This is a genomic window from Rothia nasimurium (assembly GCF_928381705.1).
Taxonomy (GTDB): Bacteria; Actinomycetota; Actinomycetes; order Actinomycetales; family Micrococcaceae; genus Rothia; species Rothia nasimurium_G.
On record NZ_CAKMSR010000015.1, the window covers coordinates 1 to 47,628 of the forward strand.

Genomic DNA, 47,628 nt, shown 5'->3' on the forward strand with positions numbered 1-47,628 from the left:
TGCCGCAGCTCAGCAGGAAGAAGCGAAAAACCCTCAATGAGCACATCGATATTCTTCTCAACGGCCAGGCGCCCGGCAAAGAAAATCGTCAGTTCACCGGCAGACCTCTCCCCCCACCCCCCCGGCGTCCGCTCTTTCTCTGGGCAGTAAAAAGCCCGCCCCGGCAAGTGGTGCCGGGGCGGGCGTGAGCGCAAGGACGCTTGTGCCGCCTCATCTGAGGCAGGGCGGGTCTTACTTGCGGCGGCTAATGAGCTTGCCGAGGAAGACGAAGAAGGCTCCCAGGGAAGCTGCCAGGGTTGCAAAGGACTTCCAGTGGGCCTGCAGGGTCTCGGGGTTCGAGGCGTTTGCGGCCAGCTTCTTACCGCCGTCAACGGCGGTAGCAGGAGCGTTCTTTGCGGAGGTCTTGGCGTTCTGCACCAGGCCCTGGGCGCCTGCCTGCACGTCGCGTGAGTAGGTCTCGATGTCGTCGCGCAGGGTCTTGAGGTGCTCTCGACGCTGTTTGGTGCGCTGCAAGAGCTGTTCCTTGCTGGGGGCAGGGGTAGCGGGGGTCTGCTGCTCGCCGCTGTCCTTCTTGTCGTCGGTCTTCTGCTCGGTCTTCTTGGCCTCTGCCTTCTCTGCCTGCTCGCGCTTGAGACGCTTTGAGGTCATGGCGGAGCCTTCCTTCAGAACACCCAGGTCGTAGAGCAGACCGAAAATGGCTGATTCAGGCTTGAAGGGCAGCTGAGCCTTAATCATCTTGAAGCCCACGAAGCCAGCAATAGCGGCCAGGAGCAGGAAGAGGACGAACAGAACCAGGGCTGCCGCCCAGTTGGGCATGATAGCTGCCAGGCCAACGTAGGCCAGGATAACCAGGGCGATTGCCATGAAGAGGGCAAAGACCAGGGCTACTGCTGCAACAGCGGCGCCCTTACCCAGGGCGATGCCCTTCTCCTTGACCTCAATCTTAGCAATCTGGATTTCGTCTTTGAGCTGCTTAGGGGCCAGGTTGGTGAGCACCTTGCCTGCGTCAGCCACGTTCGTAACGCTAGCTTTGATGTTGTTGAAGCCAGCGCGCAGACCCTGGGCTCGGCGTGAGCCGTTCAGGTCGTTGGGAGTGGTCATGTGCCACCTCTCTATATGTCGATAAGCGTGCTTGCGTATTACGTGTACCAAATAGTAAGTTTACCGGCTTTTAAGGGCTTGTGGCGACTGCGCCCCGATTTGTGATGCGATTATTGGCTCTTAGTCTTGCGCTGCTTCGAGATGGGCCAGTGCAACCGCAAGATGCATTCGGACGCCCGTGATGAGGGCTTCATCATTCGCGTAGAAACGCGGTGAGTGATTGGGAGCAAAACCGCGCCCGCCATCAACAGGTTCTGGCATAGCACCCGAGCCGAACTTCACGTCCTGCACACCGAGCAGGGCATACATACCGGTGTACCGGTTAATGAACTCAGAGACGTCGTCGTACCCCAGTGACGCTGGCGCTGCAAAGACCTGATCCGGGTCTGCTGCTGCGCTTTCCAAAGCAGGGCGCAAGACTTCGACCGTTTCGGGCGCGTTAACCACAGCCGGAATTTGCTGCAAGAACTCAACGGTAGCTGTACAGTCATAGGCTTCTGCAATGTGGGTAGCTGTACGGGAAATCTTAGTGTTGACGGCGTCCATCAGCCCGTCTTTTAGACAGCGCACGGTGCCCCAGAGGGTTACTTTTTCGCCGATGATGTTGAAACGCCCCTGATCTTCAACATGTCCAATAGAAATAGTAAACGCGTCTTTAGCATCTATCTGGCGGTAGATTTGCCCCATGGCGCTGATGATGTCCGCAGCCGCTGGCATCGGATCTCGTCCCGCCCACGGCGATGAACCGTGCACCTGCTCACCGCACACAGTTATCTTGACCATTTCAGATGAAGCGTGCTGCACACCCGAGGCCCATCCCACATAGCCACTTGGTGCAGGAATCACATGCATACCAAAGGCCAGAGTTGGCTGGGGGTCGAGTGAGTCAAAAGCCTCATCAGCTAGCATGTAGGCAGCGCCGCCCTCTTCTTCCACGGGGGCACCCTCTTCAGCTGGCTGGAAAACGAAGTAGATGGTTCCGGCGAGTTCCTCCCGATGCGCTGTGAAGGCACGCGCTGCGCCCAACAGCATGGCGACGTGGCAGTCGTGACCGCAGGCATGGGCAACGGGGAAGGGACCACCGGGGTATTTTTCATCTACTGCTTCAGAGGCATAGGGCAGATCGGTTTCTTCTTTGACGGGCAGGCCGTCCATGTCCGCGCGTAATAGAACGGCCTTTTCTGAGGAGATGCCCCCTCGCAGGGTGGCGATGATTCCGGTTCCGCCGATGTTCTGCTGTATGTCAGTATCTGCGAAGCCCATATCCTTGAGGCGTTCAACAATGTAAGCCGCTGTTTTGGTCTCGCGGTTTGAAAGCTCTGGGTGCTGGTGAAGGTGGTGACGCCAGGTGATGACGTCTTTTTCGTTTCGAGCGGCGGTGGCGTAGAGGTCGTTGAGAAGGTGCTGGTCAGACATTTTCTATTCTTTCATCTATGAACTATGGAACAGTTCACATGCTACGCCCCTTCAGGCAAAGCCACCACTCTTAGTGAATGGAGAGCCTAAGCATACAAAAAAGCCCGGCCATAAGACCGGGCTGTTTGTTTGCTCCCCCGACTGGACTCGAACCAGTAACCCTTCGATTAACAGTCGAATGCTCTGCCAATTGAGCTACGGGGGAATGTTGTTTGCTTTGTTTCCATCGCTGCAACGAGTAATAACTTTACACAGGGTTTTTGCCGCGCGCAAATCGAGAATGAGTTACCTCAATCACATATTAGTCTTGGCCTTGCATTTTGCTGCGGCGGCGGAGTTCGAGGGTGAGGAGTTGCTGTTGAATTTCTCGGTAGGCTTGGGCGTCGCTCTGGGGTGAGAGGCGTTGGAGCTGCATGAGTAGGTCTGATTTTTGTCGGGTGATTTCTTGTTCGAAGAGTCGGTTGAGGATGTCCTGTGAGTAGCGCACCAGTTGCTCGTCGGTGCGGGCTGGAATGGGGGCGACGGTGAGTTCTGCGATAAGGGGGTGGACGGGCTCGGGTGCGTGAGCTCGCACAGTATTGACCCAGGTTGCGCCGGGTTCGGGGGCGATGGTGGAGGCAGCTCCAATGATGCCCTGGGCGATGCCGCTGTGGGCTCGGTAGCGGTAGTGTACGGTGGCAAGTTCCTGCCACTGTTCGAGGGAGAGGTATTGGGGGTATTGCAGCACGATTTCGAGGGCTTCGCGCTCAGTACGGGCTGCGGGGTCACGCAGGTCGGGTAGCTCGTAGGGATCCTCAGCGGGGGCGGGGGTCTCTTCTGTGGCGGCGCGGGCGGCTCGTTCGGCTTCTGCAGCCTCTGCCCTTTGGCTGGCGGACACTTGCGGATTGGCTGCTGCAGCGCTCACGGCTCGTTGGACTTCGGCGGCGTCGAGCCCTAACTGCCCGGATACTTGCCGTACGTAGGCGGGGCGCAGGGCGGCGTCCTTGATTCCGGCGATGATGGGGGCGATGGCGCGCATGCCGCGCACGCGCCCTTCAAGGGTGCCGAGGTCGTAGTTGGCGAGGGTGGCGTTGATGGCGAATTCGAAGAGCGGACGCCGGGAGGCGATGAGGGAGCGCACGGCGGCGTCCCCGCGGGCTAGGCGCAGGTCGCAGGGGTCCATGCCGTCTTTTGCGACGGCGACGAAGGTTTGGGCGACGAACCTCTGGTCTTCTGAGAAAGCAGCCAGGGCTGCTTTCTGGCCGGCGGCATCCCCGTCGAAGGTGAAGATAACTTCGCCGCCGGTGCCGTCATCGGAGATCAGGCGACGCACGATTTTGATGTGGTCGGTACCGAAGGCGGTGCCGCAGGTGGCTACGGCGGTATCGATTCCGGCTAGCTGGGCGGCCATGACGTCGGTGTAGCCCTCGACCACCACAATCTGCTTCTTCTTGGCGATGGGGCGCTTGGCCAGATCTAGCCCGTAGAGCACCTGTGATTTTTTATAGAGGGGGGTTTCGGGGGTGTTGAGGTATTTGGGGCCCTGGTCGTCCTCGAAGAGGCGGCGAGCGCCAAAGCCGATGGTTTCGCCGGTGATGTTGCGGATGGGCCAGATGATGCGCCCGCGGAAACGGTCGTAGAGGCCCCGCTGCCCTTCTGAGAACATGCCGGTTTCGCGGAGTTCTTCGGTGGTAAAGCCTTTGTTCATGAGGTATTTGAGCAGGTTATCCCAGCCGCGGGGGGCGTAGCCGACCCCGAATTTTTGGGTGGCTGCGGGGTCGAAGCCGCGGGCGCCGAGGAATTTTTGGGCTTCAACGGCGGCGGGAGTGTAGAGGTTTTTTTGGAAGAACTCTGCGGCGATTTTGTGGGCATCGAGCAGGCGTTGGCGGCGTCCTACCTCTTCGCGGCTCATGCCGCTTCCTTGCTCGTAGTGAAGCTCGTAGCCAATGCGGGCGGCTAGTTTTTCGACGGTTTCGGTGAAGGAGGTGTGGTCCATTTCCATGAGGAAGCTGATCACATCGCCCGATTCACCGCAGCCGAAGCAGTGGTAGGTGCCCATCTGGGGTCGCACATGGAAGCTCGGGGTGCGCTCATCGTGGAAAGGGCACAGGCCCTTGAAAGAGCCGATACCGGCGGATTTGAGGGTCACGTACCCTTCGATGATTTCGCGAATGTCGGTGCGCGAGCGCACCTCGTCAATGTCTTCTCGTTTGATTAAGCCTGCCACGGGTTCAATTCTAGTCGGGGGCGTCAAGCCTGTGGATTTTGCTTACCAGAGAGGTTTGTCCCCCACTGCCCAGTGGGTTCCGGTGATGCGTTTGAAGAGGGCCAGGGCGGAGCGGTCGGTCAGGCAGGCGACCTGATCAATGACCAGGCGCAGGCGGGCGGCGGCATCGTTACGGCCAAGTTCTTGCAGGTCTGCGGCAAAAACCGGGTCGAGGTAGCCGGGGTTATCGAAGAGGGCGTGGACTAGAAATTCGAGGATTTCCTGTTGGTTCCCATCGGTTGTCTGGGCGGCTGCTGCGTCGCGAGGAGCCATGACGAAAGCGGCAGCGATGCCCTTGAGCACGGCGATTTCATGTTCGGTTTCTTCGGGTACGACCAGCTGGGCCCGGTAGCGGGTCAGCGGTTCATCCCCGTACACATCACGGGTTGCCAGCATGGCGCTGGCAGCGAAGCGCCCTATGAGTTTAGAGGTCAGGGCCTTGAAGGACGCCATCGAGGAGCGGGTGCCTCTCATGTAGGGAACCCAGCGGTTGAGGTTCTCTAACCGGGTCAGGGCCTGATCGAGGGTTGCGTCCTCGACCCCTGGCAGGTACCAGAGGCGGGTTTTGTCGAAAACCTGCTGGCGGGCGTCCGCATTTTTTAGTTCGTCGAGCTGCACGTGCCCGCCGAAGACGGCGTCCTCGACGTCGTGCACGGAGTAGGAGATATCGTCGGCAAGATCCATGACCTGGGCTTCGATGCACTTTTGAGTCGGTGCGGCCCCGGCTTCAGCGGCCCCGGCGCGGAGCCATTCGAAGACGGGTAGGTCATCGGCATAGACACCAAATTTACGGTTAGGTTTACCATCGGTGCGGACGGGGGCCTGAGCGCGAGTCCAGGGGTACTTGCAGGTTGCATCCAGGGACGCCCGGGTGAGGTTCAGCCCCGCCGACCCGCCGTCGTGTCTAATCACCTTGGGTTCTAGCCGGGTGAGCAGGCGCAGGGTCTGGGCGTTGCCTTCAAAACCACCGGCATCCGCTGCTAGTCGGTCGAGAGCTGTTTCACCGTTATGGCCAAAGGGCGGGTGGCCTAGATCGTGGGAGAGGCAGGCGGTATCGACCACGTCGGGGTCGCACCCCAGCATACGGCCTAGCTCCCGGCCAATCTGGGCTACTTCGAGAGAATGGGTCAGGCGGGTGCGCACAAAGTCGTCGGTGTCGGGGTCAACCACCTGGGTTTTAGCGCCCAGGCGGCGCAGGGCCGAGGAGTGCAGCACGCGAGCGCGGTCGCGCTCAAAGGGTGAGCGGTAGACGAACTTGTGGTGTTCGGGAACCCAGCGTTCGGCGTCCGCTGCGCTGTAGCCGGGGGTGGGGGCCTGTTCGGGGGTGAAGGTGCTGCTCATGTTTCTCGTCTTTTCTCTGCCGGGTAGGTGTACGCCTGGGGTCCTAGTTTAGAGGTCATCTCCCTGGTCAAGGCCGTATTCGGCGGGCCAGGTGACTTCGCCTGAGATAGGTGGGAAGTCAGGGGTGAGGTTGATCAGTTGCAGGGCTTCAGCTAGGGCCGCGGGCTCGATACCGTCGATGATGGCACGCACCCCGTGGCGGGCTGCCGGCACGAAATCGAAGCGGCTGTAGTAGGTAGGTTCTCCGAACACCATCAGGCTGGTGGGTGCATTGCTGATCTGGGCGGACGCACGTGCGCGCGCCAGCGCTTCAAGGGTAAGGGCGGTGCCCACTCCCCTGCCCTGGTAGTCGGGGTGGACGGCCAGCGGCGCTAGAGCATAGGCGGTCCAGGAGCCTACCCAGCAACGACTGATGAGAACATAGCCGATGAGGGCACCGGTGGTGGCGTCACGGGCGGTGAGGGAGATTCCCAGCTCCCAGGCATTAGGGTTGCCGCGCAGGGCTTCCACCAGATCAGCCTCATAGCTGGTATCAAAGGCTGCCAGGAGCAGATCGCGGATCTCTGCGGTATCGGCCGGGGCTTCGGGGCTGATAGTGTGGGTTCTCATGCCTTTAAGTCTAGAGGCTAGGCCCAAGCTGAGGCGGGGTGCCCCTCGCCTTACCTCCCTGACTTGCGGCGGGAAGGCGGTCGCGTCCGTCCGCGCGTGCGCCGCGAACCCAGTGTCTACAAGAATCGCGCAGCGTCCACACATGGCGTGGGCACTGCGCGATTCTGGTAAGCACTTGTTTACTGGGGTAGAGGCTTCATGGATGCAAGGACGCGGTCAGGCAGCATGTGCACACGCGGCGACAGGTCTTGCGGTGGGTAAGTAGAATCGATGCATTCACGCCAGTACTCGACGTGCTTTTCATCTAACCAGTGCTCAGACTCAGTAACTTTCTGTTCCAAGCCTGCCTCACCGCGCACCGAGTACCAGTAAAGGTAATCATCGCCGTCAATCGTTTCAGCAAAGATTGTCTCAACGTACATGTGTTCAGACTCTAGTGTCTCTTTGACAGTCTCCATGTTCTCGTTGAGGAAAACCATCCACTCATCAACCTTGCGCCGTTTGCCAGGTTTAACCCGAAACCGGGTCAGTTCAATCTGCATACCGTAATTCTATACCCAGGGCGTTTTGGGGTCTATGACGATCTCTTCCAAACGACTGTAGGTAAGTGAAAGCTTCATATGCGTGTGCAAAGAACACGCATATGAAGCTTTTAGTTACCTACAAGAAAATTTAATGAATCGCCGGATTAGGGCTTCTTAACCGCAAGCTCATATCTTCCGAGAACTAGGTCAGCTCAGTTACGCCTTGATGACCGTGATGCTCCACTCGGCAGGACCACGTTTCACAAAGTCTTTGGTTCCATAGCCGTTCTCGGCCGCCCACCCCGGAATTGCTTCGGTACCCTGAGTGCAATCAAAGTTAATAACCAGCTCGTCACCACCGTCTACAAGAATCGCGCAGCGTCCACACACGGCGTGGACACTGCGCGATTCTGGTAAGCACTCAAATGTAACCTATGGTTTGCGCCCCCCTACTGGAAGGTACAGTCGTCTTCTATGAGCGAGAAGTACGTACCCAATTACGGCGATCTGGAGCGTTTTCGCTATGAAAGGCTGATCCGCACCAAATCCAGGGCCTACCAGATGGCCTGCTGGCAGGGCTACCTCGGCACCCACGAGTTCTTCCTGGGCAATAACCTCAGAGGTTGGGCCACGCTCCTGCTCACCATGGCAACAGCTTCCCTGCTCGTCTACGAGTGGATACTCGGGCTTCTCCTACTGATTCTCGTCATCGGCCTCAACATCACGGCGGTGCGGGCCATTGCCGCATCAGACCCAAGCAGCGACATCTACGGTGAAGAGTGCGGACCTTTCTTTCACAGCCTCCACATGGTGAGCTCCTTCTCTATCATGTGGGATATCAACCTCTGGAAGGGTAAAACTCCCACCGACCCACCGCCGCCCGATATGGACTAGGCGGGCCCGGCCGTCCGCACCTTTAGCCGCCGCTGATATCCAGTTCAGCATCCACCAGGCCCAGACGCTCGGCGTCTCCCAGGACGCGGGAGTTCAGCCAGCCGTCGGGTAGGTGGGGCTTCTTGGGGTTGCCAGCTCGGCCACGGGGTCCCTCGACGGCGGCACCGGGGTAGCCGATGGAGTGATCCAGCTCCGCTAGGTACTCGCGGAAGGCTTCCAGGGTGGGCACGGTAGACATCTTGGCGCGCAGTTTGCCGCCCACCGGGTAGCCGTGGAAGTACCAGGCCACGTGCTTGCGGATCTCTCGCAGGCCGCGGGTCTCATCCCCAAAGGTCTCAACTAGCAGTTCCGCGTGGCGATAAATCATATCCGCTACCTCAGAAACAGAGGGGCGGTGGCGCTCTTCCGAGCCCTCAAAGGCGTTCTGAAGGTCGCCAAAGAGCCAGGGGCGGCCCTGGCAGCCACGGCCGACCACAATGCCATCCACCCCGGTCTGTTCAACCATGGCGATGGCGTCCTCGGCTGAGAAAATATCGCCGTTACCCAGAATTGGCACGTCGGGGATAGCTTCGCACAGGCGGGCAATGGAGCCCCAGTCAGCCTTACCCGAGTAGTGCTGAGCGGCGGTGCGGCCGTGCAGGGCGATAGCTGCAACCCCGGCGTCGCGGGCGATTTTGGCTGATTCCAGGTAGGTCAGGTGGTCCTCGTCGATGCCCTTACGCATCTTGATAGTCAGGGGCACATCCCCTCGAGAAGCCTCGCGCACGGCGGTCTGGACGATAGCGGTAAAGAGGTCGGTCTTCCAGGGTAGGGCTGAGCCGCCACCCAGCTTGGTCACCTTGGGCACGGGGCAGCCGAAGTTCAGGTCAATATGGTCGGCGCGGTCTTCTTCGACTACCATGCGGATTGCCTTACCCACGTTGACGGCGTCCACCCCGTAAATCTGGATGGAGCGGATTTTTTCGTCGCCGTCATGGTCAATAATGCGCAGGGACTCGGGGTTGCGCTCCACCAGGGACCGCGCGGTGACCATCTCGGTCACGTACAGCCCGCCACCGTAGTCGCGGCAGAGCCGGCGGAAGGCCTTGTTAGTAACGCCAGCCATGGGTGCCAGCACCACCGGGGTGTCAATGGTGTGCTTGCCCAGGTGCAGGGGAGGCAATTTTAGTTGCTTGGCGCGTGCCGGGGTCTGGCTGGTCTCTAAAGTCTCTTCTGTCATAACCTTCCAATTCTGGCACAAACCCCGCGGGGACGCTGTTAGCTAGAGCAACACAAGAGGGCCCCGGGTGGTTCATTCCCGGGGCCCTTCATGAGGCTGTGGTTCAGCGCTAGAGGCTTAGAGCGAGGCTTACTTGTTGTCGCCTTCTACAACGATTTCTTCCTTGCGGACGTCTGCTGAGACGCGCTCGGTGTCGGTGCGTACTTCCTTGCCAACTGAGACGCGCTCGGTGGCTACGGTTTCGGTGGAGACAACGGGGCGCTCTTCGTGGGCGGTGACGGTAACATCTGCCTGTGCCTCGGCGGAGTCGAAGTCGTAGTTTTCTACAACTTCGCCGTCCTTGAGGTTGGTGCGCTCAACAACGATTTCTTCCTTGCGGACGGGCACCTCGACGGTTTCGGTTTCGGTGCGGACGACCTTGCGCAGGCGGACCTGGCCGGTCTGGGTTGCGCTGGTGGCAGTGCCAACATTCAGACGCTCTTCGTGAGCGACAACGTCGCCGTTCTCGGCGGTTGCAGTGGCCTGGGCTGCGTGGGCGTCGGTGGCAGGACGCTCGGTGTTAGCTACACCGGCAGTTGCGGTACCTGCGGTGAGTGAGTAGTACTCGTAGAGGCGCTGCTCTTCAGCGGGTGAGAGTTCGCCGTCTTCTGCGATGCTGGGGGCGTCCTTGACAAATTCCTTGGTATAGGGAACGTGGATTTCTTCGCCTGCATAGCGGGCCTTGTCCACGGGGATGAAGGATTCGTTAGTGCCGAAGAAACCGGTGTTGACGGTGACGAAGGTGGGTTCGCCGGTCTGGGCGTCGAGGTAGAGCTCGCCTACCTTGCCAATCTTTTCGCCGTCGGTGCCGAACACGGTGCTGTTGCGCAGGGTTTCGATGGTTTCGTTGGTAGCCATGAGCTATTGCCTTTCTTTGCGACTCTCAGTACGAGGTGTTGCGCCTGCCAAGCTCTCCCGATGAGTGCTATCAGCAGGCTGAGCAACTGGTAATAACCTTACACACTTTCAGTAGGCTGAGCAACTACTAAGCGAACTTTTTAAGAAAAAAAGACAATATTTCACTCTGAGATGAACAATAAAGCATGATTATGTCAATCGATGACATGCCTAGTCATGTCATTTTTGACAGATGCAGCAAAAGAAGTAACAGGGGTTAGTTTTAAAGTAAACATTTTCCACATGCACGCCCTCAGTATAGGCAGCACCTCAGACCCAATCGGTGAATCGTCAAAATCTCTTGACAGGCACCCAAGAATAATCACATACTTGTGATACGTCAAGATTGATTGACGCACCTAAGAAAGCGCCTAAGAAAGGAGGCCCCGTGCAGTCCAACGACCCGCGCATTACCGCCGTCCGCACCGCTAATGAGCAGGTTAGCCAGGCAACCCGTGCGCTTGAGGACGCCGTGCAGGCAGCTCGCGCAGGCGGTGCCACCTGGCAGCTCATCGGCTCGGCTATCGGAGTGACCAAGCAGGCTGCTGCCCAGCGCTTTTCAGAGACTGTCTACAACGCCCGGTCTCTCTCGCAGATTCAGGTGGAACTGGAACAAGTCACCGAGGCCCTCTTCGCCGCACTTGCCCACGAAGACATTGAGCATATACACAGCCACATGACCTATACCACAACCCGGTTACTGTCTAAACGCAAGATTCTGAAAACCTGGCAGCAGGTGCTTGAGGCAAATGGCCCCTTTGTCGAAGTCAAGAAAACGGTAGTGGAGCAGGCAGGCTCCGGCTTTACTCTCACCTACCGGCTGCGCCACGAACGTGGAGAGCCGGTCGGCCAACTCTCTTTCAACTCAGCCCGCAAAGTCACAGGATTGGTGATCTTCAATGACGACTCGACGCCCCTCCCCTGGTAACAGCATCTACGCACCCCTCATCATGGTGGGACTGTGGGGTCTCCACGGTTGTATCACCTGGTACCTCAGCCGAGAACTAGCTATCACCTTGTGGGCGATTGGCCTCGTGGCTGTTGGTACGGTGCTCACTCAGTGGTTCCTGCGCCCCAGGGGAAGCCGCACGATGGTATGGCGACCGGGACTCTTTGCCTGGGCGCTTACTATTACCTGGGTTCTCTGGGCAATTCTCAATATCTTTTGGGATATGCAAGCTCAGAACGCTGCAATCTGGCCGTTGATCGGGTACATCGGTTCAAGCAGTAGCGCCCGGGAGGCTTCAGCTCAGAGGCGCAAAGCCCGCGACATCGGTGTCTAGCTCCTGCCTAGCCCTCCCCCAGCTCAGCTAACCGCTGGGCAGAGAGACGAGCCAGGGCGTCCGCGTCCATACGGGCAGCGCCCAGAGCGACTCGGCCGTCCACTCGTAGCGGGGTGCCCTCGTCCTGCCAATGGGAGTACGCCTGCTCTAGGTGCCCCGGTATCTCACCGCGGGCGTTACAGACCCGCCACCAGGGAACATTCGATCCCCAGGTCGCCAACACGCGCCCCACCAGCCGGGGAGACTCACCGACGACCGCACCGACGTCCCCGTAGGTAGCAACCTGCCCGGCAGGCACGCACTCAACCACGCGCAAGATTCTCTCTACACGTGTATCGTCCATGGTTGCTTAGCCGTCAACCAGCACCAGGGACTCGCTGGTCACGGTGGCAGCCCCCATCTTCAGCAACTGGTCAATCAGCACGGCTAGATCCTCCATAAAGTCATCGACCTCGATCTGCACAGCGTAGGAGCCGGTCAGTACCGAGAGCAGCTGCATGATAGCCTCTCGGGCGCCGGGGTGGCCCACCCGGTAGCCGATGGTAATTTCGGTGGCATCATCTTCAGAGACGGGCATCTGGCCAGCATCTACCTCGATGGGGCGGTAGCTCACAGCAAAGGCGATAATGTCCCCCTTCTTCCCGTTGGCCTGGGCACGCAGCACATCGTCGCGCAGCACGACGGCACCCAGGGCTTCAGCTTCGTCGGAGAGGAAGAGACGGTTAATGCGGCCTATGGGGAGGTCGGCGGGTTCATCCCAGGTGTGCACGGCCCGGTAGAAGTCCCAGAAGCGCTGGGTAAGTTCCACTGACCCGGTGGCTAGGTCTTCGATGGCCTGGGTGATGCGTTCGAAGTCGTCCTGGCGCAGGGGTACGGACGGCACTGCCCCGGCCTCAATACGCACCATGCGTGAGCGCTGGGCAGCCTTGAAACCACGGGCTAAGGCGAAGTTAAGGCCAGTGGATTCTGGCTCCACGGTGGCGCGGAAAGCCGAAACGCCGCGAGAAGATGAGGCGGCGGCGTCCTTCAGGGTCTCTAGGAGCAGGCTGCCCAGGCCTGCCCGGCGGTGCTCGGGGGCTACTTCGATGTAGGACCAGAGGCGGTTGGGGTGCAGGTCGGTCTCGTACACGGTACCTGCGGCTACAGGAACTCCCTGGTGCTCGGCAATGAGGGTGCGGGAGAAACGGGTGTCGGAATCGGGACCAAAGGACGAGCGGAAGGCGGCTACCTGCCGGTTTTCGGCATCGTGCCAGTATTCGAGCAGGGCTAGGGTGTCGCCCTCGCGCCAGGGGCGCAGGGTATAGGTGTTCTTGGCGGTGCTCATGGTGGTGCCTTTCGGGTAGCCGGCCGGGGTGTACCCATCTACTTTAGCGCCCCTACCCTACCTGCGGGCGTCCGTGCGGCAGAAAGCCTGCACGCTGAGCGTGAACCGGGTAGGCGGCACCTTGATTTCACCGGCCCGTTACCGGCTAGACTTTAAGGGCTTAAAGTTTGTTTGACTCTATTATTTAGCGTGGTGTTATGACTTCCCCCCTTGCCCACAAGCCCACTCTGACCGGTTCCCGCATTGAGCTACGCCCCTTTGATGCTGAAGCCATCGACGCCATGATTGAGATTTTGCAGGAGCCGGAGGTACTGGTTAAGACCGGCACCGTGCACTCCCGCTCAACGGAAACCCACCCCTTCAATGAGGCCAAGACCCGCGAGTGGTACTCCCGCCGCAACGATAAGAAGAACCGCCTTGATCTGGCTATTTTTGCGCTCGACCAGCAGAAGTATGTGGGCGAGGTAGCCTTCAACGAGTACGACCCCGACAACGGGTCGGTCAACTACCGTATCGCCATTGGTCAGGCAGGCCAGAACAAGGGCTACGGAACCGAGGCGACCAAGCTCATGGTGGATTACGGCTTTGAGAAGCTGGATCTGCACCGCATTGAGCTAGAGGTGCTGGACTTCAACGAGCGAGCCAAGCACGTCTATACCTCCTGCGGCTTTGTGCCCGAAGGACGCCGCCGCGAGGCCTTCCTGATCGACGGCGAGTACCACGACGCGGTACTGAAAGCTGTGCTGCGCAGCGACTGGGAGGCCGCCCGTTCAGTGGCAGGCCACCTGACCCTCGACTTGAAGCGGGTAGAAATCTAGCGCCGAAGGTGCTGGAGGTATAGGAAAAGGACGGACGTGCGGAGAGCCTGCTGGCTCGGGGCTGGCGTGAATTGGGGTGAGCGCCCCAGCGCGAGTCCCAAGAGGGTCAGCAGGCGAACGCACGTCCGTCCTTTTACATCCTTAGACTAGGTGCACCCTACTTGGTCAGCTTAGCTGCCAGGTAGGCGGTGACCTGGTCCAGGGAGACGCGTTCCTGGGTCATGGTGTCGCGTTCGCGGATGGTGACTGCCTGGTCTTCGAGAGTGTCAAAGTCGACGGTGATGCAGAAGGGGGTGCCGATTTCGTCCTGGCGGCGGTAGCGGCGGCCGATGGCGCCGGCGTCGTCGTAGTCGATGTTCCAGTTGCGGCGGAGTTCGTCGGCCAGGTTCTTGGCGGTGGGGACGAGGTCTTCCTTCTTCGACAGGGGCAGGACGGCTGCCTTGACGGGAGCCAGGCGGGGGTCGAGCTTGAGCACGGTGCGCTTGTCAACGCCGCCCTTGGTGTTGGGGGCTTCATCTTCGACGTAGGAGTCGACGAGGAAGGCCATCATGGAGCGGGTTAGGCCGAAGGAGGGCTCGATGACGTAGGGTACGTAGCGTTCGCCGGTGCCCTGGTCGAAGTATTCGAGCTTGGCGTTGGAGTGTTCGTTGTGCACGCCGAGGTCGTAGTTGGTGCGGTTGGCAACGCCCATGAGTTCGCCCCACTCTGAGCCGGTAAAGCCGAAGCGGTATTCGAGGTCCATGGTGCCGGCTGAGTAGTGGGCACGGTCGTCTTCGGGCACGTCGAACTTGCGCATATTGTCGGGGTTGATGCCGAGGTCTACGAACCAGTTCCAGCAGTCTTCGATCCACTGGTCGTAGTACTTGGGGGCGTCATCGGGGTGCACGAAGTATTCGATTTCCATCTGTTCGAACTCGCGGGTTCGGAAGATGAAGTTGCCGGGGGTGATTTCGTTGCGGAAGGCCTTGCCGATCTGGCCGATGCCGAAGGGCGGACGCTTGCGGGCGGCGGTGACGACGTTGTTGAAGTTGACGAAGATGCCCTGGGCGGTTTCGGGGCGCATGTAGTGCAAGCCCTCTTCGTTGTCGACGGGGCCCAGGTAGGTCTTCATGAGGCCGGAGAAGTTCTGGGGTTCGGTCCACTGGCCCTTAGTGCCGCACTTGGGGCAGACAATGTCGCCCATGCCGTTTTCGGGGGCGCGGCCCTTCTTGGCCTCGAAGGCTTCAATCAGGTGGTCCTGGCGGTGGCGGGAGTGGCAGGAGAGGCATTCGACGAGAGGGTCGGTGAAGGTGGCGACGTGACCTGATGCTTCCCAGACGGCCTTGGGCAGGATGATGGAGGAGTCGAGGCCGACCATGTCTTCGCGGCCGCGCACGAAGGTCTGCCACCACTGCTGGCGGATGTTTTCTTTGAGTTCGGCACCGAGCGGGCCGTAGTCCCATGCTGAGCGGGATCCTCCGTAGATTTCACCTGCCTGGAAGACGAATCCGCGGCGCTTGGCCAGTGAAATAACGTTGTCGAGTTTGGACTTCGGTGCCATGGTTTTTGGTTTCTCCTATGAGCCTGCGCCACCGGTTGTGGCGTGCTTGGATGTAAAAAGAAAGTGGGCCGGGTGGCGCACTCGTCTTTAAGCCTACCGTACGTAGGGGTGCGAGTGTTGGCGCGGGTAGAGTGGTGGGTATGAGTATTGAGTCTGTTTTTATTCGTGATGAGATGATTCGCTTGGGCCAGTTTTTGAAGTTGGCGAATCTGGTGGAGAACGGGGTGCATGCCCGTGAGGTGATTCAGGACGGCCTGGTGAAGGTGAACGGTGATATTTGTGAGCAGCGCGGGCGTCAGCTGCACGCTGGCGATATCGTTGAGCTGAACGGCGTGACCGTGCAGGTGGAGGTTGAATAACCTCTAGCCAAGTGAATCCCATATTGGTATTCTCGGGTTATGACAGTTCAGATTGCAGTCCGTTTACCCGATGATTTAGTGGCCTTTCTTGATCACGAGGTTGAGGAAGGCCAGGCTAGAAGCCGCGCTGAGATTGTTGCTGAGGCTCTTGAGCATGAGAGGCGACGCCGGGCGGCTTTAGTTGATGCAGCTATTCTGGCTTCTCTGGGCCCAGAGGATGACCTGGATGAGTTAGTGGACTGGGCCAGCGGCACACCTTCGTCTCAGCAGTAGGTGTTGAACCGTGCGCGAAATTTGTTTAGTGCATCTCGATAAGACAAGGCCGGCAGTTGTTTTGACCCGTGAGCCTACGCGGTTTGCGATGACTAAGGTGACCATCGCTCCTATCACCTCAACGATCAAGGGGTTATCGAGCGAGGTCTTGCTAGGGCCTGCTAACGGTCTTGACCGTGAGTGCGCTATTTCTGTGGATAACATTCTGACGGTCCGTCAGGACGCCCTAGGGCGGACGATTGGTTACCTCACGGAGCCTCAGGAAAAACAGCTAGCCCAGGCAATTATTTTCGCGTTTGATCTGCGGGCTCCCCTAGCCCGTTAAAGGCGAGCCCGCAGTCCTTACACATCATTATTCGGCAAGCACTTTCTCATTGAGGAAGGCTGTGATGTGGGTGAGTTCTGCGGCGGCGACTCCGTGCCCGATGCCGGTGTAGGTGTGGGCGGTGAGGTCGGTGTGCCCGGCTACCCATTCGCGGGTGTAGGCGATTTTGTCGGCGGTGATGATGAGGTCGGCTTCGTCGCGGCCCCAGAAGAGGGGTAGGGGCTCGTCCGCTAGCTGGGCGTCCTTGAAGTAGTGCTCTCCCCCGGCCACGGCGTAGCCGGAGAGCCCCACCACGGCCTTAATGAGGTCGGGGCGGGCGCGGGCTACCGAGGTGGCAAGGGCCATGCCCTGGGAGAAGCCCAGCAGGGTCACGCTGTTGTAGTCGGCGGCGATGGGTTCGAGCCAACCCAGCAGATAGTCAACGGCCAGTTCGATGGCGGTAAAGCCGACGGTTTCTAGTTGCTGGTTGAGGGGCCACCACTGGTAGCCCATGGCGGGTCCCTCGACGTAGGCGGAGTCGGCGTCGGCGGGTAGCGGGTAGCCGACGGGTTGGGGTGCGCGGACGGACGCGTAGGTCACCTTTTCGCTGGGCAGATAGGGGGTGAGCCCCAGCAGGTCGCGTTCATGGGAGCCGTAGCCGTGCAGAAGGACAACCAGGTGGGTACCCCGGCGAAAGGGTTCTGCCTTTGAATATTCAACAGTGTACTGGTTCATAACCCCCAACTTACCACCGGCAGAGCCAGCCTTAGGCCACTGCCCACAGGTGCTTGCGCCCCCTCAATTTTGCTTCGTCGGCGGCGTCCTGGGTTTCGATGCTGGTGGCGAGGATTCTTTCGAGCTGTTCGTGTTCGATGAGGAAGCCGTCGTGGCCGCAGGGTGAGTGGATGACGGCTGGCTCTACGGGGTTGGGCAGGGAGGCTGCCAGGATGTGGGAGTCGGAGGGGAAGAAGAGGCGGTCGGAGTCGACGTAGGCGATGGTCCAGTTGCAGGTGGTGCGGGCGAGGGCTTTTTCGAGGCCGCCGCGGTCGCGGCCGAGGTCGTGGGAGAGTAGGGCTTCGTTGATAGCGAGGTAGGAGCCTGCGTCGAAGCGGTTGGTGAGTTTGGTGCCGTGGTGGTCGAGGTAGTTTTCGACCTGGTAGCGGCCGCGTTCTGTGGAAACGGGGTGCAGGACGTTGTGGCCGTCTTGGGCGTCGCGGCCGAAGCGGAAGTGGAGTTCAGCGGCGGAGCGGTAGGTGGTGTGGGCGATGCGGCGGGCCAGGGCCAGGCCGGTGACGGGGCCGGGGCCGGGGTAGTAGTCGCCGCCGGCGAAGGCGGGGTCTTGGCGGATCGCCAGGTTTTGCATGTGGCCCCAGGCAATCTGTTCGGCGGTGGCGGCGGGGCCGGAGGCGATGACAGCGCAGGAGCGGACGAGCTCGGGGTAGGTGACGGCCCATTCGGCGGCGCGGGCACCGCCGAGGGAGCCGCCGATGACGTGGTGGAGGGAGGTAACGCCGAGCTGGTCGAGCAGGCGTTTTTCGGCGCGGACGCCGTCGCGGATGGTAACGAGGGGGAAGCGGGAGCCCCAGGGTTTTTGTTCGGGGTCGATACTGGCCGGGGCGGGTGAGGCTGGGCCGGTGGTGCCGTAGCAGCCGCCGAGCATGTTGGGTGAGATGACGAAGTATTTGTCGGTGTCGATCACGCGGCCGGGGCCGACGGCGGTGGGCCACCACCCGGCGGCTTCCGCGTAGGCGCGGTCTTGCTCGCTGGCGTCCGCCCCTACTCGCCCTGCCGAGACGTGGGTGTCACCGGTCAGGGCGTGCAGGATCAAAACGGCGTTGTCGCCCGCCTCGTTGAGGGTTCCCCAGGTTTCGTATCCGATGGTGACATCGGGCAATACTGCCCCTGATTCGAGGGTCAGATCACCGACTTTGGCGTAGGTGAGGACGCCGTCGGTACGGGTGGGGGTGGTCTCAGCGGGGCGGGCGGTCGTCATTGAGCTACCTTTCCTTAGCGGATGGCGGTGAAGCCGAGTTCGAGGTCGGCGAGGATGTCGTCGATGTGTTCGATACCTACCGAGAGGCGGATGAAGGCGGGGTTGATGCCGATGGCTTCAAGCTCTTCGGTGGTGGACTGGCTGTGGGTGGTGGACGCCGGGTGTACGGCCAGCGAGCGCACGTCACCGATGTTGACCAGCAGGGAGTGGAGGGAGAGGGAGTCCACGAATTTCTGGGCGGTTTCGGCGTCGGCGTCCTTAAGGGTGAAGCCGAGGACGGCACCAGCACCCTTGGGCAGGTACTTTTGGGCCAGTTCGTAGTAGGGGGAATCGGGCAGGCCGGAGTAGGTGACCGATTCGACCTGGGGGTGGTCTTTGAGGAACTGGGCGACTTTGAGGGCGTTCTCTACGTGGCGTTCTACGCGCAGGGAGAGGGTTTCAAGGCCGATGGCGATGTTGAAGGCGTTGGTCGGTGAGATGGATGAGCCCAGGTCGCGCAGGAGGGAGACGCGGGCTTTGAGGATGTAGGAGAGGTTGACTCCGAAGGCACCGTCCGCGCCGAGGTCGCGGGCGTAGACCAGGCCGTGGTAGCTTTCGTCGGGCTGGTTGAAGAGGGGGTACTTGTCGGGGTAGGCGCCGTAGTCGAAGTTACCGGAGTCTACGATGACGCCGCCGACCGAGGTGCCGTGGCCGCCCAGGTATTTGGTGGCTGAGTGGATGACCACGTCAGCGCCGTGCTTGATGGGGTTGAGCAGGTAGGGGGTGGCGATGGTGTTATCGACGATGAGGGGCACACCGATCTCATGGGCTACGCCCGAGATAGCTTCGATATCGAGGACGTCGCCGCGGGGGTTGGGCAGGGTTTCTGCGTAGAAGGCCTTGGTGTTCTCGCGGGCTGCTGCCCGCCAGGACTCGGGGTCGGCGGGGTCGTCAACGAAGGTGGTTTCGATGCCGAGGTTCTTGAGGGTGTACTTGAGCAGGTTGAAGCTGCCGCCGTAGAGGGAGGGGGAGGCAACGATGTGGTCCCCGGCCCCGGCGATGTTCAGGATGGCGAAGGTTGAGGCTGCCTGGCCGCTGGCAAGCAGCAGGGCACCGACACCGCCTTCGAGGGCAGCGATACGGTTTTCAACGGCTTCCTGGGTGGGGTTGTTGATGCGGGAGTAGATGGGGCCAAGCTCTGAGAGGGCGAAGCGGCCTGCTGCCTGGGCGGAGTCCTTGAAGACAAAGGACGTGGTCTGGTAGATGGGTAGGGCGCGGGCGCCGGTTGCCGGGTCGGGTTCCTGGCCTGCGTGAATCTGCTGGGTTTCGAACTTCCAGCCGGTGGGGTTGGAGGGGGTGGGAACGGTGTTCTCGGTGGTCATGCGGCTACTCCTTAATGAAGGTTTGTCTCAGTGTTCAGTTGAAACGGGCCGCATGCCGTATCTTCCGCCCGGGTAAGGAGGAAAAAAATCTGATGCCCTCACAGAAGATAGAGGCACATCGGTCCCGCGCTTGCGTACCTGGTTCTCGGTAGGTACGCCAGGTCTTCACCCAGGGCACCCCACCGCGAGTGGAGGGTTGCCGACCAGCTAGCTGGGGCTTAGCGCTGGTTCTCTTGACCTGCCTCTAGTCTGGCTGGCTCACCCGGGGAGCGTCAAGAAAGAGCTCTAAAGTTTCAGCATGTGTCCTTGTATTGCGTACGTTACGTTCTGTGAGCGTCATTTAGAATGGTGGGAAGCGAGTTTTTACGAAAGGGCTGATGATGTCTCTGACTCCTCCTCTTGCCAAGCGTGTACCCGTTGAGCGCACCCATCACGGTGATACTTTTGTTGATCACTATGAGTGGTTGCGCGATAAGGAAAGCGCCGAGGTTCTAGAGCATCTACGCGCTGAGAACGCCTTTACCGAGGCGGTCACAGAAGACCAGCAGCCCCTGCGGGACGCTATTTTTGAAGAGATTAAGGGGCGCACCCAGCTCACCGATATGTCGGTGCCCTCGCGCCGCGGGGCCTGGTGGTACTTTAACCGCACGGTTGCCGGTGAACAGTACCCGGTCATGTGCCGCGTCCCCGCCCTTACAGAGGGCAGCGTTGAAGAGCGCTACCAGCCGCCGGTCGTCCGCCCCGGTGAGCCGCTTGACGGCGAGCAGGTCGTGCTGGACTGCAACGAGTTTGCCCGCGACATGGCCTTTTTCTCCCTGGGTTCCTTCCAGGTCACCCGCGACGGCTCCCTGCTGACCTTCGGTGTTGATGACTCGGGCGATGAGCGCTACACCCAGTACTTCAAGAACCTCGACACCGGCGAGATTCTGGAGGAAAAGATTGAGGACGTCTTCGCTGGCGCCTTCTTTGCCTCCGGCGCTAAGCACCTGATCTACTCGGTAGCTGACGAGTCCTGGCGCCCCTATGAGGTGCGCGCCCACGCTATCGGCACCAATGCCTCTGAAGATTTTGCCCTCTACCGCGAAGACGATAACGGCCTCTGGTTGGGTGCTGGTATGTCGTCCTCTCGTACCCACGTGGTCATTACCTCATCCAACTCTGAGTACTCAGAGACCCGCATTATCAACATTCATGAGCTTGGTCAGCTAGAACCCACCCTCATTATGAAGCGGGACGCCGGTATCGAATACTCCACCGATATCATCGACGTGGAAGGCACCGGCTATCTGGTCATCGGCCATAACTATGAGGCTCCCAACGGTGAAATCGTGCTGGCCCCCCTGCGGGAAGAATATGTACCCTTTGCCGACTTCAAGGCCAGCTGGATTCCCCTGGTGCCCCACCGCGAGGACGTCCGCCTAGAGGGTTTCAAGTTCTCCCGCAACCATCTGGTGCTCATGGCCCGCGAGAACACCACCGTCAAGGTATTCGTGGCCCCGCGTACCGCTCTCGCTGAGCAGGTAGCTTCTGCCCACCCCCAGGGTATTGACCTCTACGAGCCCGGCGGCTTCACCGAAGAGCTCTACACGTCAGCCTTCTCCGGTGTGAACATCATGTCCCCGGTTATCCGCCTAAACTACACCTCCTACCTCACCCCCAGCAGCGTCTACGACTACTTCCCCGATACCGACGACCTCGTGCTACGCCGCCGCACCCCCGTCATCGGCTACGAGCCCGAGAACTACACCGCCTACCGCATGTGGGCACCGGCAGCGGACGGAGCCATGATTCCGCTCTCCGTCATGCACCGCGCCGACCTCGATAAGTCGCGGGAAAACCCCCTGATTCAGTACGGCTACGGGTCCTATGAGTCCTCCATGGACCCCTATTTCTCCACCGCCCGCCTCAGCGTGCTGGACCGCGGCGTTATCTTCGTCGTTGCCCACATCCGCGGTGGCGGCGAAATGGGCCGCGCCTGGTACACCGAGGGCAAGAAGCTAGCCAAGAAAAACACCTTCACCGACTTCATCGACGCCACCGACTTCCTAGCCTCCCAGGCATGGGTGGACGCTGCCCGTATCGGTATCATGGGTGGATCAGCCGGCGGCCTGCTCATGGGCGCCGTCGTCAACATGGCCCCCGAAAAATACGCGGCCTGCCTGGCCCAGGTCCCCTTCGTGGACGCCCTCACCACCATTCTCGACCCCAACCTGCCCCTCTCAGCCCTGGAATGGGAAGAATGGGGCAACCCCATCACCGACAAGGAGGTCTACGACTACATGAAGTCCTACACCCCCTACGAAAACATCCGCCCCGTCAAGTACCCGGCCATCGCAGCTGTTACCTCCCTCAACGACACCCGCGTCTTCTACGTCGAGCCCGCCAAGTGGGTAGCAGCCCTGCGCGAAACCATCGACCCGGCCTCCCCCACTCCCCTGCTCAAAATTGAGATGGACGGCGGCCACGGCGGCGGATCAGGCCGTTACACCGCCTGGCGTGAAATTGCCTGGGACTACTCCTTCCTGCTCACCCACCTGGGTGCCACTAGCGTCACGGAGTAAACCCGCTCATGCCCCCGTCCGCTGATCTAGTAGATCTCACCCCGCGCGTCCCCCACGAAATCTTGCTCTCCCTGCTGAATAAGCCGCCCTACCGGGAAAAGTGGATGCGGCACGTGCAACGACGCCGGGGTAACTCCATCAACCAACGAGCCGTAGCCACCTTCATCGCCTACGAGCTTTCTGACTACCTGGACCAGGACATCGACCCGGCCACCATCAAAGACCGGGTCTCGCGCGCCCTGAACGGTGAAGCGATTTCGGACGCCACCGCCCACATGTTCATCACGGCCTTCGAGTTCACCTCAGCCGAAGCCAGAGAACTGCAGCGGGCCCTCTCAGCCCACAGCCTCAGCCGCAAGCTCGCCCAGCGGGCAGAGACCCTCACCAGCGCCGAACGCACCATCGACACCCGCAACTACACCTCCCTCTCCACCCTGATGGACGGCCACGTCGACCGTTTCGGGTTCATGCGCCACTTCGTCGTCACCGAGATTATCCGCTCTGAGGTTGATGAGCTCACCCTCATCTCTCCGCGCTTCGAGTCCACGGATTCTACCGCCACCCTTGTTGAAGGTGGCGAACTCATCTCTATGAACGAGCATGAACGCGCCCATATCCATCACGAGGAAAACACCATGTGGCAGCTAGCCATCAAACCGCCTGTTCCAATCCGTTACGGCCAGGTTCACCAGATTCGCTACCGCATCGACCTCAACATCGACCGCATGCTGCTAGAACCAGAAGACCGCAACTACGCTTCCTTGGGGCCCTTCACCCCGGCACGGTTCAACGTCTCCCTAGCGCTCACTTTCGATGCGGAGCCCTCGAATATGGTTCAAAAAATTTGGTCCCACACCATGAAGGACGAAAGCCTGCTAGAAGTCGTTGAGCTCCCCTCCCAGCAGCGCTACTCCATGAGCTTCCCCATCGCCGAGGATACCGTTTTCGCCTACTTCTGGGACGCCGACTACGAGGGCGCCATCCGCCACTACCACGGGGATGACCCCGCCTGGCTCTCCCGCCTCACCCCCGCCGACCCCACCTCATAGCATGTCTACTACACCCCACTCAGACTCAACCACCCAGCTAGTCAGCGCCCTACTCCGCTCAGAGCTCTTGGAACCCTATGTGCGCGACACCTGGGAACGCTACATCCACCACGAAAAACTGGGCGAAGCCAACCCCTTCTCTATCAGGGCTATCGCCCGCACCATCAGCGCCCACCAGCACACCGTCTACGGCCTAGAAATCCCGCCCCACAAGTACAAAGACCGGGTACGCCGCGCTATTACCGGTGAACACATCAGCAGCGAAACCATCGACCTATTCAGCGAAACCTTCGGCTTCGACGAACGCACCCAAAAAGCCCTCCACAAGGCAGCCACTCAAGGTTTCGACGACTCAGAAACCGTCCAGTTCCTCCGCACCAACCCCCAGGTGCTCACCTCAAGCTGCTACCTCGACATTCAGCTTGACCCGACTAATCCCGGTGCTTTTACCCTCAACGCCACCTACACCCTGCTCAGCCTCGAATCAGGCTGCTCCGCCTTCGTCTTTGCCCTGCCCCAGGGGCAAGAGCTCATCTGCACCAACCGCCATTTTTCGGTATCACGCGTGAGTGAAGACCAGGACTGGGTCTTCACCCCCACCAGCTTCATCCCGCCCCTACAAACCTTCATGCTGCGTTTCAGCGTCCGCGGCACCGTCCACCCCCAGGCGGACGGCAGCTACCAGCTCCTTTTACCCTTCACCCACCGCAGCTACTCCGCAGCCATCAAACTCACCACAGCAGGCAGCCCCCTAGCTGTGAGCTTCACCGAGCAGGCCTCTGCCGGGAACTCCCCTATCACCACCAGCTGTGCTGAAACCGTCACCGACTACCTCTCCCACTTCTACCCCAGCCTCAAAGACACCACTCTTGCCCTCAACTGGGCCCCCGCTACCTAAGGCCCTTTGTTTTCACCCAAAAATTTTTGCCGCACAATAAAACTGCGATATAAGCGAGACGTGGGAGAACATAACCTAAAGGTGTAAGGTTTGGTGGATGTGGTAACCATCTTTCCTTACACTCGATGATCTAACCGGTGTTCGAGACTCAGAGCTTCTGAAAAGAACATCCCGCCCCTGGTGCATGTTTTTCGCTCCTAGTTTCCCCCCTCTGTACTAGTGTGAGGGTCTCTCACCGTGATAAATCGAGACCCTAGGTAGCTTCAGTGCGATTTTTGCTACCTAACCTAGCGGTCGGTTAGTTTTCCCTAGTGCGCCGACCGTTCACCGGGTAGAGCTCTTTACCCCAGAGCCCTACCCGCGGTGCAAAGTAATAAGGCGCCCCTCTTTCCCAGAGCGGGCGCCTTCTTTGTACCCTTTCCCCTCCAGGGCAAGAAAAACCGGGCGCCCTCCCACAGGGGAGAACGCCCGGCACATAGCTCAGTAGGTCAGGTAACCTTAGCCCTCAACACCCAGCTTTTCGAGAATCAGCTCGCGCACGCGTCCGGCATCTGCCTGACCGCGGGTAGCCTTCATAACCTGGCCGACGACGGCGCCAGCGGCCTGCACCTTACCGGCGCGAATCTTGTCGGCAACATCGGGCATAGCGGCCAGAGCCTCGTCGATAGCGGCAGTCAGAGCCGAATCGTCAGAAACAACGGCCAGGCCGCGCTTCTCAACGATTTCAGCCGGGGTACCCTCGCCCTCAATGACGAAGCCCAGTACCTGACGGGCAATCTTATCGTTGATCTTCTTACCCTCAATCAGCTGATTGAGCTCAACGATGGTAGCGGCGGTTGCACCGGTTTCGGTCAGCTCAACCTCGCGCTCCTTAGCGATACGGGCGATTTCGCCCATCCACCACTTACGAGCAACTGAGGCGGGAGCACCGGCGGCAACGGTCTCTTCGATAGCGTCCATAGCACCGGCATTGACCACGTCGCGGAACTCTTCGTCCGAGAAGCCCCAGTCGGCCTTCAGACGGCGGCGGCGCTCGGCGGGAGGCTCGGGCAGCTCGGCGCGCAGGCGCTCAATCCACTCTTCGTCGGTGACGACCGGAACCAGGTCGGGCTCGGGGAAGTAGCGGTAGTCGTCGGCGTCAGACTTGGGGCGGCCGCTGGTGGTCTCGCGGGTGTCTTCGTGCCAGTGGCGGGTTTCCTGAACAACCTTCTCGCCAGCTTCGAGGACGGCCGCGTGACGCTGAATCTCGTAGCGTACTGCACGCTCGACCGAACGCAGGGAGTTGACGTTCTTGGTTTCTGAGCGGGTACCGAACTCGGTGGAGCCCTTGGGCATGAGCGAGACGTTGGCGTCGCAGCGGACGTTACCGCGTTCCATGCGGGCGTCGGAGATACCCAGGTTCTTGACGATTTCGCGGATAGCGGCCACGTAGGCGCGGGCCAGCTCAGGGGCCTTATCGCCCGCACCCACGATGGGGCGGGTCACGATTTCAATCAGGGGAACACCGGCGCGGTTGTAGTCGACCAGAGAGAAGTCTGCACCCTGAATACGGCCAGCGGTGCCGCCCTTGTGGGTCAGCTTGCCAGCGTCTTCTTCCATGTGGGCACGCTCGATGTCGATGGTGAAGACGGTGCCGTCCTCCAGCTCAACGTCCAGGGACCCGTTGGCGGCGATGGGCTCGTCGTACTGGGAGGTCTGGAAGTTCTTGGGGGTATCGGGGTAGAAGTAGTTCTTGCGGGCAAAGTGGCTAACGGGCGCAATCTCGCAGCCCAGAGCCAGACCCAGCTTGATAGCTGATTCAACAGCCTTACCGTTGACCACCGGCAGCACACCGGGCAGGCCCAGCGAGACGGGGGTGACGTTGGTGTTCGGGGTATCGCCAAACTCGTTGGGAGCGGCGTCGAACATCTTGGTCTTGGTGTTGAGTTCTACGTGAACCTCGAAGCCGAGTACGGGGTCGTACTTCTCCATGGCTTCTTCAAACGACAGGATTTCGTCAGACATTTACTTAGCTCCCTCGAAGTCAAAGTCACGGATCAGGGCGGCGGTGTCGGGCAGCTGCTCGTGCAGGTAGCCACCCCACTTAGCGGTCAGCAGGGCTTCCAGGCCAGCACCGGCGCGGTAGAGGCGGGCATCCTCGTGCGCGGGTGCAGTGAACTGGATGCCGACGGGCAGGCCGTCCTCATCTGCCAGACCACCGGGCAGGGACAGGGAGGGTACACCGGCCAGGTTGGTGGGTACGGTGGCAATATCGCCCTTGTACATGGCCATAGGGTCGCCCTTGGTCTTCTCCCCCAGCTTGTAGGCGGTGGTGGGCGCGGTGGGGCTGATCAGCACGTCTGCGACCTCAAATGCCTTGGCGTAGTCGCGCTGAATCAGGGTGCGTACCTTCTGGGCTGAGCCGTAGTAGGCGTCGTAGTAGCCGGCGGACAGGGCGTAGGTACCCAGGATGATGCGGCGCTTGGCTTCTGAGCCGAAGCCTGCGGCGCGGGAGGCCGCCATGACACGCTCGATGGTGACGTGGCCTTCTTCGGGCAGCTTACGCAGACCGAAGCGGACGCCGTCGTACTTGGCCAGGTTGGATGAGACCTCGGAGGACATAATCAGGTAGTAAGCCCCGATTGCTTCCTTGACGGAGGGCAGAGAGACCTCAACGATTTCTGCGCCAGCTTCCTTGAGCAGCTCCAGGGACTCGTTGAAGCGGGCCATAACGCCGGGCTGGAAGCCCTCGCCGGTCAGCTCCTTGATGACGCCGACGCACAGGCCCTTGAGGCCACCTTCAGCGGCACCGGCGCGGGCGGCGTCCGCGTAGGCGGGCACGGGCTCGTTCAGGGAGGTGGAGTCCTTGGGGTCGTGACCGCCAATAACCTCGTGCAGCAGGGCGGTGTCGAGGACGGTGCGGGCACAGGGGCCGACCTGGTCGAGAGAGGAAGCCATGGCGATGACGCCGTAGCGGGAGACCGAGCCGTAGGTGGGCTTAACGCCAACGGAGCCAGTGACGGCTGCCGGCTGACGGATAGAGCCACCGGTATCGGTGCCCAGGGCCAAGGGGGCCTGGAAGGCAGCAACAGCTACAGCGGAGCCGCCGCCGGAGCCACCGGGAATGCGGTCCAGGGCCCAGGGGTTGCGAGTGACGCCGAACGCTGAGTGCTCGGTGGTGGAGCCCATGGCGAACTCGTCGAGGTTGGTCTTACCCAGAATGGGCATGCGGGCCTCGCGGATCTTCTGGGTGACGGTGCCGTCGTAGGGGCTCATCCAGCCCTCAAGCATACGGGAGGCGGCGGTGGTGGGCTGGCCCTTGGTGACAATGAGGTCTTTAACGGCGATGGGGACGCCTGCCAGGGCAGGGAGTTCCTTGCCGGCGGCGCGGTCTGCGTCTACAGCGGCAGCAACTTCCAGGGCCTCTTCAGCGTTGAGGTGCAGGAAGGCGTTGAGACCGCTCTTACCGGCTGCGCGGTTATCTGCGTCTAGGGGTTCGCCGTCGGTGGCGATGATATGGTCGATGTAGGCCTGGGTTGCCTCAACAGAGGTCAGTTCCCCTGCGGCCAGCTTGTCAGCAAGTTCTGCTGCGGAAAGTTTGATGATGTCGTTCATGCCCGCTCCTTAGTCTTCGTCCAGAATTGCCGGAACCTTGAACTTACCGTCTTCGGCGTCAGGAGCACCCGAGAGAGCTTCTTCAGCCGTCAGGGTTTCGCCCACCACGTCGTCACGGAAGACGTTCCTGAGCGGGATGGGGTGGCTGGTTGCCGGAATATCGTCTGAGACGGCGTCTGAGACTGACTTGACGGATTCTACGATGACGTCGAGCTCAGCGGCCATAGCGGCCAGCTCTTCATCAGTCATCTCGATATGAGCCAGCATGGCAAGGTGTGCCACCTGCTCACTCGTAATAGCAGACATAATCACTTCCACGAGTTAGACATAGGTTTTCAGTCTCTATCTTAGCCCGCCGACGGTCATAACACGATTTAAAAAAGAATCGCCCCCTAGCCTATGCAGGCTAGGGGGCGACAGTGTGAGATCAGAAATCCGCTCAAGGTCTAAGAACCCGGTGGCCCTTACTTAGCGGGGATGGTCAGAACCCAACCGATTTCGATGATGTCGGCGTCCTGGATCAGGTCAGCGTTAGCTGCCAGTACTTCGTCCCAGCCGTTGAAGCCGTGAGCGTAAGCAATTTCTGACAGAGTGTCGCCAGCCTTGACGGTGTAGGTGTTAGCTGCGGGTGCTGCTTCGGCAACTACCTCTGCTGCGGGTGCAGTTTCAGCGGCGGGAGCTTCAACAACGGCAGGAGTTTCAACAACTGCGGGAGCTGCAGCAACTTCGGTTACCTGGGTTGCCTGAGGAGCAACGGTGGTGGTTGCAGCGGGGGCCTCAGCGACGGTTGCTGCTGCACCTGAGGTGCCGTAAGCGTAGAGGTTCAGCTTGGCAGCGCATGAGGGCCAGGCGCCCCAGCCCTGCATCTGAAGGAGGTTTTCAGCAACGCGGATCTGCTCTGCCTTTGAGGCAGCTGCGGGGTTGCCGGTGCCGCCTGCTGCTGCCCAAGAGGACAGTGAGAACTGCAGGCCACCGTAGTAGCCGTTGCCGGTGTTGATGGCCCAGTTGCCACCTGACTCGCACTGTGCGAGGGCGTCCCAAGCTTCGAGGGGAGCGGCGTTGGCTGCGGGGGTAGCGGCCAGGCTTGCTGCTGCTGCGCCACCGATTGCAAGTACTGCTGCTGAACGACGAATGTTGGAAGTCATGAAATGCTCCGTAAGGCCACCTTATGCTCTTCCCATCCCTGGGCTTCATCGCATTGCCGTCTACCCGTAATCGTTGAGTGGATTGTTTGAGGCTTTACCCTGTAGACGGCATCAGGTGTGCGGTAGAGCCCAGCATGCGCCCACAGCTTCCACTGTGAGCTATAGACCGTCGCACCTTTGGTTTGGCGGTCGTTTTTGATTCGTTGATAACGATAACGTAACGATTTCGGCTTTGCCAACCCATTTTTGAGACAGAACACTCCCCACCCCACCCAGTGAGACCCCCGTCACCCTCCAGGGTGGCTGTCTTTAAAGACAGGCTTGTATCACCCTTAACGCCGGGGAAAAGGGCGGATTTCTGCGGGTTAAAAGGGGGACAAATTTTTAACCCGCCAGAGACTTGTCTGTTTTTAAGTCAGGTTGCTAGGCCCTTAAAAATTTCTTAAATTTTCTGCCACTCACCCCGTGGCGAACAGGGGTATAGGTCACATTTAGGTCACAGAAGCAAAAAATCCTGTGACCTAGCCGCTAGGTGAGGGCGTCCGGCCCCTGCGCCAAAAGCGCCTCAAAACCTTCTTCATCCAGCACCGTCACACCCAGCTGTTCAGCTTTATCGAGCTTAGAACCAGCAGATTCACCGGCAACCAGATAGCTGGTCTTCTTCGACACCGAACCCGAGGCCTTTCCACCGCGCACAATAATGGCTTCTTTCGCGCTATCGCGGGTAAAACGAGCCAGAGTTCCAGTCACCACGATGGTGAGGCCTTCAAGAGTGCGTTCGATTGAAGCATCCCGTTCGTCCTCCATCCGCACGCCGGCTGCTGCCCAGCGGTCTACGATTTCGCGGTGCCAGTCTTCAGCAAACCACTCCTTGAGGGAGCTAGCAATGATGGACCCCACGCCGTCAACGCCTGCTAAGCGTTCCTCGCTTGCTTCGCGAATTGCGTCCATCGACCCGAACTCGGTCGCCAGGGCCCGGGCCGCAGTGGGCCCCACGTGCCGAATAGAGAGGGCAACCAGCACCCGCCACAGGGGCTGGCTCTTTGCCTTCTCTAGCTGTTCAAAGAGTTTTTCGGTATTGCGGGTAGGAGCACTCGGCTTCTTTGCGGTACCCCGCGTATAGAAGTAGGGAACCAGCTCAGTTTTGCCGGTGGGCTCCCCCTTGACCTTTTTCTCGCGCTCAATGCGCACATCTGCCAGGTCCTCAGCGGTGAGGTCAAAGAGGAAGGCCTCAGAGATAAGCGGGGCCTGTTCAGGGGCAGCCGGGTTAGTCAGGGCCTTAGCGGCCTCATAGCCTAGAGCCTCGATATCGAAGGCACCGCGACCAGCCAGATGGTTGACGCGCTCGGTGAGCTGGGCGGGGCAGGAGCGGGCGTTGAGGCAGCGGATGTCTACGTCCCCATCCTTAGCGGGCGCCAGGGACTGGCCGCAGGAGGGGCAGTCGGTGGGCATTACGAATTCCCGTTCACTCCCATCGCGCAGGGCCACCACAGGCCCCACAATTTCAGGGATGACGTCCCCGGCCTTGCGCAACACCACGGTATCGCCGATGAGCACGCCCTTGGCCTTGACCACGTCCTGGTTGTGCAGGGTCGCCATCTCAACCGTTGAGCCAGCCACCTTGACCGGTTCCATCACACCAAAGGGGGTCACGCGGCCGGTACGGCCAACCCCCACCCGGATATCGAGCAGCTTGGTGTTGACCTCTTCGGGCGGATACTTGTAGGCCACGGCCCAGCGGGGCACGCGGGAGGTGTAGCCCAGGCGCTCCTGGGTGGAAAAATCGTTGACCTTAATGACGATGCCGTCGATTTCGTGCACCAGGGAGTGGCGTTTTTCGCCGTAGGTTGCAATGAATTCAAGAATCTCTGAGCGGCTAGTAAGCAGCTGGGAGTAGGGGCTGACGGGCAGACCCCACTCCTGAAGTTGAGTGTAGGTTTCGAACTGGGTGCTGATATCCAGGCCGGTGCGGGAGCCAATGCCGTGCACAAACATGCTCAGGGGGCGCTCGGCGGTCAGGGCGGCGTCCTTCTGCCGCAGGGAGCCTGCTGCCGCATTTCGCGGGTTGGCGAAGGGGGCCTTACCCTGTTCAACCATCTGCTCGTTGAGGGCCTTGAAGTCAGCCGATGAGATAAAAACTTCACCGCGAATTTCGATTTCTTCGGGGTGGTTGCTACCGGCGAGCTGGGTAGGGATTGAGGCGATAGTCAGGACGTTGTGGGTCACGTCTTCGCCGGTGGTTCCGTCACCGCGGGTGGCGGCGCGTACCAGCTTGCCTTTGCGGTAGAGCAGGTTGACCGCCAGGCCGTCAATCTTGAGTTCGGTGAGCCAGGCGGGGCGAGCGCCCGTCATCTCCTGGGCGTTGGTTTCGGCGCGGTCTAGCCAGGCGCCGAGCTCTTCGAGGGAGAAGACGTCTTCCAGCGAGTACATGCGGGCCAGGTGGGTAACGGGGGCAAAGGCCGCGGAGGCTTCGCCGCCGACTTCCTGGGTGGGTGAGTCGTTAGCGACCAGTTCGGGGTGCTGGGCTTCTAGCTTTTCGAGCTCACGGTAGAGGGTATCGTACTCGGCATCCGAGATGGTGGGGGCGTCCTTGACGTAGTAGTTCTGGCGGGCTGCTCGCACTCGGTCAACGAGCTGGGCGTAGCGCTCCTTGATATCAGCGGCTACGCCCTGGCCTTCGACCAGGTCGCGGTCAACGCCGTGGACGGTTTCTTCTTCTACACCGGGAAGGTCTTTGTTTTCACTCACCCTATCTATTCTGCCCTATAACCTCACTGGCTGAACTCTAGCCGTTGATACCCCGGTGCAGTTCTTTTTCAGAGTGGAACTGTTCTTCTTCGGTAGTGGCGGTATGGGGGTAGTCATAGCCGTCGATGTTGGCTACGATTTCGTGGGCGTCAGTCTCTGTGAGGGCCTTGAGCTCGGCTGCGCGGGCTTCGGCGTCCTCAAGGGTAATGGCATCAGCCACGATAACGGTGATGTTATCGCGCCCACCGGCTCGCAGGGCAGCCATCTGGAGCACGTCCGCCGCGTCCTGGGGGTGCTCGACGGTAGCAAGTACCCGGGCCATGTAGTTGTGGGAGAGTTCGCCAGAAAGGCCGTCGGAGCACATCATCAGGCGGTCACCCTCGCGGGCGGGGATAACCCAGAAGTCGGGTTCCCAGTAGTTACCGGTGCCCAGGGCTCGGGTAATGACGTTGCGGCGGGGGTGGGTCAGGGCCTCCATAGCGGTGATCTGACCGGTGTCGACCAGGTACTGAACCTCAGAGTGGTCTACGGTAATCTGTTCCAGCTCTAGCCCCTCAACCGGCCCGTTAGAGATAGAAAGGGCCTCTTCGGTCTGGGCTTCTTCGGCCCGGACCAGGCGGTAGGTGCGGGAGTCGCCCACGTTGAAGATAAACCACATCTGCTGTTCCCCGATGTGGGTGAGCCAGGCACCGGTAACGGTTGTTCCTGCTCGTAGGTCAAGGGCGTTTTTGATGGCCTCATCGGCTTCACCAATGATTTCCTTGATTTTATCGAGGGTTTTGAGAATCTGGCGGTTGAGGGCGGAGGTTTCTTTGCGACGCTTGCGCAGGCGGCGTCCGCCCGGTTCGTCACTGAGCGCTTCGCTAGCCACTTCCTGACGGAAAGCTGCCTCTTCTTCTTCGGTCATGCCACCGGGGCGGGTAAACATCTGGGCGTAGGCCAGGGTGCGGGTGCACAGGCGCGAGGCAACTTCACCCTTTTCGTGCCCACCCATGCCGTCGGCGACCACACAGAGGGTGCCGGCAACGACCATGGAGTCTTCGTTGTTATCGCGGTACTGGCCTACGTCGGTTGACTTGCCCGCGTAGATAGTGAGGTTGGGGGCGGTGGTCATTCGAAATCGATCTCCAGTTCATTACCGATGCCCGGGGTAATTGCCACGGGCCTAACGTTGCCAAAGCCACGCACGTTGCGCACGCCTTGGGGGATGAGCACAAAACGCTTGTCGTCTTCTAGGGCTTCAGCGGTCGAGGCGTCGGTGAGGACGACCCCGGGTTCGGTCAGCGCGACCAGGCGGGATGCCAGGTTGACGGTGGGGCCGTAGATGTCCCCCAGACGCGGTAGCACCCTGCCCCAGACGAAGGATACGCGGGCTTCGGGAAGCTGGGGGTCTTCGCTGATCAGTTTTGAGAGGGTCAGGGCAATACGGGCACCGTCTTCGGGGGATTCGACCAGGTACATGACCTCGTCCCCTACCGTTTTGATGATGCGCCCGCCACCTACCGCAATGACTTCCGCGCAGCGCTGCTCAAAGTTCTTGACCAGGCGGGCTAGGTTCCGCTCGTTCATTTCGCGTGAGAGCGAGGTGTAGGAGACCAGGTCAACAAAACCTACGCCGCGGGCTAGGGGCAGGTCGCTGTCAGCTAAGTCCTCACCTCCCTCTTCGTCGCGCAGGGCCAGGCGCAAGATAGCCGAGTTAAGCATGCGGCGGTAGCCGTAAACGGTGATGTCTTCTAGGTCTTCAATCAGACGCGGGAGGAGGCTCAGAAGCTCACCGCGGGCTTCGGTATCGGTCAGCCCACCGTTAATGACCATATCTTCTACCAGGGCTTCGACCTGCCAGACCACCATGCGGTCCATCATCTGCCCCACCGAGCGGGTGAGGGACAGGGCAGCTTCTTCGGTCAGTTTGCCCTCTTTAATAAGGGAGGTAACCGTAGCCAGAGCCTTGCTGTCTGCATGGGTAAAGTAGGCGTCGTCGTCGGTGAGGTTGGGCAGCCCCAGGGAGCGCCAGATTTTACGGGCGGTGAGCAGAGGCACCCCGGCCTCATCTGCTACCTCGCCGCGTTTCATGCTGCGATTTTCCCCCAGAAGAGCGCGTTCGAGCTCCAGCACACCCTGTCGGGCTTCGTCGCTACGGTAGAGCTGGCTTTGCACGCGGTTATGGTGGTGCCTGCTCCGGTTGGGTGCGGTTCCAGCCTGTTCGGCGGGGTCGCTACCGGGTGCTGACTTCTCCACTGGAGTCTTCCTTCTCTTGGTTAGTGCTGCGTGGTTCTAGAGGTAGTAAGGTCTAGGGCTGGCACGGCGAGTAGTTACCTACTTCAAGAATACCCAGTTGCTGTGAGCCAGGCTACGAAATGTTCACCACCCGCTAAGCGCCATCGCCTATTCTATGCCCGCCGTCACCTTTTTTCGAACCCAAACAACCTGTTTAGGCTTATCAGACAGATATTATGAGTTTACACTCGGTAGCGGGAGGTAGACCCGCTCAGCAGAGCTCGCTGGGCCTCCTGAATCTCCCGACTAAAACGTTCAGGATCGGGCACAGCCCGTAGCACGTGCTGCACCCCGCGGGCATGCACAGTCAGGGCAGCAGCATTGGTTAGCCCCATCAGATGCCGATGCCCCACGCTCACCCCCTCGACTTCAGCGAGCGGAACACTGACGTCCTGACCGGGGCCCCAGCCCCGCCTAATCACCAGACGGCCATTAGTGAGCAGGTAGCTGGTATTCGCCCAGCGCACCACCCCTCGCACGCCCAACCAAACCAGCCACAGCGCAAGAGCCAGAGCCAGGTAGCGCCAGACAGGGGCACCAACCCCCAGAGCGGAGGCGAAGCTCCAGGCCGTCATAGCAAGAAAAAAGCAGGTCAGAGGGCGCACCAACAGCACCCCGTGGGCGCGCGTTGCGGCAAGGGTGTGTTCTGCGGGGTAGAGGTCGCCTCGTAGTTTCATCACTGGTGAGTCTATCGATGCTTCCTGAAGATTCCCCGATATTTTCCGGGTTAAGAGGCTAGCGCCCGTACCCCTGGGGGCGTACATGCACCACGTCCCCCACGGTGAAGCTTCGCTCCTCGCCGCTATCGGAGCGGACGACTAGCTCCCCTTCTGCGGTTAACTCGACCCCGGTGCCCCTGAAGGTCTCATCCCCGGGCAGGTGAATGGTAAGGGTAGCTCCCAGGGTGCTCATGCGCTCCCGCAGGCGGTCCAGGAGAGAGGCCCCGCCGGTAGCCGCACCCGCATCGAAGCCGGTGGCTGCAAATTCCCGGTAGTAGCGGGCGAAGCTGGTCGCTAAGGCCGTCAGCGCCCGGTTCAAGTCAACCGGCTGTCCAGATTCCAGCAGGGCACTGGTTGCGGTAGGGACGGGCAAATCCTCCTGCGCCAGGTTTAGGTTGAGCCCGATACCCACCACAACCGAAATCTGTCCCTCGGGTTCAATCACGAGCTGGGCCAAAATACCGCAGGCTTTACGGTTGCCCAGCAGTACGTCGTTAGGCCACTTAATAGAAGGGTGCAGCCCTGAGAGCTGCTCAAAAACATCACAGGCAGCCAAGGCGGCTAAAGAGGTAAACCAGTGGTACTGGTCAGGCGCAACCCTGTTGGCCGGGTTGACATGAGGACGAACGATAAAGCTGGTTGCCAAAGCGGCACCGGCCGGGGCCACCCAAACCCTATCCAGGCGTCCTTTTCCCGCATTCTGGTCGGCGGTCGAGACCAGCGAGAGCTCCCCATAGCTACGGCGCACCAGGGCATCACCCACCAGAATCTGCCGGGCATACTCGTTAGTTGACCCCACCGAGGGCAGAAGCTCCACCCGCTCAAACCCGCTCACATCAACCAGGTCAGCCTGAAGGTGCCCCATGCGCACTCCTTATCTCACATACTAAGTTTCGACCGCTATTCTACGGGGTCACGCCCAGCCTGAGCGGCCTAGCGGTGCAATACTGGAACTGTCTAACCCCTACGAAAGGTTCTACCATGACCGTCTACGCTGTGCAGTACTCCTACGGCCCCGCCGATCTGCAGGCTGAGCACCGCCCCGCCCACCGCGAATATCTGGCCCAGCTCCACGAAGAAGGTAAGCTGCATGCGGCCGGCGCCTTCCTCGACGGCGACCCCGCAGGCGCCCTGCTCATCTTCGTTGCCGAAGACCGCGACGACCTCGACCGCATTATCGCAGCCGACCCCATGAGCACCGGCGGCGTGCTCACCGGCTACACCGCACGCGAATGGAACGCTGTGATTGGCAAGGTCGGCAAGTAAGCAAGAAGCACTAGAGCTGAAGCAACTTCGCTGCGAGCCTGCCCCACCCGCCCTTATTTAGAAAAATCGCTCAAAAATCCCAAGAATAATTGGGTGGGGCGGGGTGGCAGGTCTATAGTTGAAAAGAATGGCCCTTATCCCAGGTCACCCCACACCGTTGACCCACAGTGCACGAGGCAGGCAGAGCATGAGCGAGAACCCCACCACCGATGCCCCCGATTTGACCACCACCGCCGGTAAGATCGCTGACTTCTACGCCCGCCGCGAGCAGACTCTTGCGCCCACTGGCCAGGGCCCGATCGACCGCCAGCACGAACGCGGCAAGCAGACTGCCCGCGAGCGCATTGAGATGCTGCTTGACGAGGGTTCTTTTGTGGAGTTTGATGCCCTGGCTAAGCACCGTACTACGGCTTTTGGTATGGAGAAGAAAAAGCCGCTGGGTGATGGCCTGGTTTCGGGGTACGGCACCATCGATGGACGTCTGGTAGCCGTATATTCGCAGGACTTTACGGTTTATGGTGGTTCGCTCTCGCAGGTTAACGGCGAGAAAATTGTGAAGGTGCAGAAGTTCGCGTTGAAGAACGGCTGCCCCATTATCGGCATTAATGACGGCGGTGGCGCCCGCATTCAGGAGGGCGTAGCTTCCCTGGCCATGTTCGCCGATATCTTCCGTATGAATGTACGTGCCTCGGGCGTGATTCCGCAGATTTCGGTCATTATGGGCCCCTGCGCCGGTGGTGCGGCCTATTCCCCCGCCCTGACTGATTACATCGTGATGGTCGATAAGACCAGCCACATGTTTATTACCGGCCCCGATGTCATTAAGACCGTGACCGGTGAAGAAGTCGATATGGAGACCCTGGGCGGTGCCCGCCAGCACAATGCGGTGACCGGTACGTCCACCTACCTGGCTGAGGACGAAGAGGACGCCTTTGATTTCGTCCGCGAGCTCGTTGAGTTCCTGCCCTCCAACAACCTCACCGAGACCTTCCCCCTGGATCATGATCAGGACCCCGAGGTCACCGTCGATGACCTCGATCTTGACCTACTGATTCCTGATTCAGCTAACCAGCCCTACGATATGCGGGCTGTGATTGAGTCGGTGGTTGATGATGGCCATTTCTTTGAGTTGCAGGCCCTCTACGCCCCCAACGTGATGATTGGTTATGCCCGGGTTGAGGGTAAGACCGTGGGTATTGTGGCCAACCAGCCCATGCAGTTCGCTGGCACCCTCGATATCAATGCTTCTGAGAAGGCTGCGCGTTTTGTGCGTAACTGCGATGCCTTCAACATTCCGATTCTAACTTTTGTGGACGTACCCGGCTTCCTGCCCGGCACCGACCAGGAGTTCAACGGCATTATCCGCCGCGGCGCTAAACTGCTCTATGCTTACGCTGAGGCTACCGTTCCGCTGGTTACCGTCATTACCCGCAAGGCCTACGGTGGGGCCTACATTGTGATGGGCTCTAAGAAGCTGGGCGCCGATATTAATCTGGCGTGGCCCACCGCCCAGATCGGTGTGATGGGGGCCCAGGGTGCGGTCAATATTCTCTACCGCCGCGATCTGGCCGCTGTGGCCGAAGAGGGCGGCGATGTTGAGGCTAAGCGCGCTGAGCTGATTGCCAAGTACGAAGAGGAGCTGCTCAACCCCTATCAGGCTGCTGAGCTGGGCTACATCGATGAGGTCATCGCCCCTTCCGAGACCCGCGTGCGCATCATTTCTTCCCTGCGGGCCCTGCGCGATAAGCGCGCAGCCTCCCCCGCTAAAAAGCACGGCAACATTCCGCTGTAAGGGGTCGATAGATTATGGCAACTCCCAATCCGCTGTCCCTGCTGGGCTTCGGCAAGAAGCCGGTGCCCGCGTCCGCCCCGGTAGAAGACCGGGGGCAGGACGCCGGTGAGCAGCAGGTGCCCGCCCCTGTGCTTTCGGTGGTGCGGGGCAACCCCACGGAAGAAGAGCTGGCTGCGCTGACCAGCGTCGTGGTGGCTCTGCAGGCCCAGGCCGATTCCCAGCAGGAGACCGCACTGGAAATGTGGCAGCGCCGCCTCAATCACACCCAGCGCCTGGGTATGCGACTGCGCCCTGGGCCCGGCTCCTGGAAGCGGGCCCGACCCCAGTAGTTCCCCCACCCAGCTCCCTGTTTTCTGGGTCACAGTATCCTAGAATGGGGTGTATGACACTACACCCAGATTTACCCGAAATTTTTAAGGCCGACCGCGCTCAGACCGAGGTCGACCGTATTGCCAACGACTATTACGAGAAGACCCTGGAACTAGACCCGGCAGCGGCCACCATCGAGGGCCGCAAGGGGCGGGAAACCGAGTACCCCGACTACTCCCCCGCCGGCACCCAGGCAGAGATTGACCTAGCCCGCGCTACTCTGGCAGCCCTTGACGCCGTTGAACCGGCCGACGACATCGACCGGGTTACTGTCGATGCCATGCGCGAGCGCCTGGGTCTCAAGCTCGAACTGCACGAGGCGGGCCTGGGCGACTGGGAACTCAACAACATTGCCTCCCCTGTTCAGGGTATTCGCGCCATCTTTGACCTGATGAACCGTGAAACAGCCGAGGACTGGGGGCACATTGCTGGCCGCCTGGGTAACGTTGCGGAAGCGGTTCGCGGTTATATCGAGACCCTAGAAGCCGCCCGCACCGCAGGTAAGGTGGCAGCGGTGCGTCAGGTCGATATCGTCATCGAGCAGGTAGCCGCCTACGTTGCCGAAGGCGGTTTCTTCGACGCTCTGGCACAAGAGGTAGCCGAAGCAGCCCCCGAGCACACCGACCGAGCCATCCAGGGGGCGGCGTCCGCCAAGGAAGGCTACAGCGAACTTCTCTCCTATCTCAAAGACACCCTGCGCCCCGACGCGCCCGAGGCCGATGCTGTGGGCCGCGAGCGCTACTCCCTTTACTCCCGTCAGTTCGTGGGAACCACCCTCGACCTGGAAGAGACCTATGCCTGGGGCATCGAGGAGCTCGACCGCATCATCGCGGCCCAGCAGGAGGTCGCCGAAGCCATCAAGCCCGGGGCTACCATTGACCAGGCAAAGGCCCTGCTCGATGCTGATCCCAAGCGTACCCTGAAGGGCACCGATGAACTGCGGGCCTGGATGCAGAAGCTCTCCGACGCTGCCGTCAATTATCTGGCCCAAGAGCACTTCACGATCGAGGGCCCGTTGCGCAAGCTCGAGTGCATGATTGCCCCCACCCAGGAGGGCGGTATCTACTACACCGGCCCGTCCGCTGATTTTGAGCGCGCTGGTCGCATGTGGTGGTCGGTGCCCGAAGGTGAAGATACTTTTGGCACCTGGCGCGAGACCTCAACCGTCTACCACGAGGGCGTACCCGGCCACCATCTGCAGGTTGCCTATGCAACCGCTATGGCCGAGGCCCTGAACCAGTGGCGTGCTAACGCCGTGTGGGTTTCGGGCCATGGCGAGGGCTGGGCCCTGTACGCTGAGCGCCTCATGGACGAGCTGGGTTATCTCTCTGACCCTGGCGACCGCATGGGTATGCTCGATGCCCAGCGCCTGCGCGCTGCCCGCGTGGTCTTCGATATCGGCCTGCACTGCGGTTTTGAGATCCCAGAACGCTGGGTGACCGAGCTGGGTGTAGAACCGGGCATCTGGGACGCAGAGAAGGGCTATAAGTTCCTAGAGGCCAACCTCGATATCTCCGAGGGCCAGCGCCGCTTTGAGTTCCTGCGCTACCTGGGCTGGCCGGGTCAGGCCCCCTCTTACAAGGTGGGCGAGCGAGTCTGGTTACAGCTACGTGAGGACGCCCGCGCCGCCGGAATCTCTGACCGCGACTTCCACACCCGGGCCCTCAAACTGGGCTCGGTCGGGCTTGATACCCTGCGCCGGGCACTAGCTGCCTAAGTGGCGTCAACATGAAGCGGGCCCTGCACACCGATAGGTGCGCAGGGCCCGCTTCTCTATGCGGCAGGGCTAAGGGTTAGGACGCTGCCGCGGCAGGTACCTGGGGTGCCTCGCCCAGGCGGGCGTAGACGTCCTCAGCGACAAAGCCGCCCTCAGTGCGGGGAGCCTTGTAGAGTTCCTCGTTCAGAATGCCCTCGCGCTTGGCGACAATCAGGGCTACCAGGGCCTGGCCTGCGACGTTGACGGCGGTACGGCCCATATCAATGATGGGGTCGATGGCCAGGAGCAGGCCAACGCCGTCGAGGGGAAGGCCCAGGGTGGAGAGGGTGAGGGTGAGCATGACCGTTGCACCGGTGGTTCCTGCGGTGGCGGTGGAACCGAGCACCGACACCATAATGATGAGCAGGTAGTGGGTGATGTTGAGGTCGATGCCGTAGAACTGGGCCACAAAGAGGGCTGCTAGGGCGGGGTAGACCGCGGCGCAGCCGTCCATCTTGGTGGTGGAGCCCAGGGGAACCGCGAAGGAGGCGTAGGCGCGGGGCACACCAAAGTTACGTTCAGCTACGGACTGGGTCAGAGGCATGGTGCCCATGGACGAGCGGGAAACGAAGCCCATCTGCACAGCGGGCCAAACGCCCGAGAAGAACTGCTTAATAGACAGACCGTTGGCGCGGGCAATGGCGGGGTAGACCACGAAGAGCACAAGGGCCAGGCCGATGTAGAGCACAATTACGAAACGGGCCAGAGAGCCCATGGAGGTCCAGCCGTAGGCGTAGACGGCTCGGCCAATCAGGCCGATAGTGCCGAGCGGGGCCAGGCGGATAATCCACCAGAGGATGGTCTGAATAATGGCCAGAGCGCTCTTATTGAGGTCAAGGAAGGGTTTGGCTGCGGGGCCGGTCTTGAGGGCTGCAATACCCACGGCTACTGAAATCACAAGAATCTGGAGCACGTTGAAGCTAGCTGAGCCTGTGACGGTCTCGCCCGAGTTTGAGATGCTCACGCCCAGGCCGAGGAAGTTGGCGGGAATCAGACCGGTGAGGAAGCCCAGCCAGGAGCCGGTGCGCCCTTCGTAGGTTTCGGGGGCCGCTAGGCCGGTATTTGCACCGGGCTGGGTGACGAGCCCGAGCACCAGGCCAATCAAGACAGCGATGAGTGCGGTGTAGGCGAACCACAGCAGGGTTTTGGTAGCCAGGCGGGCTGCGTTAGATACTTCAGCCAGGTTGGCGATGGACGACACCACGGCAGTGAAGATGAGGGGTACGACCGCCGCTTTGAGCAGGGTGACGTAGGAGGAGCCAATAGTGGAGAGGGTGGTCATGAGCCAGTTGGGGTTCTCGGTGGCGTCGCCGCCGAGGTTGGTGGCTACCAGGCCCAAGATCACGCCCAGGATGAGGGCGGCGATAATTTGATTACCGAAGGACGTAGCCCAGGCGGGAAGTCTCTTGCGGCTAGCGGGTGCTGTGGTGTGGTTTAACATGTCTCACCACTGTACGCCTGGCCCTGGGGCTTGTGAATCGGGGTGTAAAGCTAGGACATATTTTGCTGTAGGTCACATGATGGCCTGGGTTTTTTACGGATCGGTCTTCACAGGTGGAACCCCTCTCAACTAAACTGTGATTCAAGTTACTTTTATGTGCTTTTTATGAACAGGTAGGCCCTGGATGCCTACCCCGTAGTCAGATACAACTCAAAGGAGAGACAATGACTGTTTACGCCGCACCCGGCTCAGCAGATTCCATCACCACCTTCAAGTCCCGCTACGACCACTTCATCGGAGGGGAATGGGTAGCCCCGGCCGAGGGCCAGTATTTTGAAGATATCTCCCCGGTTAACGGCAAGCCCTTTGCAGAAGTCGCCCGCGGTACCGCAGCTGATATCGACAAGGCTATTGACGCAGCCTGGAAGGCTTTTGAGACCTGGGGCAAGACCTCCCCCACCGAGCGTGCCACCCTGCTGCTCAAGCTGGCCCAGATTATGGAAGATAACCTGGAATCCATCGCCGTGGCTGAGACCTGGGAGAACGGCAAGCCCGTGCGTGAAACCCTGGCCGCAGATATCCCGCTTGGCGTTGACCACCTGCGCTACTTCGCGTCCGCTATCCGCACCCAGGAAGGCCGCCTGTCAGAGATTGACGAGAACACCGTGGCCTACCACTTCCACGAGCCACTGGGCGTGGTCGGCCAGATTATCCCCTGGAACTTCCCCATCCTTATGGCCATCTGGAAGATTGCTCCGGCCCTGGCAGCGGGCAACACCATCGTGCTCAAGCCCGCCGAGCAGACCCCGGTTTCGGTGCTCTACCTGGTTGACCTGTGGAAGGATGTACTCCCCGCCGGTGTGCTGAACGTTGTGAACGGCTTTGGCCCCGAGGCTGGCGCCGCCCTCTCTGGCAGCAAGCGCATCCGTAAGATTGCTTTTACTGGTGAGACCACCACCGGTTCTATCATTATGAAGGCCGCAGCCGACAACATCATCCCGGTTACCCTGGAGCTGGGCGGCAAGTCCCCCAACGTCTTCTTTGCCGATGTTGCTGCCGAGAAGGACTCCTTCTACGACAAGGCACTCGAAGGCTTTGCCTCCTTCGGCCTGAACCAGGGCGAGGTCTGCACCTGCCCCTCGCGTGCGCTGATTCAGAAGCCGATTCACGATTCCTTCCTCGAGGCTGGCATCGAGCGCGTAAAGGCCATGAAGCAGGGCAACCCGCTCGATACCGAGACCATGGTCGGTGCCCAGGCGTCCAAGGAGCAGTGGGACAAGATTACCGGCTACCTGAAGATTGGCAAGGACGAGGGCGCGGACGTTCTCGTCGGCGGTGAGGCCTGCGAGCTGGGCGGCGACCTGGCGGACGGCTGGTACATTCAGCCCACCGTTTTTGCCGGTAGCAACGACATGCGTATCTTCCAGGAAGAGATTTTTGGCCCCGTTTTGGCTACTACCTCTTTCACTGATTTTGATGAGGCTATGCGCATTGCCAATGACACCGATTATGGTCTGGGTGCGGGCGTCTGGACGCGCGACCAGAACACCGCCTACCGGGCAGGCCGCACTATTCAGGCTGGCCGTGTATGGATCAACAACTACCATAATTACCCGGCCCACGCCGCTTTCGGTGGCTACAAGAAGTCAGGCATCGGCCGCGAGAACCACCTGATGATGCTTGAGCACTACCAGCAAACCAAGAACATGCTGGTCAGCTACTCAGATAAGCCGATGGGGCTCTTCTAATACCTGCCTCTGATAGCTTGAGGCTTATTCATAAGGGGTTCCGCAGGCTCACGCTCGCCGTGAGCCTGCATCATCTACCCTTAACAGATAAACCCTATTACTCGTATGCTGCCGGGAAGCAAGCAAGCCATTGCTCAAGTAAAGACCTAACTAGTTCTGCATACGGGACTTAGGCGGATTTTGAAGTACACTAGGCTGATTCGACAGTGAGCAAGGTTCATATTCTATGCCACTGGAGGAATTTGTAGATAAGCATTGTAACGTGAATTTCATCTCTTTGAGGCCCTCAAGAAGAACTCTTCCGCAAAAGTGGAACTATAGTTTAGAAGGTTAGATGCATCAACGGAAATGAGATGGCTTTGCAATATTTTTCGATTCATAACCGCAGATACCTTGGTTCCAAAAGATCCTTACTGCCACACATCAATGCCATCATCAAAAACCTAACCAAACCCGTCAAAACCGCTGCAGACCTCTTCGCCGGAACCGGTATGGTAGGAGGAGCACTTACTGAGTCCGGCATCAATGTCACTTTTAACGATCTTCTTAGCTCAAATAGTGTCGTCCACCGAGCCTTCTATGGTCAAGGAGATTACGACATGCAAAAACTCGAAAAGATCGTCACCTTTATCAATGAGGTACCCACACAAGAGATACCTGAAAACTACTTTTCTCTCACATTTGCAGACACTTATTTCTCATATGAAAATTGCCTACTTATTGGACACTACCGTGAGCATATTGAAAGCCTCAGCAAAAGTCAGGTAATCACCCCCAGAGAAGAATCTATACTCATCACCAGTCTTATCTACGGAATGGATAAAAAAGCAGCCACGGTCGGACACTATGATGCTTACCGTATCGGACAAGCAGACACTAGCCGCATAATATTCGGTTTACCTGACATCAAGCCTCTCAAGACCACCAATACAATCCTCACTCAGGACGCAAATCAGGCAGCGGTAGAAGGCACATGGGATCTCGTGTACCTAGACCCGCCTTACAACTCCCGTCAATATAGCGACATGTATCATTTACTCGAAAATGTTGCCACATGGGAGAAAAAACCTGTTAAATATAAGGCTCTCAAAATTGATCGCACTCATATAAAAAGTAATTATTGCACCTCAAAAGCGGTGCCTGCATTTACCGATCTCATAGAAAAACTCAATACTAAATATATTCTTTTTTCCTACAATGACACCGGCGCGAGAGGCAACTCCCGCTCAGCAGCCCGTATCACTGACAGCGAAATTATCGATGCCCTCAATCGCCGCGGAAAAGTTACTGTCATCAACATTAACCATAAAGGGTTCACAACTGGTAAATCAAAAATTGGAGATATCAAAGAACGCCTCTTCCTCTGCGAAGTGAGATCACCCAGTGAATCTAAAAAAAAATTAGATCTACAAGAAATACAGGCCCAAACACAAATAAATAAGGTACCCAAAAAGCAGAAAAAACTTATTAAAAAATTAGATAATTTTCCAACATTCCTTGGCTCTCAGGAACCCTACAATATTATTCAACAAAACCAAACTAAAACTAACATCATCAAAACACCACTCAACTATACCGGCAACAAAAATAAACTCATTAACACTCTCAATCCTCTCTTTCCACCAGCTAGCTCAGGAATGCGCTTCATCGATCTCTTTGCAGGCGGAATGAGCGTAGGCCTTAACTCCGGCTACGGTAAAGTGGTCTTCAACGATATTTCTTCTGCCGTCATAGCACTCGGAAAGCTTTTTGCCACCACTGACTACCATTCTTTAGAAACCCGTATCGAAAACATTATCGATGATTTTAAACTCAGCAAAAGCTCTATCAATGGCTACGAATTCTATGGGATGAATTCTTCAAGCGGACTCGGAAAGTATAATAAAGAACCCTATATGCGCCTTCGCAAATACTTCAATTCGTTAAGCAGGCAAGATCCCGATTGGCCCATTTATCTCTTTGTGCTTGTCATTTTTGGATTCAATAATCAAATACGCTTCAATTCAGCAGGAAACTTCAATATGCCAGTAGGCAAAAGAGATTTTAACAATCGCGTGAAAGCAAATCTATACTCAACCATTCAAAAAATTAACTCAATGGATGTTGAATTCTGGAACGGCCCCTTTCACTCCTATGATTTTACTTCCAAAGATTTTCTATATTGTGACCCCCCTTACTTACTAGGTCTTGCTAGTTATAATGAGCAAGGTGCGTGGACAGATAAAGATGAGCAACAGCTAAGGGATTTCCTTGTCACTCACCATAAACGAGGGGGGTACTTTGCGTTATCCAACGTACTATTTCATAAAGGCTTAGAAAATATTTCACTCAGAGAGTGGGCTAATAATCATAAATTCACAATTGTGGAACTAAACCATAGCTACGGGAATTCCTCTTACCAACGCAAAGATAGAAATCCTTCCATAGAAACACTCATCACTAATTGGAAAGTATAAATCAAGCAATTAGAAGGTTACCACCCTAAACCATTAATTTTTCCAGTATTTTTAAGCTCTTATGCCAGAAGCTTACGTGTGAAATCTTCGTGCCAAGAGGAATTCAAAATTGAAGGGTTGAGTTCTGCCATTTCCTGCTGAATACTTCCAAGCACAGCCCCCAAATCTGCTGGACGTTGAAATAGCTCCACCAAAGTCGCAGTTTCTAATCCAAAGATTCGAGGACTAACTGTTTCTTCACCATCCTGCGAACGAGAGCCCAAAGTTGGGTAAAGCCTCATCAGAGAGGCAAACCCGAAGATTCTGGTGACATTGCGGTCTAGTTTATTAGCTACAAAAAGAGTCAATGAACCAGGAAACTCGTTCTCATAGTTAGTAGCATGACGAAGCACTGGCTCTAGTTCACCGCGGCGTTGGGTACTTGGATCCATCAATGTAGCTTCCACTAAAACCGGTAATCCATCGAAATCGAACTCGATATCTCCGCGCATGCCAGGTGCATGAGTTTCCGGTAGAAAATCACCGCCTAATGCAAGATTATAGGCATCTAAAATATCAAAGCTTCTATGCGAAGCGTAATAGAAAACAAGCCCTAAAAGATACTCATAAATCGTAGGTATAGAGGCACGCTGATCAAATTCTTGTTCAAGTTTCCTAAGTTCAGCCGAAGATCCCGGGTGATGCTCCATAATAGTTTGCAAGTGCTGTAGTACTTTCTCCAGTGGCAAGAAATCCTCAAGCATCTCATTGAATCGTCTTAGCTCCAACTCACGAGCATAATCTTCCACCTGGTCAGGTGAAATACCATAATCCTCAGAAATTGATTCTGCAGCTTTCGTATAGCAATCTTCACCTAATTCAGCTGATAACGGCTCAGTGCTACCTACATAAATTTCTGGAGCTCCTTCCAGAGCAGTTAAATTTGCTTTAAAAAAACTCCAGCTATACACCGATCGGAACTTCACTGTTTTATTTTCAAATGAAAAAACTCCCGTGGCTTGAAGGGTTCTACGATTCAAATCAAAATACTCACCACAAAGCGAGAGCATCTTAGATGCCCTGAACCGCAAAGCCAGCTCACGCCGAAATTCATCATCACTTTCCGCATGGAAGCCAGGCAAATTAATTTCACTATGAATTTGCTGCGCAGAAATCTTTTTATTACCTGCAGGCAATGACAGTTTAAAACCTTTTTTAGCCGACGAAAATTTATTGACTTCCCTTAAACGAGTAAGATTATCATCACTCGGATTATTCCGAAAATCAGCTAAAACTTCAATGAACTTCTTATAAACCTTTGTATACTCTTCACTCTTATGGCTATTAAAATATTCTGGACTGAACTCATTATTTACCGCAAAATTATCAAGAGCCGACCTAATTTCTGGTGTAAATGTCGAAGGCAAGCATTCACTAAGAATATCAACCAAACTTCTACCTTCACCAAGTTCCTGAATCTTTTCAAAAATAATAGGTGAATCTGGGCCCACTAGATAAGGGCCAAGGATAAAAATCCAACGGAACTGATCTTCCGTTAGTTCTTTACGGACCACAAGCTCTCGGATTAGAAGCTGCACAGGGGAGTAGACACTTCCGTTGGTTAGATCCGCACGATATCGAAAGACCCCACGAAACAAAGCTGAATTCGCAGGTGTCAAGTGGTTAGAGGTATCAAAATCGTCTAGAATTCCCTGGTCTCCCTCAGTTAGCGCTTTCCCCAGAGGGGTAAGAAGGCGATTATCATCGACGAGGCCCAGCTTCACCAAAGGATTAGTGTTAGTGCGAGCGCGCTGTGCACGTTTCTTTTCAGATAGCTGAGGCGTAGAACCTGACTGCGAATAAGCTTGAGGCGCTTCACGACGAAAAAAATTATATATCTCAGCCTGATATCCTTCTGCGGAAGACCATCCCACTGAAGGATCACGTCTGTTTGCAAGCACCTCCAACAAGGAGATATACGATGCGGCAACATTTTTGCGCCGAAAAGAAGTATCTCCTAAATTAGTAAGCGTCTTCGAAGTGGGGAAAACAGACATATTTAATCCTTCATAGTTGAGTTCCTTAAAAAGATTTTACCAGCATAGAGATTTATTCATAAGAGGGGGTGGGATGTGGACCCCTCTTATGAATAAGCCTCACCGTTGAGGCTTATTCAAAAGTAGACACGCACCCCACACCCACCAACTAGACAACGGCCCCACCCGCGGCAAAAATATGAGCGTTAAATCTCTACAAATAACCTCAAGCCATACCGGACAAGACCGTTGCT

The 47,628-nt window shown here is 58.6% G+C and carries 41 protein-coding genes, 1 tRNA gene, 1 pseudogene and 1 riboswitch; of the genes and pseudogenes, 16 read left to right on the top strand and 27 right to left on the bottom strand.

Going from position 1 to position 47,628, the window contains the following annotated elements:
* On the top strand, positions 1–188 hold a 188-nt coding region (locus L6762_RS10950; RefSeq protein WP_237187271.1), incomplete at its 5' end, for a hypothetical protein.
* Between the two features lie 43 nt (positions 189–231).
* On the opposite strand, the gene L6762_RS10955 is transcribed toward L6762_RS10950, so the two are convergent.
* The 8 genes and pseudogenes from L6762_RS10955 to L6762_RS10990 form a co-directional block, all read right to left on the bottom strand.
* On the bottom strand, positions 232–1,101 hold the full coding sequence (locus L6762_RS10955; RefSeq protein WP_237187272.1) for a phage holin family protein: 870 nt from the start codon (positions 1,099–1,101) through the stop codon (positions 232–234).
* Positions 1,102–1,221: 120 nt separating this feature from the next.
* Complete coding sequence (locus L6762_RS10960; protein WP_237187273.1) at positions 1,222–2,517, bottom strand: M20 metallopeptidase family protein; 1,296 nt, start codon at positions 2,515–2,517, stop codon at positions 1,222–1,224.
* Positions 2,518–2,649: 132 nt separating this feature from the next.
* Positions 2,650–2,722 (bottom strand) — tRNA-Asn (locus tag L6762_RS10965).
* A 96-nt stretch (positions 2,723–2,818) separates the two neighbouring features.
* On the bottom strand, positions 2,819–4,723 hold the full coding sequence (gene dnaG / locus L6762_RS10970; protein ID WP_237187275.1) for a DNA primase: 1,905 nt from the start codon (positions 4,721–4,723) through the stop codon (positions 2,819–2,821).
* A gap of 42 nt (positions 4,724–4,765) precedes the next feature.
* Positions 4,766–6,103, bottom strand: coding sequence for a deoxyguanosinetriphosphate triphosphohydrolase (locus tag L6762_RS10975; RefSeq protein WP_237187276.1), 1,338 nt, complete (start codon positions 6,101–6,103; stop codon positions 4,766–4,768).
* 48 nt (positions 6,104–6,151) lie between these two features.
* The gene (locus tag L6762_RS10980) at positions 6,152–6,712 is read right to left on the bottom strand and encodes a GNAT family N-acetyltransferase (protein ID WP_237187278.1); all 561 of its coding nucleotides are present in this window, start codon (positions 6,710–6,712) and stop codon (positions 6,152–6,154) included.
* A 179-nt stretch (positions 6,713–6,891) separates the two neighbouring features.
* A complete protein-coding gene (locus L6762_RS10985) occupies positions 6,892–7,254 on the bottom strand; it encodes a DUF6176 family protein (RefSeq protein WP_237187280.1) in 363 nt (120 codons plus the stop codon).
* A gap of 198 nt (positions 7,255–7,452) precedes the next feature.
* Positions 7,453–7,602, bottom strand: a pseudogene (locus L6762_RS10990) (oxidoreductase); the annotation flags it as partial.
* Between the two features lie 108 nt (positions 7,603–7,710).
* Between L6762_RS10990 and L6762_RS10995 the strand changes: the two are divergent.
* Complete coding sequence (locus L6762_RS10995) at positions 7,711–8,130, top strand: hypothetical protein (protein WP_237187281.1); 420 nt, start codon at positions 7,711–7,713, stop codon at positions 8,128–8,130.
* A 22-nt stretch (positions 8,131–8,152) separates the two neighbouring features.
* On the opposite strand, the gene dusB is transcribed toward L6762_RS10995, so the two are convergent.
* Both dusB and L6762_RS11005 read right to left on the bottom strand, forming a co-directional pair.
* On the bottom strand, positions 8,153–9,349 hold the full coding sequence (gene dusB, locus L6762_RS11000; protein WP_237187282.1) for a tRNA dihydrouridine synthase DusB: 1,197 nt from the start codon (positions 9,347–9,349) through the stop codon (positions 8,153–8,155).
* Positions 9,350–9,478: 129 nt separating this feature from the next.
* Positions 9,479–10,246, bottom strand: a complete 768-nt coding sequence (locus L6762_RS11005; RefSeq protein WP_237187284.1) for a DUF2382 domain-containing protein — start codon at positions 10,244–10,246, stop codon at positions 9,479–9,481.
* Between the two features lie 427 nt (positions 10,247–10,673).
* On the opposite strand from L6762_RS11005, the gene L6762_RS11010 reads away from it, so the two are divergent.
* Positions 10,674–11,213, top strand: a complete 540-nt coding sequence (locus L6762_RS11010) for a DUF3887 domain-containing protein (RefSeq protein WP_237187285.1) — start codon at positions 10,674–10,676, stop codon at positions 11,211–11,213.
* A 362-nt stretch (positions 11,214–11,575) separates the two neighbouring features.
* Here the strand turns inward: L6762_RS11010 and L6762_RS11015 are convergent, their stop codons facing one another.
* Complete coding sequence (locus tag L6762_RS11015) at positions 11,576–11,911, bottom strand: MGMT family protein (RefSeq protein ID WP_237187286.1); 336 nt, start codon at positions 11,909–11,911, stop codon at positions 11,576–11,578.
* Positions 11,912–11,917: 6 nt separating this feature from the next.
* Entirely contained in the window at positions 11,918–12,892 is a 975-nt protein-coding gene (locus L6762_RS11020; RefSeq protein WP_237187287.1) for a GNAT family N-acetyltransferase, read from the bottom strand.
* A 197-nt stretch (positions 12,893–13,089) separates the two neighbouring features.
* Between L6762_RS11020 and L6762_RS11025 the strand changes: the two genes are divergently transcribed.
* A complete protein-coding gene (locus tag L6762_RS11025; RefSeq protein ID WP_237187288.1) occupies positions 13,090–13,710 on the top strand; it encodes a GNAT family N-acetyltransferase in 621 nt (206 codons plus the stop codon).
* A gap of 157 nt (positions 13,711–13,867) precedes the next feature.
* Here the strand turns inward: L6762_RS11025 and L6762_RS11030 are convergent, their stop codons facing one another.
* Positions 13,868–15,250 (bottom strand): glycine--tRNA ligase, encoded by a 1,383-nt coding sequence (locus L6762_RS11030; protein WP_237187289.1) that lies wholly within the window; start codon positions 15,248–15,250, stop codon positions 13,868–13,870.
* A gap of 140 nt (positions 15,251–15,390) precedes the next feature.
* Here L6762_RS11030 and L6762_RS11035 point away from each other — a divergent pair, with 140 nt between their 5' ends.
* From L6762_RS11035 to L6762_RS11045, 3 genes are read left to right on the top strand one after another with little or no spacing between them, the layout of a single operon-like run.
* Positions 15,391–15,609, top strand: coding sequence for an RNA-binding S4 domain-containing protein (locus L6762_RS11035; RefSeq protein WP_237187291.1), 219 nt, complete (start codon positions 15,391–15,393; stop codon positions 15,607–15,609).
* Between the two features lie 39 nt (positions 15,610–15,648).
* On the top strand, positions 15,649–15,882 hold the full coding sequence (locus L6762_RS11040) for a ribbon-helix-helix domain-containing protein (protein ID WP_185173332.1): 234 nt from the start codon (positions 15,649–15,651) through the stop codon (positions 15,880–15,882).
* A gap of 28 nt (positions 15,883–15,910) precedes the next feature.
* The gene (locus L6762_RS11045) at positions 15,911–16,207 is read left to right on the top strand and encodes a type II toxin-antitoxin system PemK/MazF family toxin (protein ID WP_272878708.1); all 297 of its coding nucleotides are present in this window, start codon (positions 15,911–15,913) and stop codon (positions 16,205–16,207) included.
* A gap of 27 nt (positions 16,208–16,234) precedes the next feature.
* Here L6762_RS11045 and L6762_RS11050 read toward each other — a convergent pair whose 3' ends face one another.
* The 3 genes from L6762_RS11050 to L6762_RS11060 are packed head-to-tail and all read right to left on the bottom strand — an operon-like array spanning position 16,235 to position 19,540.
* Positions 16,235–16,921: an alpha/beta hydrolase gene (locus L6762_RS11050; protein WP_237187293.1), complete on the bottom strand. Its 687-nt coding sequence runs from the start codon at positions 16,919–16,921 to the stop codon at positions 16,235–16,237.
* A 31-nt stretch (positions 16,922–16,952) separates the two neighbouring features.
* The gene (gene metX, locus L6762_RS11055; protein ID WP_237187294.1) at positions 16,953–18,179 is read right to left on the bottom strand and encodes a homoserine O-acetyltransferase MetX; all 1,227 of its coding nucleotides are present in this window, start codon (positions 18,177–18,179) and stop codon (positions 16,953–16,955) included.
* Between the two features lie 14 nt (positions 18,180–18,193).
* Positions 18,194–19,540 (bottom strand): O-acetylhomoserine aminocarboxypropyltransferase/cysteine synthase family protein, encoded by a 1,347-nt coding sequence (locus L6762_RS11060; RefSeq protein WP_237187301.1) that lies wholly within the window; start codon positions 19,538–19,540, stop codon positions 18,194–18,196.
* 121 nt (positions 19,541–19,661) lie between these two features.
* Positions 19,662–19,779, bottom strand: a riboswitch (SAM riboswitch).
* A gap of 138 nt (positions 19,780–19,917) precedes the next feature.
* On the opposite strand from L6762_RS11060, the gene L6762_RS11065 reads away from it, so the two are divergent.
* Genes L6762_RS11065 through L6762_RS11075 form a run of 3 tightly spaced genes read left to right on the top strand, consistent with a single transcriptional unit; the run spans position 19,918 to position 24,048 of the window.
* A complete protein-coding gene (locus tag L6762_RS11065; RefSeq protein ID WP_237187302.1) occupies positions 19,918–22,101 on the top strand; it encodes a S9 family peptidase in 2,184 nt (727 codons plus the stop codon).
* Between the two features lie 8 nt (positions 22,102–22,109).
* Positions 22,110–23,150, top strand: coding sequence for a hypothetical protein (locus L6762_RS11070; protein ID WP_237187303.1), 1,041 nt, complete (start codon positions 22,110–22,112; stop codon positions 23,148–23,150).
* A gap of 1 nt (position 23,151) precedes the next feature.
* Positions 23,152–24,048 carry a hypothetical protein gene (locus tag L6762_RS11075; protein ID WP_237187309.1) on the top strand — a complete coding sequence of 299 codons (897 nt, stop codon included), beginning with the start codon at positions 23,152–23,154 and terminating at the stop codon, positions 24,046–24,048.
* Positions 24,049–24,546: 498 nt separating this feature from the next.
* Here the strand turns inward: L6762_RS11075 and gatB are convergent, their stop codons facing one another.
* The 9 genes from gatB to L6762_RS11120 all read right to left on the bottom strand — a co-directional run bounded on the left by gatB (position 24,547) and on the right by L6762_RS11120 (position 35,396).
* Entirely contained in the window at positions 24,547–26,052 is a 1,506-nt protein-coding gene (gene gatB, locus L6762_RS11080) for an Asp-tRNA(Asn)/Glu-tRNA(Gln) amidotransferase subunit GatB (RefSeq protein WP_237187310.1), read from the bottom strand.
* Positions 26,053–27,642 (bottom strand): Asp-tRNA(Asn)/Glu-tRNA(Gln) amidotransferase subunit GatA, encoded by a 1,590-nt coding sequence (gene gatA, locus L6762_RS11085; RefSeq protein ID WP_237187312.1) that lies wholly within the window; start codon positions 27,640–27,642, stop codon positions 26,053–26,055.
* A 9-nt stretch (positions 27,643–27,651) separates the two neighbouring features.
* Entirely contained in the window at positions 27,652–27,948 is a 297-nt protein-coding gene (gene gatC, locus L6762_RS11090) for an Asp-tRNA(Asn)/Glu-tRNA(Gln) amidotransferase subunit GatC (RefSeq protein ID WP_237187314.1), read from the bottom strand.
* Between the two features lie 158 nt (positions 27,949–28,106).
* The gene (locus L6762_RS11095; protein ID WP_237187316.1) at positions 28,107–28,787 is read right to left on the bottom strand and encodes a transglycosylase family protein; all 681 of its coding nucleotides are present in this window, start codon (positions 28,785–28,787) and stop codon (positions 28,107–28,109) included.
* A 528-nt stretch (positions 28,788–29,315) separates the two neighbouring features.
* Positions 29,316–31,472 carry an NAD-dependent DNA ligase LigA gene (gene ligA / locus L6762_RS11100; protein WP_237187326.1) on the bottom strand — a complete coding sequence of 719 codons (2,157 nt, stop codon included), beginning with the start codon at positions 31,470–31,472 and terminating at the stop codon, positions 29,316–29,318.
* 100 nt (positions 31,473–31,572) lie between these two features.
* Positions 31,573–32,649 carry a PP2C family protein-serine/threonine phosphatase gene (locus tag L6762_RS11105; protein ID WP_336603596.1) on the bottom strand — a complete coding sequence of 359 codons (1,077 nt, stop codon included), beginning with the start codon at positions 32,647–32,649 and terminating at the stop codon, positions 31,573–31,575.
* Complete coding sequence (locus tag L6762_RS11110; RefSeq protein WP_423817125.1) at positions 32,646–33,773, bottom strand: adenylate/guanylate cyclase domain-containing protein; 1,128 nt, start codon at positions 33,771–33,773, stop codon at positions 32,646–32,648. Before L6762_RS11110 ends, L6762_RS11105 begins: the two co-directional genes overlap by 4 nt.
* Positions 33,774–33,994: 221 nt before the next feature.
* The gene (locus L6762_RS11115) at positions 33,995–34,489 is read right to left on the bottom strand and encodes a PH domain-containing protein (protein ID WP_237187330.1); all 495 of its coding nucleotides are present in this window, start codon (positions 34,487–34,489) and stop codon (positions 33,995–33,997) included.
* Between the two features lie 58 nt (positions 34,490–34,547).
* Positions 34,548–35,396 carry a biotin--[acetyl-CoA-carboxylase] ligase gene (locus L6762_RS11120; protein WP_237187318.1) on the bottom strand — a complete coding sequence of 283 codons (849 nt, stop codon included), beginning with the start codon at positions 35,394–35,396 and terminating at the stop codon, positions 34,548–34,550.
* A 116-nt stretch (positions 35,397–35,512) separates the two neighbouring features.
* Between L6762_RS11120 and L6762_RS11125 the strand changes: the two genes are divergently transcribed.
* From L6762_RS11125 to L6762_RS11140, 4 genes are all read left to right on the top strand, one after another.
* A complete protein-coding gene (locus L6762_RS11125) occupies positions 35,513–35,797 on the top strand; it encodes a YciI family protein (protein ID WP_185173348.1) in 285 nt (94 codons plus the stop codon).
* Positions 35,798–35,984: 187 nt separating this feature from the next.
* Positions 35,985–37,589 carry an acyl-CoA carboxylase subunit beta gene (locus L6762_RS11130; protein WP_237187319.1) on the top strand — a complete coding sequence of 535 codons (1,605 nt, stop codon included), beginning with the start codon at positions 35,985–35,987 and terminating at the stop codon, positions 37,587–37,589.
* 14 nt (positions 37,590–37,603) lie between these two features.
* On the top strand, positions 37,604–37,918 hold the full coding sequence (locus L6762_RS11135) for an acyl-CoA carboxylase subunit epsilon (protein WP_237187320.1): 315 nt from the start codon (positions 37,604–37,606) through the stop codon (positions 37,916–37,918).
* Positions 37,919–37,971: 53 nt separating this feature from the next.
* A complete protein-coding gene (locus tag L6762_RS11140) occupies positions 37,972–39,675 on the top strand; it encodes a DUF885 domain-containing protein (protein ID WP_237187321.1) in 1,704 nt (567 codons plus the stop codon).
* Positions 39,676–39,751: 76 nt separating this feature from the next.
* On the opposite strand, the gene L6762_RS11145 is transcribed toward L6762_RS11140, so the two are convergent.
* Complete coding sequence (locus L6762_RS11145; protein WP_237187322.1) at positions 39,752–41,155, bottom strand: dicarboxylate/amino acid:cation symporter; 1,404 nt, start codon at positions 41,153–41,155, stop codon at positions 39,752–39,754.
* A gap of 224 nt (positions 41,156–41,379) precedes the next feature.
* Here L6762_RS11145 and exaC point away from each other — a divergent pair, with 224 nt between their 5' ends.
* Both exaC and L6762_RS11155 read left to right on the top strand, forming a co-directional pair.
* A complete protein-coding gene (exaC, locus tag L6762_RS11150) occupies positions 41,380–42,903 on the top strand; it encodes an acetaldehyde dehydrogenase ExaC (RefSeq protein WP_237187323.1) in 1,524 nt (507 codons plus the stop codon).
* Between the two features lie 353 nt (positions 42,904–43,256).
* Positions 43,257–45,359: a Dam family site-specific DNA-(adenine-N6)-methyltransferase gene (locus L6762_RS11155; RefSeq protein WP_237187324.1), complete on the top strand. Its 2,103-nt coding sequence runs from the start codon at positions 43,257–43,259 to the stop codon at positions 45,357–45,359.
* Between the two features lie 59 nt (positions 45,360–45,418).
* On the opposite strand, the gene L6762_RS11160 is transcribed toward L6762_RS11155, so the two are convergent.
* Positions 45,419–47,395 carry an AlwI family type II restriction endonuclease gene (locus tag L6762_RS11160; protein WP_237187325.1) on the bottom strand — a complete coding sequence of 659 codons (1,977 nt, stop codon included), beginning with the start codon at positions 47,393–47,395 and terminating at the stop codon, positions 45,419–45,421.
* Between the last annotated feature and the right edge of the window lie 233 nt (positions 47,396–47,628).

Excerpts from the sequence above, each read along its gene's own strand:
- L6762_RS10995 (WP_237187281.1), top strand. The coding sequence starts at position 7,711 with ATGAGCGAGAAGTACGTACCCAATTACGGCGATCTGGAGCGTTTTCGC.
- L6762_RS11135 (WP_237187320.1), top strand. The coding sequence starts at position 37,604 with ATGGCAACTCCCAATCCGCTGTCCCTGCTGGGCTTCGGCAAGAAGCCG.
- L6762_RS11035 (WP_237187291.1), top strand. The coding sequence starts at position 15,391 with ATGAGTATTGAGTCTGTTTTTATTCGTGATGAGATGATTCGCTTGGGC.
- L6762_RS11105 (WP_336603596.1), bottom strand. The coding sequence starts at position 32,649 with ATGACCACCGCCCCCAACCTCACTATCTACGCGGGCAAGTCAACCGAC.
- L6762_RS11125 (WP_185173348.1), top strand. The coding sequence starts at position 35,513 with ATGACCGTCTACGCTGTGCAGTACTCCTACGGCCCCGCCGATCTGCAG.
- L6762_RS11060 (WP_237187301.1), bottom strand. The coding sequence starts at position 19,540 with ATGACCACCGAGAACACCGTTCCCACCCCCTCCAACCCCACCGGCTGG.
- L6762_RS11095 (WP_237187316.1), bottom strand. The coding sequence starts at position 28,787 with ATGACTTCCAACATTCGTCGTTCAGCAGCAGTACTTGCAATCGGTGGC.
- metX (WP_237187294.1), bottom strand. The coding sequence starts at position 18,179 with ATGACGACCGCCCGCCCCGCTGAGACCACCCCCACCCGTACCGACGGC.
- L6762_RS11115 (WP_237187330.1), bottom strand. The coding sequence starts at position 34,489 with ATGAAACTACGAGGCGACCTCTACCCCGCAGAACACACCCTTGCCGCA.
- L6762_RS11140 (WP_237187321.1), top strand. The coding sequence starts at position 37,972 with ATGACACTACACCCAGATTTACCCGAAATTTTTAAGGCCGACCGCGCT.
- dusB (WP_237187282.1), bottom strand. The coding sequence starts at position 9,349 with ATGACAGAAGAGACTTTAGAGACCAGCCAGACCCCGGCACGCGCCAAG.
- L6762_RS11070 (WP_237187303.1), top strand. The coding sequence starts at position 22,110 with ATGCCCCCGTCCGCTGATCTAGTAGATCTCACCCCGCGCGTCCCCCAC.
- L6762_RS10975 (WP_237187276.1), bottom strand. The coding sequence starts at position 6,103 with ATGAGCAGCACCTTCACCCCCGAACAGGCCCCCACCCCCGGCTACAGC.
- L6762_RS11130 (WP_237187319.1), top strand. The coding sequence starts at position 35,985 with ATGAGCGAGAACCCCACCACCGATGCCCCCGATTTGACCACCACCGCC.
- gatB (WP_237187310.1), bottom strand. The coding sequence starts at position 26,052 with ATGTCTGACGAAATCCTGTCGTTTGAAGAAGCCATGGAGAAGTACGAC.
- L6762_RS11155 (WP_237187324.1), top strand. The coding sequence starts at position 43,257 with ATGGCTTTGCAATATTTTTCGATTCATAACCGCAGATACCTTGGTTCC.
- L6762_RS11040 (WP_185173332.1), top strand. The coding sequence starts at position 15,649 with ATGACAGTTCAGATTGCAGTCCGTTTACCCGATGATTTAGTGGCCTTT.
- L6762_RS11025 (WP_237187288.1), top strand. The coding sequence starts at position 13,090 with ATGACTTCCCCCCTTGCCCACAAGCCCACTCTGACCGGTTCCCGCATT.
- L6762_RS11015 (WP_237187286.1), bottom strand. The coding sequence starts at position 11,911 with ATGGACGATACACGTGTAGAGAGAATCTTGCGCGTGGTTGAGTGCGTG.
- L6762_RS11120 (WP_237187318.1), bottom strand. The coding sequence starts at position 35,396 with ATGGGGCACCTTCAGGCTGACCTGGTTGATGTGAGCGGGTTTGAGCGG.
- exaC (WP_237187323.1), top strand. The coding sequence starts at position 41,380 with ATGACTGTTTACGCCGCACCCGGCTCAGCAGATTCCATCACCACCTTC.
- gatA (WP_237187312.1), bottom strand. The coding sequence starts at position 27,642 with ATGAACGACATCATCAAACTTTCCGCAGCAGAACTTGCTGACAAGCTG.
- L6762_RS10960 (WP_237187273.1), bottom strand. The coding sequence starts at position 2,517 with ATGTCTGACCAGCACCTTCTCAACGACCTCTACGCCACCGCCGCTCGA.
- L6762_RS11050 (WP_237187293.1), bottom strand. The coding sequence starts at position 16,921 with ATGAACCAGTACACTGTTGAATATTCAAAGGCAGAACCCTTTCGCCGG.
- L6762_RS11020 (WP_237187287.1), bottom strand. The coding sequence starts at position 12,892 with ATGAGCACCGCCAAGAACACCTATACCCTGCGCCCCTGGCGCGAGGGC.
- L6762_RS11075 (WP_237187309.1), top strand. The coding sequence starts at position 23,152 with ATGTCTACTACACCCCACTCAGACTCAACCACCCAGCTAGTCAGCGCC.
- L6762_RS10980 (WP_237187278.1), bottom strand. The coding sequence starts at position 6,712 with ATGAGAACCCACACTATCAGCCCCGAAGCCCCGGCCGATACCGCAGAG.
- L6762_RS11145 (WP_237187322.1), bottom strand. The coding sequence starts at position 41,155 with ATGTTAAACCACACCACAGCACCCGCTAGCCGCAAGAGACTTCCCGCC.
- L6762_RS11065 (WP_237187302.1), top strand. The coding sequence starts at position 19,918 with ATGATGTCTCTGACTCCTCCTCTTGCCAAGCGTGTACCCGTTGAGCGC.
- L6762_RS11160 (WP_237187325.1), bottom strand. The coding sequence starts at position 47,395 with ATGTCTGTTTTCCCCACTTCGAAGACGCTTACTAATTTAGGAGATACT.
- gatC (WP_237187314.1), bottom strand. The coding sequence starts at position 27,948 with ATGTCTGCTATTACGAGTGAGCAGGTGGCACACCTTGCCATGCTGGCT.
- L6762_RS10955 (WP_237187272.1), bottom strand. The coding sequence starts at position 1,101 with ATGACCACTCCCAACGACCTGAACGGCTCACGCCGAGCCCAGGGTCTG.
- L6762_RS11005 (WP_237187284.1), bottom strand. The coding sequence starts at position 10,246 with ATGGCTACCAACGAAACCATCGAAACCCTGCGCAACAGCACCGTGTTC.
- L6762_RS11030 (WP_237187289.1), bottom strand. The coding sequence starts at position 15,250 with ATGGCACCGAAGTCCAAACTCGACAACGTTATTTCACTGGCCAAGCGC.
- L6762_RS10985 (WP_237187280.1), bottom strand. The coding sequence starts at position 7,254 with ATGCAGATTGAACTGACCCGGTTTCGGGTTAAACCTGGCAAACGGCGC.